Annotated in this window: 53 protein-coding genes (2 of these 53 running past the window's edge); 23 read left to right on the top strand and 30 right to left on the bottom strand. The window is 61.2% G+C overall.

Going from position 1 to position 57,238, the window contains the following annotated elements:
• From QKW60_RS13050 to QKW60_RS13040, 3 genes are all read right to left on the bottom strand, one after another.
• Positions 1–106, bottom strand: the 5' portion of a protein-coding gene (locus tag QKW60_RS13050; RefSeq protein WP_282369302.1) for a hypothetical protein. It extends 20 nt beyond the left edge of the window; only the first 106 of its 126 coding nucleotides appear in the window; its start codon is at positions 104–106; the stop codon falls past the left edge of the window.
• Positions 107–398: 292 nt separating this feature from the next.
• Entirely contained in the window at positions 399–1,289 is an 891-nt protein-coding gene (locus QKW60_RS13045) for a cytochrome c (RefSeq protein WP_282369301.1), read from the bottom strand.
• A gap of 73 nt (positions 1,290–1,362) precedes the next feature.
• Entirely contained in the window at positions 1,363–1,827 is a 465-nt protein-coding gene (locus tag QKW60_RS13040; RefSeq protein WP_282369300.1) for a c-type cytochrome, read from the bottom strand.
• A gap of 188 nt (positions 1,828–2,015) precedes the next feature.
• Between QKW60_RS13040 and QKW60_RS13035 the strand changes: the two genes are divergently transcribed.
• Positions 2,016–2,888 (top strand): LysR family transcriptional regulator, encoded by an 873-nt coding sequence (locus QKW60_RS13035; RefSeq protein WP_282369299.1) that lies wholly within the window; start codon positions 2,016–2,018, stop codon positions 2,886–2,888.
• Here QKW60_RS13035 and QKW60_RS13030 read toward each other — a convergent pair.
• Positions 2,872–3,063, bottom strand: coding sequence for a hypothetical protein (locus QKW60_RS13030; protein ID WP_282369298.1), 192 nt, complete (start codon positions 3,061–3,063; stop codon positions 2,872–2,874). The two genes, QKW60_RS13035 and QKW60_RS13030, sit on opposite strands and share 17 nt — an antisense overlap.
• Positions 3,060–3,614 carry a hypoxanthine phosphoribosyltransferase gene (gene hpt / locus QKW60_RS13025; protein WP_282369297.1) on the bottom strand — a complete coding sequence of 185 codons (555 nt, stop codon included), beginning with the start codon at positions 3,612–3,614 and terminating at the stop codon, positions 3,060–3,062. Before hpt ends, QKW60_RS13030 begins: the two co-directional genes overlap by 4 nt.
• A 64-nt stretch (positions 3,615–3,678) precedes the next feature.
• On the opposite strand from hpt, the gene QKW60_RS13020 reads away from it, so the two are divergent.
• The gene (locus tag QKW60_RS13020; RefSeq protein ID WP_282369295.1) at positions 3,679–4,134 is read left to right on the top strand and encodes a type II toxin-antitoxin system RatA family toxin; all 456 of its coding nucleotides are present in this window, start codon (positions 3,679–3,681) and stop codon (positions 4,132–4,134) included.
• Between the two features lie 55 nt (positions 4,135–4,189).
• Here QKW60_RS13020 and QKW60_RS13015 read toward each other — a convergent pair whose 3' ends face one another.
• The 4 genes from QKW60_RS13015 to QKW60_RS13000 all read right to left on the bottom strand — a co-directional run bounded on the left by QKW60_RS13015 (position 4,190) and on the right by QKW60_RS13000 (position 7,630).
• A complete protein-coding gene (locus tag QKW60_RS13015) occupies positions 4,190–5,368 on the bottom strand; it encodes an ammonium transporter (protein WP_282369293.1) in 1,179 nt (392 codons plus the stop codon).
• Positions 5,369–5,535: 167 nt separating this feature from the next.
• Positions 5,536–6,009, bottom strand: coding sequence for a CinA family protein (locus QKW60_RS13010; RefSeq protein ID WP_282369291.1), 474 nt, complete (start codon positions 6,007–6,009; stop codon positions 5,536–5,538).
• Entirely contained in the window at positions 6,006–6,506 is a 501-nt protein-coding gene (locus QKW60_RS13005) for a phosphatidylglycerophosphatase A family protein (protein ID WP_282369289.1), read from the bottom strand. Before QKW60_RS13005 ends, QKW60_RS13010 begins: the two co-directional genes overlap by 4 nt.
• Positions 6,503–7,630 (bottom strand): bifunctional 2-C-methyl-D-erythritol 4-phosphate cytidylyltransferase/2-C-methyl-D-erythritol 2,4-cyclodiphosphate synthase, encoded by a 1,128-nt coding sequence (locus QKW60_RS13000; protein ID WP_419762681.1) that lies wholly within the window; start codon positions 7,628–7,630, stop codon positions 6,503–6,505. The genes QKW60_RS13005 and QKW60_RS13000 overlap by 4 nt, the downstream gene beginning before the upstream one ends.
• 188 nt (positions 7,631–7,818) lie before the next feature.
• On the opposite strand from QKW60_RS13000, the gene dusB reads away from it, so the two are divergent.
• From dusB to hflX, 9 genes are all read left to right on the top strand, one after another.
• The gene (gene dusB, locus QKW60_RS12995) at positions 7,819–8,811 is read left to right on the top strand and encodes a tRNA dihydrouridine synthase DusB (RefSeq protein WP_282369287.1); all 993 of its coding nucleotides are present in this window, start codon (positions 7,819–7,821) and stop codon (positions 8,809–8,811) included.
• Complete coding sequence (locus tag QKW60_RS12990) at positions 8,808–9,887, top strand: two-component system sensor histidine kinase NtrB (protein WP_282369286.1); 1,080 nt, start codon at positions 8,808–8,810, stop codon at positions 9,885–9,887. Before dusB ends, QKW60_RS12990 begins: the two co-directional genes overlap by 4 nt.
• Complete coding sequence (locus QKW60_RS12985; RefSeq protein ID WP_282369284.1) at positions 9,887–11,254, top strand: response regulator; 1,368 nt, start codon at positions 9,887–9,889, stop codon at positions 11,252–11,254. The genes QKW60_RS12990 and QKW60_RS12985 overlap by 1 nt, the downstream gene beginning before the upstream one ends.
• A 100-nt stretch (positions 11,255–11,354) precedes the next feature.
• Positions 11,355–13,628 (top strand): sensor histidine kinase NtrY-like, encoded by a 2,274-nt coding sequence (locus tag QKW60_RS12980; protein WP_282369282.1) that lies wholly within the window; start codon positions 11,355–11,357, stop codon positions 13,626–13,628.
• A complete protein-coding gene (gene ntrX, locus QKW60_RS12975; protein ID WP_282369280.1) occupies positions 13,625–15,037 on the top strand; it encodes a nitrogen assimilation response regulator NtrX in 1,413 nt (470 codons plus the stop codon). The genes QKW60_RS12980 and ntrX overlap by 4 nt, the downstream gene beginning before the upstream one ends.
• Before the next feature lie 149 nt (positions 15,038–15,186).
• A complete protein-coding gene (trkA, locus tag QKW60_RS12970) occupies positions 15,187–16,563 on the top strand; it encodes a Trk system potassium transporter TrkA (protein WP_282369278.1) in 1,377 nt (458 codons plus the stop codon).
• Between the two features lie 3 nt (positions 16,564–16,566).
• Positions 16,567–18,081, top strand: a complete 1,515-nt coding sequence (locus QKW60_RS12965) for a TrkH family potassium uptake protein (protein WP_282369277.1) — start codon at positions 16,567–16,569, stop codon at positions 18,079–18,081.
• A gap of 138 nt (positions 18,082–18,219) precedes the next feature.
• The gene (gene hfq / locus QKW60_RS12960) at positions 18,220–18,453 is read left to right on the top strand and encodes an RNA chaperone Hfq (RefSeq protein ID WP_105512925.1); all 234 of its coding nucleotides are present in this window, start codon (positions 18,220–18,222) and stop codon (positions 18,451–18,453) included.
• On the top strand, positions 18,450–19,736 hold the full coding sequence (gene hflX / locus QKW60_RS12955) for a GTPase HflX (RefSeq protein ID WP_282369478.1): 1,287 nt from the start codon (positions 18,450–18,452) through the stop codon (positions 19,734–19,736). Before hfq ends, hflX begins: the two co-directional genes overlap by 4 nt.
• 438 nt (positions 19,737–20,174) lie before the next feature.
• Here hflX and QKW60_RS12950 read toward each other — a convergent pair whose 3' ends face one another.
• The 9 genes from QKW60_RS12950 to QKW60_RS12910 form a co-directional block, all read right to left on the bottom strand.
• Complete coding sequence (locus tag QKW60_RS12950) at positions 20,175–20,900, bottom strand: helix-turn-helix transcriptional regulator (protein ID WP_282369272.1); 726 nt, start codon at positions 20,898–20,900, stop codon at positions 20,175–20,177.
• Positions 20,901–21,778: 878 nt separating this feature from the next.
• Positions 21,779–22,651 (bottom strand): MBL fold metallo-hydrolase, encoded by an 873-nt coding sequence (locus QKW60_RS12945; RefSeq protein ID WP_282369270.1) that lies wholly within the window; start codon positions 22,649–22,651, stop codon positions 21,779–21,781.
• 103 nt (positions 22,652–22,754) lie between these two features.
• Positions 22,755–23,417: a phosphoglycolate phosphatase gene (gene gph / locus QKW60_RS12940; RefSeq protein WP_282369268.1), complete on the bottom strand. Its 663-nt coding sequence runs from the start codon at positions 23,415–23,417 to the stop codon at positions 22,755–22,757.
• Entirely contained in the window at positions 23,414–23,968 is a 555-nt protein-coding gene (locus tag QKW60_RS12935) for a thioredoxin family protein (protein WP_282369266.1), read from the bottom strand. The genes gph and QKW60_RS12935 overlap by 4 nt, the downstream gene beginning before the upstream one ends.
• A gap of 10 nt (positions 23,969–23,978) precedes the next feature.
• Complete coding sequence (rpe, locus tag QKW60_RS12930; RefSeq protein ID WP_282369264.1) at positions 23,979–24,668, bottom strand: ribulose-phosphate 3-epimerase; 690 nt, start codon at positions 24,666–24,668, stop codon at positions 23,979–23,981.
• A gap of 120 nt (positions 24,669–24,788) precedes the next feature.
• Positions 24,789–25,946, bottom strand: coding sequence for an N-acetylglucosamine-6-phosphate deacetylase (nagA, locus tag QKW60_RS12925; protein ID WP_282369262.1), 1,158 nt, complete (start codon positions 25,944–25,946; stop codon positions 24,789–24,791).
• Positions 25,946–26,977: an SIS domain-containing protein gene (locus tag QKW60_RS12920; RefSeq protein ID WP_282369260.1), complete on the bottom strand. Its 1,032-nt coding sequence runs from the start codon at positions 26,975–26,977 to the stop codon at positions 25,946–25,948. The genes nagA and QKW60_RS12920 overlap by 1 nt, the downstream gene beginning before the upstream one ends.
• A gap of 1 nt (position 26,978) precedes the next feature.
• Positions 26,979–27,737, bottom strand: coding sequence for a GntR family transcriptional regulator (locus QKW60_RS12915; protein ID WP_282369258.1), 759 nt, complete (start codon positions 27,735–27,737; stop codon positions 26,979–26,981).
• On the bottom strand, positions 27,734–28,609 hold the full coding sequence (locus QKW60_RS12910; RefSeq protein ID WP_282369256.1) for a glucosamine kinase nucleotide-binding domain-containing protein: 876 nt from the start codon (positions 28,607–28,609) through the stop codon (positions 27,734–27,736). Before QKW60_RS12910 ends, QKW60_RS12915 begins: the two co-directional genes overlap by 4 nt.
• A 155-nt stretch (positions 28,610–28,764) precedes the next feature.
• Here QKW60_RS12910 and QKW60_RS12905 point away from each other — a divergent pair, with 155 nt between their 5' ends.
• From QKW60_RS12905 to QKW60_RS12880, 6 genes are all read left to right on the top strand, one after another.
• The gene (locus tag QKW60_RS12905) at positions 28,765–29,697 is read left to right on the top strand and encodes an N-acetylmuramic acid 6-phosphate etherase (RefSeq protein ID WP_282369255.1); all 933 of its coding nucleotides are present in this window, start codon (positions 28,765–28,767) and stop codon (positions 29,695–29,697) included.
• Entirely contained in the window at positions 29,697–30,956 is a 1,260-nt protein-coding gene (locus QKW60_RS12900) for an ABC transporter substrate-binding protein (RefSeq protein WP_282369253.1), read from the top strand. Before QKW60_RS12905 ends, QKW60_RS12900 begins: the two co-directional genes overlap by 1 nt.
• Positions 30,957–31,057: 101 nt before the next feature.
• Positions 31,058–31,969 carry a carbohydrate ABC transporter permease gene (locus QKW60_RS12895; RefSeq protein WP_282369252.1) on the top strand — a complete coding sequence of 304 codons (912 nt, stop codon included), beginning with the start codon at positions 31,058–31,060 and terminating at the stop codon, positions 31,967–31,969.
• A gap of 9 nt (positions 31,970–31,978) precedes the next feature.
• Positions 31,979–32,818: a carbohydrate ABC transporter permease gene (locus QKW60_RS12890; protein WP_282369251.1), complete on the top strand. Its 840-nt coding sequence runs from the start codon at positions 31,979–31,981 to the stop codon at positions 32,816–32,818.
• Positions 32,815–33,834 carry a Gfo/Idh/MocA family protein gene (locus tag QKW60_RS12885; protein WP_282369250.1) on the top strand — a complete coding sequence of 340 codons (1,020 nt, stop codon included), beginning with the start codon at positions 32,815–32,817 and terminating at the stop codon, positions 33,832–33,834. Before QKW60_RS12890 ends, QKW60_RS12885 begins: the two co-directional genes overlap by 4 nt.
• 7 nt (positions 33,835–33,841) lie before the next feature.
• Positions 33,842–34,840, top strand: a complete 999-nt coding sequence (locus tag QKW60_RS12880; protein ID WP_282369249.1) for an ABC transporter ATP-binding protein — start codon at positions 33,842–33,844, stop codon at positions 34,838–34,840.
• A gap of 62 nt (positions 34,841–34,902) precedes the next feature.
• Here QKW60_RS12880 and QKW60_RS12875 read toward each other — a convergent pair whose 3' ends face one another.
• Both QKW60_RS12875 and QKW60_RS12870 read right to left on the bottom strand, forming a co-directional pair.
• Positions 34,903–36,525, bottom strand: coding sequence for an alpha-D-glucose phosphate-specific phosphoglucomutase (locus QKW60_RS12875; protein WP_282369248.1), 1,623 nt, complete (start codon positions 36,523–36,525; stop codon positions 34,903–34,905).
• Between the two features lie 19 nt (positions 36,526–36,544).
• Positions 36,545–37,171 carry a helix-turn-helix domain-containing protein gene (locus QKW60_RS12870; RefSeq protein ID WP_282369246.1) on the bottom strand — a complete coding sequence of 209 codons (627 nt, stop codon included), beginning with the start codon at positions 37,169–37,171 and terminating at the stop codon, positions 36,545–36,547.
• A gap of 85 nt (positions 37,172–37,256) precedes the next feature.
• Between QKW60_RS12870 and QKW60_RS12865 the strand changes: the two genes are divergently transcribed.
• From QKW60_RS12865 to QKW60_RS12855, 3 genes are read left to right on the top strand one after another with little or no spacing between them, the layout of a single operon-like run.
• Positions 37,257–38,768 (top strand): class I adenylate-forming enzyme family protein, encoded by a 1,512-nt coding sequence (locus tag QKW60_RS12865; protein ID WP_282369245.1) that lies wholly within the window; start codon positions 37,257–37,259, stop codon positions 38,766–38,768.
• Positions 38,765–39,424, top strand: a complete 660-nt coding sequence (locus tag QKW60_RS12860; protein WP_282369244.1) for a DsbA family oxidoreductase — start codon at positions 38,765–38,767, stop codon at positions 39,422–39,424. The genes QKW60_RS12865 and QKW60_RS12860 overlap by 4 nt, the downstream gene beginning before the upstream one ends.
• Complete coding sequence (locus tag QKW60_RS12855; RefSeq protein WP_282369243.1) at positions 39,421–40,650, top strand: multidrug effflux MFS transporter; 1,230 nt, start codon at positions 39,421–39,423, stop codon at positions 40,648–40,650. The genes QKW60_RS12860 and QKW60_RS12855 overlap by 4 nt, the downstream gene beginning before the upstream one ends.
• Positions 40,651–40,930: 280 nt before the next feature.
• On the opposite strand, the gene mfd is transcribed toward QKW60_RS12855, so the two are convergent.
• Both mfd and QKW60_RS12845 read right to left on the bottom strand, forming a co-directional pair.
• Positions 40,931–44,380 (bottom strand): transcription-repair coupling factor, encoded by a 3,450-nt coding sequence (gene mfd, locus QKW60_RS12850; RefSeq protein WP_282369242.1) that lies wholly within the window; start codon positions 44,378–44,380, stop codon positions 40,931–40,933.
• 31 nt (positions 44,381–44,411) lie between these two features.
• Complete coding sequence (locus QKW60_RS12845) at positions 44,412–44,939, bottom strand: component of SufBCD complex (protein WP_282369241.1); 528 nt, start codon at positions 44,937–44,939, stop codon at positions 44,412–44,414.
• A gap of 120 nt (positions 44,940–45,059) precedes the next feature.
• Here QKW60_RS12845 and hemB point away from each other — a divergent pair, with 120 nt between their 5' ends.
• Positions 45,060–46,055, top strand: a complete 996-nt coding sequence (hemB, locus tag QKW60_RS12840) for a porphobilinogen synthase (RefSeq protein WP_282369240.1) — start codon at positions 45,060–45,062, stop codon at positions 46,053–46,055.
• 122 nt (positions 46,056–46,177) lie between these two features.
• Entirely contained in the window at positions 46,178–46,735 is a 558-nt protein-coding gene (locus QKW60_RS12835; RefSeq protein ID WP_282369239.1) for a lipid-binding SYLF domain-containing protein, read from the top strand.
• A gap of 91 nt (positions 46,736–46,826) precedes the next feature.
• Here the strand turns inward: QKW60_RS12835 and QKW60_RS12830 are convergent, their stop codons facing one another.
• Positions 46,827–47,699 (bottom strand): NAD(P)-dependent oxidoreductase, encoded by an 873-nt coding sequence (locus tag QKW60_RS12830; RefSeq protein ID WP_282369238.1) that lies wholly within the window; start codon positions 47,697–47,699, stop codon positions 46,827–46,829.
• A 128-nt stretch (positions 47,700–47,827) separates the two neighbouring features.
• Between QKW60_RS12830 and QKW60_RS12825 the strand changes: the two genes are divergently transcribed.
• Positions 47,828–50,293, top strand: coding sequence for a penicillin acylase family protein (locus tag QKW60_RS12825; protein ID WP_282369237.1), 2,466 nt, complete (start codon positions 47,828–47,830; stop codon positions 50,291–50,293).
• Between the two features lie 146 nt (positions 50,294–50,439).
• Here the strand turns inward: QKW60_RS12825 and phoB are convergent, their stop codons facing one another.
• The 7 genes from phoB to QKW60_RS12790 form a co-directional block, all read right to left on the bottom strand.
• Positions 50,440–51,123: a phosphate regulon transcriptional regulator PhoB gene (gene phoB, locus QKW60_RS12820; RefSeq protein ID WP_282369236.1), complete on the bottom strand. Its 684-nt coding sequence runs from the start codon at positions 51,121–51,123 to the stop codon at positions 50,440–50,442.
• A 1-nt stretch (position 51,124) separates the two neighbouring features.
• Positions 51,125–51,838, bottom strand: a complete 714-nt coding sequence (phoU, locus tag QKW60_RS12815; RefSeq protein WP_282369235.1) for a phosphate signaling complex protein PhoU — start codon at positions 51,836–51,838, stop codon at positions 51,125–51,127.
• A gap of 10 nt (positions 51,839–51,848) precedes the next feature.
• Positions 51,849–52,646 (bottom strand): phosphate ABC transporter ATP-binding protein PstB, encoded by a 798-nt coding sequence (pstB, locus tag QKW60_RS12810; protein WP_282369234.1) that lies wholly within the window; start codon positions 52,644–52,646, stop codon positions 51,849–51,851.
• Between the two features lie 20 nt (positions 52,647–52,666).
• Positions 52,667–53,986: a phosphate ABC transporter permease PstA gene (gene pstA, locus QKW60_RS12805; RefSeq protein WP_282369232.1), complete on the bottom strand. Its 1,320-nt coding sequence runs from the start codon at positions 53,984–53,986 to the stop codon at positions 52,667–52,669.
• Complete coding sequence (gene pstC / locus QKW60_RS12800; protein ID WP_282369230.1) at positions 53,983–55,170, bottom strand: phosphate ABC transporter permease subunit PstC; 1,188 nt, start codon at positions 55,168–55,170, stop codon at positions 53,983–53,985. The genes pstA and pstC overlap by 4 nt, the downstream gene beginning before the upstream one ends.
• Positions 55,171–55,231: 61 nt before the next feature.
• Positions 55,232–56,257 (bottom strand): substrate-binding domain-containing protein, encoded by a 1,026-nt coding sequence (locus QKW60_RS12795; RefSeq protein WP_282369229.1) that lies wholly within the window; start codon positions 56,255–56,257, stop codon positions 55,232–55,234.
• Between the two features lie 145 nt (positions 56,258–56,402).
• Positions 56,403–57,238, bottom strand: the 3' portion of a protein-coding gene (locus tag QKW60_RS12790) for an ATP-binding protein (RefSeq protein ID WP_282369228.1). Its footprint extends 205 nt past the window's final position; only the last 836 of its 1,041 coding nucleotides appear in the window; its start codon lies beyond the right edge, outside the window; it ends in the stop codon at positions 56,403–56,405.

The following is a 57,238-nucleotide window of genomic DNA, read 5'->3' as shown; positions in this document are numbered from 1 at the left end:
ACAGATCAAGGCGTGGACCTGACGCGCTGCCGTCGTGAAAACCGGCCTGGGTCGAAATCCGGTCGCTGGTAAGAAATTCGATCCCCTTGAAAATTATACCGGTCATCCTGCTTCCCGGTTCTGGCAACCATATCCGTGGCATAGGCCGGGGTTGCGATTGGCTGTCGAGGCCATTTGCCATCTGCAGCCGCGCAACGGGCGGCACCGTGGTTTGCGTGATAGGGTCCGCATAACAGGGCGCAGCGACCGTCAGGGGAAGGAGGAGGGTAAGGCAGTGCGAAGCGGAGGTCATGGCAGTGTCCCGCGATACCGGCCGTCGAGTACCGCCATCGGCGAGCATTGTCGGCCCATCGCCCGATCATGCTGCAATAAGGGTTAACATCAGGTAAATCGGCGTGTCACTCAGATGGCGGTACGCGCTTCAAATAAGCCGCGATTGCCGCGCGGTCGTTTGCGGGTAGCCGTGCCATGTTCTGCACCACCAGCGCCATATGCCCGCCCGCACTGTCATATTCCGGCGTGAAGCCCGAGGTCAGGTATTCGACGATATCGGTGTTCGACCAGTCCAGCTTTGCGGGCGTGATATTCGGGAAATTGCCGCGCCCCGCAGGCACCGGTCCGCCTGCGAACCAGCGGCCGGTCTCCATCCCGCCAAGCGCGTTCCTGGGTGTATGGCATTCGCCACAATGGCCGAGAGCCTCGGCCAGATAACGGCCGCGCTGCTCTTCCACTGTCAGGTCGCCATCGACCACCCAGCCATCCTTCAGGAAGAGGAACTTCCAGCCACCAAGGCTGAGGCGGATATTGAAGGGAAAACCCACTTCATGCGCCTCGCTCGGGGTCGGATCGGCGGGAAGGGTGGCAAGATAGGCGCGCAGATCGACTATGTCCTGCAGATCCGCTTTGGCGTAGCTAGCATAGGGGAAGACTGGGAAGTAGTGGCGTCTTTTGGGCGAAACGCCCCGTGCCATGGCATTGGCAAGGTCAAGATCGCTCCACGCGCCAATCCCCGCTTCGGGGTCGTTCGAAATGTTCGGGGCGACGAAGGTGCCGAATGGAGAAGGGAAGCGCTGCCCGCCTTTCAGGACCAGTTTTGCATCCTCGGTTGCCTTGTCGCCGGCATGGCACGAGGCGCAGCCACCCGCCCAAAAGATCAGTTCACCCCTGGCCGGATCGCCGGTCATCCCCGCTAAAGCGTCATCCGGGAGCGGGTTGGGGCGCAGGACCAGCCACGCCACAGCGACGCCGAGAATCAGGACGATATAAAACAGACGAAGCAATCGGCGCATGGGTCTCCTCGCAGGCTGGGGGCGGAGAAACTCCGCCCCCAAACCGTTCTGACTAGCTAGCTAAAAGCAGCATTCAGTTCTGCGGGATGCGCGCGACCTCGTGGCAGCCGCCACAAGATTTCCCCAACGGGCCCATCGCCGCCTTCAACCCATCGAGGCCGCCGCCAGCCGCCGCCTGCATCGCCTCGGCTGCGGTGTTGAAGTCGGCCGCCTTTGCCCCGATGCCGAGGTCTTCGGTGAACACTTCGGGTTTGACTGTAGAATCCGGGTTCTCTGCATTGCTGGAGCCGGGGACATAGAGCATTGAGACGTCGAGTTTGCCTGACGATACGAGCGCGTCGGCCGCCTTCTGCGCGGCTTCGGCGTTGTACTCCACCTCGCCCTTGGCCATGGCGCCGAGGACACCGATGTTCAGTGCGCGGTATACCATGATCCCTTGACGTGCCTTGATCTGTTTCGCAAACGGCGCTTCCTGTGCCGAAGCAGCCCCGGTGAAGGCGATGGTGGCGAGCGCCAGGCCGACAAAAAACTTCTTCATTATACAACTCCCTGTTGAGGATCTGGATAGAGTACATGTGCCGAATTTCATTACCATCCGTAAATTCCGCATGGTAAACGTGAGAAATCGCACAACTGGGGGATTTCCCCCAAATTTAGGCGCAAAAGCCTTGGAGATACGGCCCGGCATGTGTTTTTGAGCGATAACAATGACGTGAGGAAGACCGCATGAGGGAGAATTGGGACGACTTACGTTTTGTCCTTGCCGTGGCCGAGGAAGGATCGGTCAATGCGGCCGCACGGCGATTGGGCGTGAATCACGCAACCGTACTCCGGCGAGTTGCGGCCTATGAGGAGGCTTCGGGCGTCGAGATATTCGACAAGACTGCCCGGGGGTATGTCGTCACCGGCGCGCACAAACAGGTCATCGACGCTGCGCGCGAGGTGGACCGGGCTGTGCAGTCGGTGGCACGGACGCTTCTGGGCGTGCGCGCGCCCCTGATCGGCGATGTTCGGGTCACATCCACCGACACGTTCTGCCAGCATGTTCTGCCGCCCGTGGTCTCCGAATTGCGCAAGACATCTCCTGAACTTCGGATCGAGCTTTTATGCACGAACACACATCTGGATCTGGCGCGGACACATGCAGATATCACTGTTCGCCCGACCGACAAGCTTGCCGACGATCTGGTGGGTGAGATCGGGGCGAAACTGGGTTTTGGCGTGTTTCGCAAGAAGGGCAGCGCGGCCACGGGATGGCTTGGCATCTGCGGCCCCTTGTCCCGCTCGGTTATCGGGCGGTGGATGGCGGACCGGTGCGACCCCGCAATCATTGTGGCCTGCGCTGACAGTTTTCCGGTCTTGCGCGAAATGGCGGCGACGGGGCAGGGCATAGCAACGCTACCGTACTTTCTCGGTCATGAGGACGACCGGCTTGAGGAAGTGAGGGGCGTTATTCCTGATATCTGCGTCGATATCTGGGTGGCCAGCCACGCCGATCTGGCCGATGTTCCGCGCATCGCCGAAACCCGTAGGGCTCTCGTCACGGCGCTTGGGCGGATGGCGGACAGATTGCGTGGCGCGCCTAGGGAAGCGGTTTGATCTTCAGCTTGTTGTCGCCCGATGACAGTCCGAACCCGTCCGGCAAAACGCCGCTCCATTCCAGCCCCGCCAGTGCCAGACACACAGTGATGATCCCGAGGATCAGAGCTACACGCCGGGCCGAGGGAGGGTTGCGCGCCCAATGAGCCATGCGCAGGAAATGACGCGGGTTCATTCCCCGTCAGTCTCATCGGTAAAGCGCACCTTGCCTATATGCGGCAGGTTGCGGTTCCTTTGCGCGAAGTCGATACCGTAGCCCACGACGAACTCGTCCGGAATCTCGAACCCGGTCCAGGTCGCCTTGATCGGCACTTCGCGCCGTGACGGCTTGTCGAGGAGCGCGCAGACCTCCAGCCGCTTCGGCTCGCGCGAGCGCAGGAGGTTGACCACGTGATGTAGCGTGAATCCGGTATCGACGATATCCTCGACGACCAGCACGTCGCGGCCAGAAATCTCGCCCCTCAGGTCCTTGAGAATGCGCACCTCGCGGCTCGATTCCATTGCATCGCCATAGGAGGAGGCCTCAAGAAAATCGACCTCGACCGGCAGATCGATCTCGCGCACCAAATCGGCGATAAAGACGAAGGAGCCGCGCAACAGTCCGACGACGACGAGTTTGTCTGTGCCGTTGAACGCCTTTGTGATGTCCTTCGCCAAGGCTTCCACCCGCGCGGCGATGGACTTGGCGGATATCATTTCGTCGATGACATAAGCACGATGCGGCATGCGGTCCCCTTGATTTCCCCCCACCATTTAGCGACATGGGGCGCCAGAGTCACCAAGGACGCGCATGCCTACCCATTCGGAAACCCGCGTGATGCCCTACAGCGCCCGGCAGATGTACGATCTGGTGGCCGATGTTGCGCGGTATCCTGAGTTTTTGCCCTGGACGGCTGCCGCCCGCATCCGCTCGCTCACGCCGCGACCCGACGGGGCCGAGGTGATGGAGGCCGATCTGGTCATATCGTTCAAGGTGTTCCGCGAACGGTTCGGCAGCCGCGTGGTTCTCTGGCCCGCCGAGGGGCGGATCGATACGGAATACCTCGACGGGCCGTTTCAGCATATGCGGTCAAACTGGGCGTTTCGGGACCGGGACGAGGGCGGATGCGACGTGTCCTTCTTCGTCGATTTCGCGTTCAGGAACGCAATCCTGCAAAAGCTGATTGGCGTCGTTTTCGACGAGGCAATGCACCGGGTCGTGCGCGCCTTCGAGGAGCGGGCGAAGGCGCTTTACGGGCGAGCCTGATCGAAATGAGAACGGGGCCTGGAAAGGCCCCGTTCAAGATGTCTGTCGAACTTTCTTACGACGTAATGTCGTAAGCGCGTTCTCCGTGGGCCGAGATGTCGAGACCGTTGAACTCCGTTTCCGCATCGACGCGGATGGGCGTTACCAGACAGGCGAGTTTGGCCAGAATCCAAGTCGCGACAACCGTGAAGATGCCGACGATGGCCAGCGCGCCGAGCTGGGCGGTCCAGCTGCCCGCACCGAAAGCCGCGATCATGATCGTGCCAAAGATGCCGCCGACGCCGTGGACGGCGAAGACGTCAAGCGTGTCATCGATGCGGATCTTGTTGCGGATGAGTGCGACGGCCTCCTGACACAGCACCCCCGCGACCGCGCCGATCACCAGCGCCTCGATGGGGCCGACGAATCCGCTGGCGGGTGTGATCGAGGCAAGACCCGCGATGGTGCCGGTGACCAGGCCGACGAGCGAGGCGCGTCCAAACTTGATCCGCTCCCAAAGTGCCCAGGTCAGTGATGCGGAGGCAGCCGAGATATGCGTGACGGTAATCGCCATCGCGGCCCCACCATCTGCGGCAAGCTGCGAGCCGCCGTTGAAGCCGAACCAGCCGACCCAGAGAAGCCCTGCGCCGATGGCGACGAAACCGGGATTGTGCGGTGGCGTGGTGCGGTTCTTGCGAGGGCCGATCATCACCGCAAGGACCAGCGCGGCAAGACCCGCCGTTTCATGCACGACAATGCCGCCCGCGAAGTCCTTCGTCCCGACCTCACCAAAGATGCCGCCATCGGCCAGAAATCCGCCGCCCCAGATCCAGTGGGCGACTGGCGCATAGACGCCGAGCATCCAGAGCGCCGAGAAGAGGAGGACGAAACCAAACCCAACGCGTTCAGCGAAGGCACCGAGGAAGAGGGCGGGGGTGATGATCGCGAAGGTCATCTGGAAGGCGAAGAACAAGACCTCGGGCAGGGAACCCTTCAGCGTCTCCGCATCCACTCCGGTCAGGAAGGCGCGGCCGAGACCGCCCCAATAGGCTCCTTCGCCACCGAAAGCGATGGAATACCCCGCGACCAGCCACAGGACGCTCATAAGGCAGGCAATGGCAAAGCACTGCATGAAGACAGAAAGTACATTCCGCGCCCGCACGAGCCCACCATAGAAAAGCGCAAGTCCCGGCAGGGTCATCAGAAGAACAAGCCCGGTGGCCACGATGATCCAGGCAGTATCGGCGCCGTTCATGAGAGAATGTCCTTTCGCGTTTCGTTGCGCGATGGACAGAGCCTGAACCCGATGCGAAGAAAAGCGGCACCGCTCTGTCAACTGCCAGAAAGTGCGGCAATTTCAAAACTGCCCAAAATGCGGGCAAAATTGCACAGGATGCGGTCAAAAGTTGATCGGTGTTCGCATCACGCGTCGAGGGCGCCGATGATCATGCCGAGCGCATAGTCGACCGTCGCCCGGCGCACGGCATCGCGTCCGATCGCGCCGAATTCGATGGTCTCGACCTGTGTCGCCGCGCCGGTTCTGGCCAGACCGAAGCATACGCGGCCCTCCGGCTTGTGCTCGGACCCGCCTGGCCCGGCAATGCCCGTTACCGCGACGGCGATGTTGGCGTTTGAACGATTCAGCGCGCCATCAGCCATTTCGCGGGCGACATCTTCGCTGACCGCGCCAAAGGCGTTCAGAGTTTCTGCGCGGACATCCAGCATGTCCGTTTTGGCCGCATTGGAGTAGGTGACGAAACCCCGGTCGAAGACATCAGAAGAGCCGGGAATGTCAGTGATCGCCGCTGCGATCATGCCGCCGGTGCAGCTTTCCGCGGTTGCGATCACGGCACCCTTCGCGCGGGCGAGTGAAAGAAGCTGCCCGGCCCGATTCATGCCCCCATGACCCCATGTGCGAGTCCGGCCGCAATCATGGTGGCTATTCCGGCGAACAGCCCGGCCCAAAGGTCGTCCTCCATCGTGCCAAAGGCGGTGTGCTTGCGGTCAGCCCGACCGATGCGCCCGGGTTTCCAGATGTCGAAAAGCCGGAAGAAGAGGAAGGCCGCGACCCAGCCGGGCCATGGGAAGGTCCAGCTGTCGAGCCCCATCAACCAGAACCCCGCCGAAGGGAAGAGGAGCGCGATCCACTGGCCTGCGACCTCGTCGATGACAATCTCTGATGGGTCCTTTTCCTCTTGCCCCTCAACCGTTTTCGCCGTCGCCCAAAAGCCGATTGGCGTGACAATAAGCGTAGCGGCCAGAAGCAGAGGGAAGTGCCCGATCCCGTGGATGAGGAGCCCGAGCGCCACGGCGACGGCCGAGCCCCAAGTTCCCGGCGCCGGACGCAGGAGGCCAGCGCCGAACCAGGTGGCGAGAAGTCGGGGAAAGCTCATGGCTTCACCAGAGTCACAGTGGCAATGGCCGCTATACCCTCTTCGCGCCCCGTGAAGCCCAGCCGTTCGGAGGTGGTGGCTTTGACGCTGATCCGGTCGGGCCGGACGCCGGTGATGCGGGCGATTTCAGACGCCATTTCAACCGCATGTGGACCGATCTTCGGGCATTCGCAGACCAGAGTGATATCGGCATTGGATATCCCGTAGCCTTTTTTGCGCGCAAGCTCGGTCGCGTGGGAAAGGAAGATGTGGCTCGCCGCGCCTTTCCACTGAGGGTCCGAGGGCGGGAAGTGCCGGCCAATGTCACCCTCGGCCAGCGCGCCATAGATCGCATCGGTCAGGGCATGCATGCCTACATCGGCGTCGGAGTGACCAAGAAGCGCTTTCGTGTGTGGCACCCGCACGCCGCAAAGCATGACGTGATCGCCCTCGGTGAACGCGTGGACGTCGTAGCCATTCCCGGTTCGGATATCCATGTCAGTTCCCAGAATCCGTTCGGCGCGGGCGAAATCGCCGGGCCAGGTGAGTTTGATATTCTCCTCCTCGCCCTCGACGATGGCGACGTCAAGTCCCGCAGCCAGCGCGACCTCGACGTCATCGGCCGCGCCGCCCGGATGGGCGCGGTGTGCGTCCAGAATTGCCGGGAAGTGGAAGCCCTGCGGTGTCTGGGCGCGAAAAAGCCCGTCGCGGGGCTGCAGCCCCGATACCTTCGCTTCAGCCCCGGTCCAGAGCGCGTCGGTGACCGCTAGGGCAGGCGCGGCGGCTGGTGAGCTTTCCAGCGCGTCGCGTATCCGACCGATGACTGTGGGTGAGACCAACGGGCGTGCGCCGTCATGGATCAATACAAATGAGTATTCATTAGGATCAATGATTTCCAGGGCATTCCTAACGGATTCCGATCGCGTATCTCCGCCTGCGACAAGCGTAACTTGTCCTGCAAGTTCTGCGATGCCCCGCGTCATGTCGTCGGGATGTAGTACAACAATGATCCGTCCCGCACCCCGAAAAGCCGCAACGGTGCGCGCCAGCACGCTCTGCCCGCCAAGCATCCGCCACTGCTTGGGTTCGCCGCCTGCCCGTGTGCCACGCCCGGCGGCGACAATGATGATTGCAGTATCGGTCACGATGATCTCCGTTTGCCCTGCTGTAATCCGCCGGGGCTTTCTCGGCAATGCCCGGCTGCCATGCATGCGTCTATGGGTGTGCTTAATTTTCAGGCACCAAATGAATGGTTGCTCTGCACCGCGGCGTTACGGTTGCTTTTTTTCCTTTGCAAGCTTAGGACCGGGGCAGTTGCACAAGGATTAGGCAGTTGCCACTGACACTCGGCGATATCACGCTGGATCCCCCGGTCTTTCTTGCCCCGCTCGCGGGGATCACCGACCTGCCGTTCCGCCGTCTTGTGGCACGGTTCGGCGCGGGACTCGTGGTGTCCGAGATGGTGGCCTCTGGCGAACTTTTGACTGAAAAGCCGTCAGTTCGGGCCAAGGCGCGAACCGATCTCGGCCTTGGCGATGACACCGCGACTTCTGTGCAACTTTCTGGGCGTGAGGCGGGCGCAATGGCCGAAGCGGCAAAGGTCGTGGCTGCCATGGGGGCGCGGATCATCGACATCAACATGGGATGCCCGGCCAAGAAGGTCACGGGCGGGCTCTCGGGTTCGGCCTTGATGCGCGATCCCGGTCATGCCCTTACGCTGATCGAGGCGGTTGTCGACGCCGTCGATGTGCCGGTGACGCTGAAATGCCGTCTGGGCTGGGATACTGACTGCCTGAACGCACCGGATCTGGCGCGGCGTGCTGAGGCGGCCGGGGTGCAGATGATCACCGTTCACGGCCGGACACGGCAGCAATTCTACAAAGGCGCAGCCGACTGGACGGCGATCCGAGCGGTGCGTGATGCCGTAAAGATTCCTGTGATTGCCAACGGCGATATCGTCGATACGTTCTCGGCCCGGGCAGCGATGTCGGCCTCAGGCGCGACAGGCGTTATGGTTGGGCGCGGTGCGCAGGGCGCGCCCTGGCGGTTGGCGCAGATTGCAGCGGATTTATTCGGCTCACCTGATCCCGTGATACCAATCGGAAGCGATTTTTCTGACTTTGTTTCAGAGCATTACGAGGCGATGCTGAGTTTCTATGGCGCCGAGCTTGGCGTCCGGATCGCGCGAAAGCATCTGGGCTGGTACATGGACGAAGCGGGCGCCAGTCCCGCAATCCGTACCCGGATGATGGTGACTACCGACCCGGTTGAGGTTCTGGGCCTTATTGAACGCGCCTTTGCCGAAGCCAAAAGGTGCGCGGCATGAGCCTGCCCGCCGCCGCGACGCTCTGGGCCTCGCTGCCGGTTCCGGCAATCCTGATCGACGAAAGTGACCGGGCGGTGGACGTCAACCCTGCTGCTGAAGCCTTTCTGAACGTCTCCGCGAAGGCGATGAAAGGCCAGCCTATTTTTGACCGTCTCGCCATCGACGCGCCGTTGGAAGAGGTCTTTGCACGCGTTCGTGCCAATCACTCCTCGCTTTTCATCAATGATGTCGATGTCGGTACCGGCGACCGCGCACCGGTCATCTGCAACCTTCAGGCCGCACCGCTGTCAGAACACCCTGGCACGGTCATCCTGATGATCTCGCCCCGGGAACTGGCCGAGAGGTTGGGACGGGGGGCTGGGATGAAGACGGCCGCGCGCTCCGCCATTGGTATGGCTGAGATGCTGGCACACGAAATCAAGAACCCTTTGGCCGGGATAACCGGAGCCGCGCAACTTCTGTCTATGAACCTCGGCCCAGAAGATATTGAACTGGCCGATCTGATCGTCGAGGAAAGCCGTCGGATCGTGAAGCTGCTGGAGCAGGTGGAGCAGTTCGGCAACCTGCGACCTCCCGAGGCGAGGCCGGTCAACATACACGATGTACTCGACCGGGCGCGGCGTTCCGCGCTTCTGGGTTTCGCCGCGCATATGACGATCGCCGAGGATTACGACCCGTCGCTGCCACCGACGGCGGGCGATTCCGATCAGCTCCTGCAGGTGATCCTGAACCTTCTGAAGAACGCGGCCGAGGCGACGAAAGGGGCGGCGGGCACGATCCGGCTTCACACCTATTACGACCAGGGATTACGCCTGCGTCGTGCCGACGGCGGCGGCATGTCGCTGCCCTTGCAGATTGAGATCACGGATGACGGGCCGGGCATTCCACCCGATCTGGCGGGCGACATCTTCGACCCCTTCGTGTCCGGGCGTGAAAACGGCACGGGTCTTGGTCTGGCGCTTGTATCGAAGATCGTTGCCGATCACGGCGGCTGGATCACTGTGGAATCGGTTCCCGGCCGCACCACGTTCCGCCTGTCGCTGCCCGTCGCGCCGAAACCTGAGGAGACACCCTGATGGATGGAACCGTCCTTGTTGCCGATGACGACCGCACGATCCGTACGGTTCTGACCCAGGCATTGACCCGGGCGGGCTGCAAGGTCCATGCAACCTCGTCCATGGTCACGCTCATGCGCTGGATCGAGGAGGGCAAGGGAGATCTGGTGATTTCGGATGTGGTCATGCCGGACGGCAACGGGATCGAGGCCCTGCCGAAGATCGCCGCCGAACGACCTGGTCTGCCGGTCATCGTGATTTCGGCGCAGAATACGATCATGACCGCGATCCAGGCGGCCGAAGCCGAGGCCTATGACTATCTGCCGAAACCCTTCGACCTGCCCGACCTGATGAAACGCGCGGCCCGTGCACTGAGCCAAAAACGGCGAGTGGTCGCGCCTGAGCCTGCTCCGCGTGAAGGTGGGGATGATCTGCCGCTGGTGGGGCGGACCCCGGCGATGCAGGCGCTCTACCGGCTGGTCGCGCGGGTGATGAATGCCGATCTGCCGGTGTTGATCACTGGAGAATCCGGGACCGGAAAGTCGCTGGTCGCTCGCGCAATCCACGATTTCTCTGACCGGCGCACATTGCCGTTCGTGATCGTGCAGGCAGCCGAGCTGCAAGGCGTGGACGGTCCGTCGGCGGTCCTGTCGCGGGCGCGTGGCGGGACAATCGTCTTTGACGAGATCGGCGATTTTGACACCGAAGCCCAGGGAAGAATCGTGCGCATGCTTGACGCACTGCCCGCTACCGCGCCGCGCATCCTTGCCACCAGCCAGCAGGATCTCACGGCGCGGCTGGAGACGGGAAATTTCCGCGAGGACTTATACTATCGGATTGGTGGGGTCGCGCTGACGGTACCGCCGCTCCGGGACCGGGTCGACGATATCCCGCTTCTGGCCGAACATTTTCTTGCACGTGCCGAGCGGGACGGTCTGCCACGACGGCGGATAGCATCCGATGCCATGGCTCTGATCCGCGCCTATCGTTGGCCTGGTAATGTGCGGCAGTTGGAAAATACGCTGAGGCGGCTTGTTGTGACCGCACTTGAGGCAGAAATTACACGGGTCGAGGTTGAGGCTGCCCTTGGCAGCACCCCCGCGCCCTTGCCGCGGAGCGATGTGCAGGAGCCCGCCGAGCGGCTTTCCGCTTCCATATTGCGGCACCTCCGACGCTACTTTGACCTGCATGGAGACGGCCTGCCGCCGCCGGGCCTTTACGACCGAATCCTCAAGGAAATGGAACTTCCGCTAATTGAGATCGCACTGGACGCAACAGGCGGTAATCAGGCTAAATGCGCCGATCTTCTCGGCATCAATCGCAATACTTTGCGCAAGAAGATCACCGATCTCGATATCCGCGTGACACGGCGCCGTAAGTTGATGTAAAACAGCAACACAAACCGTGGCCCATCTGCGTCAGCAGGTGAAAGGACCACGATATATCGGCGATGGCCGCTTTAGCGGCCCAAGATCAGGGGCGAGCCTTGTGCAGGGCTTAGCGCGCAGTGCATCATGGGAACGATTTGCGCGGTTGCGGCGGCAACGGCGGTTCCAGAACGTACTGACACTTGGTCTTGTCGTTCTAGGGCCACTTCTGGCGATCGCGACCTTCATTGCGCTTGGTCCCTTCGGACAGGGGGCGGAATCGTCTTCGCTCCGCCTGATCCTTCTCGCCGACCTCGTCTACTTCCTGGCTCTGGGCGGCATGGTGCTTGCACGGCTTGCACGGATGATCGCCGCCCGGCGGGCGCAATCGGCGGGATCAAGGCTGCATATGAGGCTCACGGGCATTTTCGCCGGTATCGCGCTCGTGCCGACGATCCTTGTTGCGATATTTGCTGGGCTGACCGTCAATATCGGTCTTGAGGGTTGGTTTTCCGACCGCGTGCGCGGGGTGGTCGGCACCTCGCTAACGGCCGCCGAGGCCTACCAGGAAGAACACCGGCAGGACCTGATCACCGATGCCACGGCATTGGCGGATTTCCTCAACCGCGCGAAAGAAGCGACGTTCCTGCTTCCGGACGCCGATCTTCGCCAACTTCTGACCCAGGGTCAGACGCAGATTCAGCGCGGTTTGCGCGAAGCCTATGTCATCGACGGCAGCGGCGAGATCAGGGCGCGGGGTGAACGGTCCTATCTGTTTGATTTCGAAAAGCCGGCCAATGAAGACATCACCCGTGCGCGCGGTGGCGAAACGGTTCTGGTCGAGGATTGGGACAACAACGAATTTCGGGCCTTGATCGCCCTGCCGGCGTTTTCTGACCGCCTGCTCTATGTCAGCCGCAATGTCGACGGGCAGATCCTTAACCTGCTGGATGAAACCCGTGCCACGGTGGCGCTTTACCAACAGCTTGAAGCGTCGCGCGGGCGTGTCCTGTTCGAGTTCGGTCTGGTTTATGTTGGCTTCGCGCTCCTTCTGGTGCTGGCTGCGACATGGATGGGGCTCTGGGTCGCCGAACGCCTTTCACGGCCTGTCGGGCGTTTGGCGGGTGCGGCGCAGCGGGTCGGTGCGGGCGATCTGGAAGTGCAGGTGGTGGAAGAGGAGGGCGACGACGAGATTGCCATGCTCGGCCGGGTCTTTAACCAGATGACGCGGCAACTCAATACGCAGCGGCAGGCCCTTATGGACAGCCACCGGGCTACGGAACGGCGGCGGCGGTTGTTTGACTCGGTGCTGTCGTCCGTAACTTCGGGGGTCATCGGCCTCGACGCTGAAGGAAATGTAGATTTCCTCAATCGAGCTGCGACCCGGCTTCTGGGTCTGGACGAGGTGACCGACCACGACCGCGCGCTGGCCGAGGCTGTACCTGAGTTTTCCGCTCTTTTCGCGCGGTTACGCGAAGGGATCGGCGAGGTCGCGCAGGAAGAAATCAAGGTCAGCCGCGAAGGGCGGTTGGAAAGCCTGCTCGTTCGCATGGCGATCAGGCGCAATACCGAGGGGCGACTCGAAGGCTACGTGGTGTCCTTCGACGATGTGACCGAACTGGTCAGCGCGCAGCGTATGGCGGCCTGGGGTGACGTCGCCCGCCGCATCGCGCATGAGATCAAAAACCCGCTGACGCCGATCCAGCTTTCCGCCGAACGCATCCGTCGCAAGTTCACCGGCATGGTGGGTGAGGAGTCAGAAAACCTTCAGCAGATGACGGATGTCATCGTCCGCCAGACCGGTGACCTGCGTCGCATTGTCGACGAGTTTTCCAAATTCGCCCGTATGCCGGAACCCGACCGGCGCGATCACGATCTGACCAAGCTGATGCGCGATGCGGTGACATTGCAGGATGGCGCGTTGCACGGGGCGAAACTTAGTGCCGACCTGCCGGACCTGCCGGTCACGGTGGAACTCGATTCGACGATGATATCGCAGGCGGTCACGAACCTGATCAAGAATGGCGGCGAGGCGATTGAATCGTTGATGGAAGCAGGCGCGCCCGACGGCTACGCCCCCGAGGTCAGGGTGTCGATGGAGGCTACGCCAGCCCTGGTCACGATCCGCATTGCCGATAACGGCATCGGGCTGCCGGAAGACCGGGCGCGGTTGTTTGAACCCTACGTGACGACGCGCGAGAAGGGCACCGGGCTTGGCCTTTCCATCGTCAAGAAGATTATCGAGGAACACGGCGGCACGCTCATCCTGACCGATGCCGAACCGTTCAGTGAGGGTGCCCGCAGGGGCGCGATGGCCGAGATTCGCCTGCCAAGGGCAAAAACCGGTCGTGGGCAGAAAGACAAAGCCGTTGAAACGGCCGGAGGTGGTAGATGAATGACATTCTGATCGTTGACGACGAACGTGATATCCGTGAACTGATTTCCGATATCCTGAAGGACGAGGGTTTCACGACCCGACTGGCATCCAACTCGGACGAATGCATGGCCGAGATCAATGCGGAACCGCCGGCGCTGATGGTGCTCGATATCTGGCTGAAGGACAGCCGGATGGACGGAATCGACATTCTGAAGACGGTGAAGCGGGACAATCCCGACATTCCGATCATCATCATCTCGGGTCACGGCAATATCGAAATCGCGGTCGCAGCAATCAAGCAGGGCGCCTATGATTTCATCGAGAAACCTTTCAACATCGACCAGTTGACAGTCGTGATCGCGCGGGCCATGGAAACGTCGCGGCTCAGGCGCGAGAACGCCTCGCTTCGCCGCGGGGATGTGGCGTCGTCCGATATGATCGGGTCCAGCCACTCGTTCCGCGCACTGAAGGCACAACTCGACAAGGTGACGAAGTCCAACGGCCGCGTGATGCTGACCGGTCAGCCCGGATCAGGCAAGGAGGTCGCGGCGCGCTACATACATGTCAATTCCAACCGGGCAAGCGGACCGTTCATTTCCGTTGCCTCCGCGTCGATCGAACCGGAGCGTATGGAAGAAGTGCTTTTCGGGCGTGAAACACCCGAGCGTGGCGTGGAAAAAGGGCTTTTGGAACAGGCCCATGGCGGTGTCGTCTACTTCGACGAAGTGGCCGATATGCCGACCGGCACGCAATCGAAGATCCTTCGGGTGCTGACCGAACAGCAGTTCACACGGGTTGGCGGGGCGGACAAGGTCCGGGTCGATCTGAGGGTGATTTCGTCGACGACGCGCGATCTCGCCAACGAGATTGCGGCAGGACGCTTCCGCCAGGAACTTTACGACCGCCTCAATGTCGTGCCGATTGCGGTGCCGTCGCTGGAGGAACGCCGCGAGGACATTCCCGAATTGTCGCAGCATTTCGTGGCCGGATTCAACAAGAGCCAGGGTCTGCCGTTGCGCGACCTTTCGGAAGAGGCCGAGGCGCTGATGCAGACGATGGCATGGCCCGGCAACATCCGCCAGCTTCGTAATGTCATAGAGAGAGTTCTGATCCTGGGGGAATCCAGCGGCCCGATCGAGGCGCGCGAACTTCCCGGACAGAGCGAAGGTTCGCAGGAAGAAGGTCGCGTGGTCTTGTCCGGCGGGCTCGCGACCCTGCCGCTGCGCGAGGCGCGCGAACTCTTTGAACGCGAATACCTGCTTACACAGATCAACAGATTCGGCGGAAATATCAGCCGCACCGCGACTTTTGTGGGCATGGAGCGGTCGGCCCTGCATCGCAAACTGAAATCGCTGGGTGTTGTCACAACCTCAAAATCGGGTGCCCGCGTGGCGCATGTGGAAGAGGAAGAAGAAGAGGAAGTCTGAGGACGTTGGACCGGAAGGATTTTGTTTCAAAATCCTTCCGTGAAAGGTTTTGGGGCAAAACTTTTCCTGCCCGACCAGACTGAAGCGGCCGCGTTGACCGCGCAACGGCCTCCGCCTATCAAGTAGCGCAGTCACATGCTGGAGCGATCATGAAAGTCATCATTTGCGGCGCCGGACAGGTTGGCTGGCAGATTGCACGGCACCTTGCAGGGGAAAAGAACGACGTCACCGTCGTCGACAGCAATGCTGAGCTTGTCCGCCGCGCGACCGAGGCTTTGGATGTGCAGGGGATCGCGGGGTTCGCCTCCTACCCGGACATTCTCGAACGTGCGGGCGCACGTGATGCCGATATGATCATCGCGGCCACCCATTCGGATGAGGTGAACATGGTCACCTGCCAGGTGGCGCATTCGGTCTTTGGCATCACCCGCAAGATCGCCCGGCTTCGCGCACAATCCTACATGGACGCGATTTATTCTGACCTCTACCGGCGCGACCACCTCCCCATTGACGTGGTGATCAGCCCCGAACGTGAGGTTGCGGAGGCCGCACTTCAACGCCTTGCCGCGCCCGCGACTTTCGACACCGAAAGCTTCATGAACGGCAAGGCGCAACTTCTGGGCGTGGCTTTGGGCGAGGATTGCCCGGTCCTAAACACACCTCTGCGTCAACTCACTGATCTCTTCTCGACGCTCCGTGCGATTGTTGTCGGCATCCGGCGCGAAGGGCGGCTCTTTGCCCCTGAGCCGGATGACCAGCTTTTCGCGGGTGACCAGATCTATGTCTTTTCCCATGTCGAGGACGTCAATCGTACACTCGACATCTTCGGCAAGACGACGAAAAAGCAGGAACGCATTGTCATCATCGGTGGCGGCAATGTCGGTCTTGCTGTGGCCCTCGCGCTGGAAAGCCGCACAGACCGCATCCGCGCCAAAATGATCGAGAAAAACCGAGGCAATGCTGAACGGGCGGCGGATTCGCTTGAACGGACGATCGTGCTCAATGGCGATGGCATGAACATGGATATTCTCGCCGAGGCCAATATCGACCGTGCGGATGCGGTTCTGGCCGTCACTGACGATGACAAGACCAATATCCTGGCCGCCGTCCGGGCCAAGCAGGCGGGTTGCCCGATGGCCATCGCGCTTATCAACGACCCGACGCTTGTGCCGCTCATGGGTGCCCTCGACATCGACGCCTATATCAACCCGCGCGCCACGACCGTCTCGTCGATTCTGCGCCATATCCGTCATGGCCGCGTCCGCGCGATCTATTCCATCGGCGATGCCGAGGCCGAGGTGATCGAGGCGCAGGTCCTGTCGACCTCGCCCATCGCGGGTCGCCCGGTGCGCGACATCGAATTCCCCGAAGGCGTGCTGATGGGGGCCCTGATGAAGGGCGACAAGGTGGTTAAACCGACCGGGGATACAAGGGTAGAGGAGGGGGATGTCATCGCACTCTTCTGCATGGCGGGTGACATCCCCGAGGTCGAGCGGCTTCTGCAAGTCTCGATCGACTTCTTCTGACCGATGCGCCGCCTTCATCAGATTCCGTTCATGGTGATCCTGATGGGGGTCTTCGCTCTGGCCATGTATGTGCCGGCCGCCCATGGATTTTCGGTTCGGAACTATGCGGTTTCACGGGCGTTCTTCTACTCTGGCACCCTCTTCCTGATGGTCACGGTCCTGCTGGAAGTTGCAACGGCGGCCAATCGCACCCGGCAGCCGGCGCGGGACCAGCTACTGACATTGCTCGGTGCGTTCACCGTTTTGCCGCTGATGCTGGCGGTTCCGTTTGCGGAATCGGTACCGGACACCACGTTCTACAACGCCTGGTGGGAAATGGTTTCGTCCCTGACCACGACCGGCGCCACCCTGTTCGAGCCCGGACGGTTGCCTGGATCCGTCCATCTGTGGCGGGCTTTGGTCGGCTGGCTAGGGGGCTTCTTCGTGCTGTTGACCGCGATTGCCATTCTAGCGCCGATGAACCTCGGCGGGTTCGAGGTTCTGACGGGGGCGCCAGCCGGGCAGGGGGCGACCGCAGGCGGGCAGACAGTGCAGCGCACCGGGCCGAACGAACGGTTGTGGCGGTACACTGTCACGCTCTTCCCTGCCTATGCCGGGCTGACGCTCGTGCTCTGGATCGGCCTGATCGTCGCGGGTGACCGGGCACTGGTTGCGGCGTGCCATGCGATGTCGACGCTTGCCACATCGGGAATTTCCCCGGTCGGGGGCATGTCCGGGTCCGATTCCGGGGCAACCGGAGAGGTTGTCATCTTTGCGTTTCTCGTTTTCGGCCTTTCACGCCGTCTCTATCCATCAGGCCGGACCCTGCAGGCCGTTCGCGGCCTGTCGGATGACCCGGAACTGCGCATGGCCCTCTTGCTGATAACGGTGGTCCCGGCACTTTTGTTCTTACGCCATTGGATGGGAGCACTGGAGGTCGATGAGGTGAAGGATACGGTTGCCGCCGTGTCAGCACTTTGGGGCACGGTCTTTACGGTGCTGTCCTTCCTGACCACCACGGGATTTGAATCCGTCGATTGGGTTGAGGCGCGGGCCTGGTCCGGATTGGAGACGCCGGGTTTGATTCTTGCCGGGCTGGCGGTGATCGGCGGCGGGGTCGCGACGACGGCCGGAGGCGTGAAGCTGCTGCGTGTCTACGCGCTCTACCGGCATGGTGAACGGGAGGTTGAGCGCCTGATCCACCCGAACTCCATCGGTGGATCGGGGGCGCAGGCACGCAAGTTGCGGCGGCAGGGCGCGCAGATGGCATGGATATTCTTCATGCTCTTTGCCCTCGCCATTGCGGTGACCATGCTGGCCCTGTCGCTGACCGGGCTCGATTTCGTGTCATCAACGACTTTTGCCGTGGCCGCGCTTTCGACCACCGGCCCCTTGGCAAACGTCACCGCAGGTTCGCCCCTCAGCTGGGCGGATCTCGACGGTGCGGCCCGTGTCATCGTCGGCGCCGCGATGGTTCTGGGTCGTCTTGAAACGCTTGCGATCATCGCTTTGCTCAACCCGGAGTTCTGGCGCGGTTGACCGGAACTGCGACAATCCACGAAAAATCATACTTTTGGGCTGGAAGTTCGGAAATTCTTTCGCATACTCGCCCCAAGCTCCCGGTGCAGCGCCGAGGGGCGTGTACGCGCGTATAGAAAACAAAAGGCGACGATAAACATGGCTGCCGACAAACAGAATTTACAGGATGCCTTTCTTAATCATGTCCGCAAGGCGAAGGTTCCGGTGACAATCTTCCTGATCAACGGGGTGAAGCTTCAGGGGGTGATCACCTGGTTCGACAATTTCTGCGTCCTTCTGCGCCGTGACGGCCAGTCGCAGCTTGTCTACAAGCATGCGATCTCGACCATCATGCCAGGTCAGCCGATCTCGCTTTACGAGGGCGAAGACTGAACACTCCCGTCACCGTCAAGGACCGGCCCGTAAAGGCCTATGTCCTTCATCCCGATCTGAAATCCGGTCGTACTGTGCGCCGGATACCAGAACATGCGCTTGCGGAGGCCGTGTCGCTGGCCGCGGCGCTTCCCAATCTTGATATCGTTGGGTCCGAGATTGTCCGGCTGCCCAAGGTGCAGCCCGGTATGCTGTTCGGTTCGGGCAAGATCGCTGAATTAAAGGCCCGATTTGTTGCCGCCGAGGTCGAATTGGTGCTTGTCGACGGGCCGGTCAGCCCGGTGCAGCAACGAAATCTTGAAAAGGAATGGGGCGTCAAATTGCTCGACCGGACCGGGCTGATCCTTGAAATATTCGCCGACCGGGCGCGGACGCGGGAAGGTGTGCTGCAGGTGGAACTGGCAGCATTGTCCTACCAGCGGACCCGGCTGGTGCGCGCCTGGACCCACCTTGAACGCCAGCGTGGCGGGTTGGGCTTCGTCGGTGGTCCTGGGGAAACCCAGATCGAGGCCGACCGCCGCGCCATCGACGAAGAGGTGGTGAAGATCCGCCGCCAACTGGCCAAGGTGGTGAAGACACGCGAGTTGCACCGCGCCGCGCGCCGCAAGGTGCCGTTCCCGATCGTTGCACTGGTTGGTTACACCAACGCCGGCAAATCGACGCTGTTCAACCGCATGACAGGGGCCGAGGTTCTGGCCAAGGATATGCTCTTTGCCACACTCGACCCGACGATGCGGGGGGTCGTGCTTCCTTCGGGCAAGAAGGTGATCCTGTCGGACACGGTGGGCTTCATCTCCGACCTGCCGACGCAACTGGTCGCCGCCTTCCGTGCCACGCTGGAGGAGGTTCTGGAGGCTGACCTCATCCTTCATGTCCGTGACATTGCCCATCCGGAGACCGAGGAACAGGCGGCCGATGTCGGTGATATCCTCGAAAGCCTCGGCGTCGATGACGGTGTTCCGATGTTTGAGGTCTGGAACAAGATCGATCTTCTCGCACCGCCTTTGCGGGAAGCCCTTTTGGTGCAGGACGCGCGCAAACCCGATGTCCATGCGGTTTCCGCGCTTGATGGCGAAGGGCTGGTCGCGCTGCTGGATGCCATCGGAGCAGCCCTTGACGATGAGCGGGATGAAACCGATCTGGTTCTGCCATTCGCAGCCGGTCGTGCGCGCGCGTGGTTGCACGGCGAAGGTGTGGTTTTGTCTGAAACTGAAACGAAAGACGGTTACCGTCTGCGGGTTCGGTGGTCCGCACGACAGAAAGCTGCCTTTGAGGCGCTTTAGAAACTCTGGCGTCAACAACACAACCAATGCGGCGGAATGTACGCCAGGCCGCTGGCGCAACGCAAAAATGGGCGGTGCCTCGCTTGTCGCGATGCACCGCCCGAATTCGCGCCAGCACCTGTTGGGGATGAGGACAGGGCGCGTCTCTAGTGCCAGACCCGCCAGAAGGAATATGCTCCCAGCAGGCCTGACGTCCGGTTTCCCGGGCCCCCCATTCCCCCACAAAGCTGCGGGCTGGTCCGGGGCGCTGTTCCTGGCTAATGCCACCACTCACGGAACAACATCATAATGCCCCTAAGGCTGACGTTACGGAAGTAAGGGAATCCTTACCAATTCACGTTCTTGAAGTTGTGAATGATTCCAGTCTGTTACATTAAACGCATCGAAGTGCGGAAACGAACTGTTTCCACATTTAAATCAATCCAAAAGATTTGTTTCTTAACCGGGGAAAATGAATATTTGATTCTGGAATGAAGCCTTAAGTACGGCCTGGGCCGTCGTATCTACATCCAAAGCCTCGCGGGCAAGGCGCAGATGTTTTTCCACCGTGGCCGGAGTCAAACCCATGATCGTGGCGATGTCTTGCATCGTCTTGCCGTCACCAACCCATTCCAGAGCTTCGCGTTGGCGGGGCGTAAGTGCCCGTCGTGATGACGCAAACGGCATCGCGGTTATTCTGAGATGTGTGACATTGTTGATCACGGTGATCTCTCGGCCATGTTCCGACCAAATACTATCTATTTCATGCTGACGAAGATCGCGCCGTCCGCAAAGGCCGATTGCGCCCTTGGCGCGCACCGATACATCGTGAAAGCTTATCGAATAACCGCAACGGACGTCGTATTTTTTGTTTAGTTCCAGTATCTTGCGTTCAGTCGGCGTCATTGCGCCAGAATTGGCAACCTCTTCAATAAGGCGCCACGAACACGCTCCCTCATTCACCGCCGCCCATCGTACCATCGGTGCGTGGTTGTAGATTCCGCTTTGAACGAATTCATCAAGATAGGCCTGGTCGTGGTTTGACAGGACAAGCAAATCTTCCGCATTGCCAAACGAATTCGAGGTGCGGAACCTCGTAAAACCGTAGAGGAGGCGGTCAAAGCCATACTCTGCCATCTTCTCCAGATGAAGCGACCAAATCTCTTCGATCGACGTCGCCTCCATGACACGTTCCAGATGACTGACAAGAGGAGTATGCCTGTTCATTGCTGTAGTCGTGCTCTCCGAACGCCCATATCGACGGTTGATACGTGCGCCAAACACCCCACTGACAGATGCATCCGAACAATGCTCCCGCAGTCGGAGCCGCGAATGGCCGGCAGCGATAACAATGTCATAGCACTATCCCCAACTTCTTTTTGCCATGCCCGTACTGCCCTGTCGAGAGGGGCTGGCATTGCTATTTCAACCTGCAGACGACAGAGGCTACACGGTTGCCATCAACGCCTGGATCTTGCGTATGCGTATCGATTTTTAACCCGAACGCACGGCGCACTCAAACTTAGAAAATTGCCACCATAACCAGCGACGGCCGCGCCTTGTTGGATTGGGTGGTGCACGCGGTCTCGCGTGGAGCCGCGCGCCTTCGTTAGGCTGCGGTAACAATTTTGGATTTTCACGGTCCGAGTAAGTTCGGCCAGTGTGTATCTCGTTAGAAACAAAAGAAATTAATTAAAAGCAGCCACTTATGCCGTGTTGGTGCCTGAGTAGGCCGATGTTTTATCCGGTCACAGTAGGCAGTTTGGAAAGATGCCCTTCGGTTCTACGACCGCTATCGACCTGAACGGGGGCGAGCATTCGCATATTCCGGGCGCCAATACCCAAAGGTCCGTTGGGCATTTTACAGGGACCGACATCTCTTGATCGCAGAAACGTTTCTAAACAGGGCAGTTTAGTCAGGATAACAGGATCACGATTTCGTGATATGGTTGCAAAACCACGCTGATACTCCGTGCTCCTGGTTGTCAATTTTCCCGCGGTTTCACCGTCAATGAGATTGTCGCGAATTGCACGCTCGGGAGATTCGTAGCGGAGGCCAAGCTTCAAAGGCCATTAACCGGAACCTTCAAATAGGTTTTTCCGTCTTCCTCTGGCGGCGGCATCTGTCCCGCCCTCATATTGACCTGTAGGGAAGGGATGATGAGTTTCGGCATCGCGAGGGTTTTGTCGCGTGCCTCGCGCATCTCGACGAACTCCTCTGACGTTCGCCCTCCGCCAATATGCACGTTGCGCGCTTTTTCTTCCGCTACGGTCGTTTCCCAAGCGAATTCATCGCGTCCCGGTGCCTTGTAGTCGTGGCCAACGAATATCCTTGTAGCGTCCGGCAGGCTGAGGATCTTTTGGATCGAGTGAAAAAGCGTTTCGGCAGACCCGCCGGGAAAGTCGCACCTTGCGGTGCCGAAATCCGGCATGAACAACGTATCGCCGACAAAAGCCGCATCGCCGATCACATAAGTCAGACAGGCCGGCGTATGGCCGGGCGTATGCAGCACATCGGCTGTCAGGGAGCCGATTGCAAATGTATCGCCCTCGGTGAACAACCGGTCGAACTGGCTGCCATCGCGCTGGAACTCGGTGCCTTCGTTGAATACCTTGCCGAACGTGTCCTGCACCACCGTGATCTTTTGACCAATGCCGATCTTGCCGCCGAGACGTTCCTGAATATAGGGCGCGGCCGAAAGGTGGTCGGCGTGAACGTGGGTTTCAAGAATCCATTCGACGGACAGGCCCTTGTCCCTGATATGCGTAATGATCCGGTCGGCCGAGCGGGTGTCCGTGCGCCCCGATGCGTAGTCGAAATCCAGGACCGAATCCACGATCGCGCAGGCATTGCTGCCGGGGTCTTTCACAAGGAATGTCACCGTATTCGTTGCGTCGTCGAAGAACCCCGTCACTTCAGGTTTCTCAGCCGTCATTCCGATCTCCCGCCTTGTCTTATTGCGATATATGGAGCGGATAACACATTTCAACTATTGAATGTGATATCCGTCGGGGCATAGCGCCAGCACAGCGACCACGTTACGCCCGGCAGGACATTCGGGCAACAATGTCCGGAAGCTCGGCGAAGTTCCGAAACACGTGGGTAACCCTGATTTCTTCTAGGGGCACTCTCAGATACCCTTCCGAATAGAGGAGAAAGGGCAGGTCGGCGGCCTCCGCCGTCCGGGCGTCGACCTCGCTGTCACCGATATAGATCGCAGACGAGCCGAGCGCAGAAGCCACGGCCTGAAGTGGGGCAGGGTGGGGCTTTTTCTCGGGCAAGCTGTCACCTGCGATGACAGCATCGAAGTAGCCATCGAGACCGAGTGCTTTCAGAACCGCTTTGGTCGCCGCGCCGGGCTTGTTGGTGCAGATACCCAATGGATGGCCGCGCTGCCGGAGCGCAGCAAGCGCATTGGCAACGTCCGGGTAGACACGCGTCAGTTCTGAGGACCGCGCGGTGTAGTCAGAGACAAGCCCGTCGGTCAACTCGGCATGTCGCTCCGGCGAAAGACTGCGGGCGGCCATCACCCTGCGTACCAAAGCTGGTGCGCCATCGCCGACATAGGATTGAACCTCGGCGCGAACCATCGTCTGCCGGCCTTCGGCAACCAGCATTCGGTTCACTGCCGCCATGAGGTCTGGCACACTGTCGATCAGCGTCCCGTCGAGATCGAAGATCAGCGAGGGCAGGGGGCTCACGCCGCCTTCCACTTGATCGAACAGCCCATGGATGCGACCTGCTCCACCGGTCCCTTGTCGGTTTCGGCGACCTGTTTCATCGCCTCGAACAGCTCGCGCTTCACATCGGGACCTGCCGCCTGACGGCCCGACGCATCAAGGCGGCCGCGATACTGCAGTTCTAGCGACGCGTTGAAGCCGAAGAAGTCTGGCGTACAGATCGCGTCGTAAGCCTTTGCAACTTCTTGGCTTTCATCGAAGAGGTAGGGGAAGCTGAAGCCGTGTTTGACCGCCTCCGCCTTCATCTCGTCAAAGCCGTCCTGCGGATAAGCGACAGAATCGTTGGAAGATATCGCTGCGACGCCGATGCCGAGCGCCTGCAGTGCCTTTGCATCCCGAACGATCCGGTCGATGACCGACTGCACGTATGGACAATGATTGCAGATGAACATGATCAGCGTGCCATTCGGTCCTGCGACGTCACTGAGCGACCAGTTGCGGCCATCGGTGCCCGGCAAGGTGAAATCCGGTGCCTTCCAACCAAAATCGCAGACAGGCGAGGATACGGCCATGTTTATCTCCTTACTGTGCTGCCTCGGCGGCCGCACGGATCGCGGCGATATTCTTGCCATAGACTTCGGGTTTCGCAACAGACCCGCCGGAGAAAACGCCTGAGCCCGCCACAAGGACATCGGCGCCGGCCGCGGTGACCAGCGGCGCGGTCTCTGGCGTGATGCCGCCGTCGATCTCGATATGAACCGGTCGATCACCGATCATGGAACGCAAAGAACGCACCTTATCTATTTGGGAATGAATGAATTTTTGCCCACCAAATCCCGGATTGACCGTCATGACACAGACAAGATCGACGAGGTCGAGAACCGGGATCAGTGCTTCGGCCGGTGTGCCGGGATTGATTGCCAGACCGGCTTGTTTCCCTGTGGCCCGAATGGCTTGCAGTGTGCGGTGAATGTGTGGGCCGGCCTCTATATGGGCGGTGATGATATCTGCGCCAGCCTCGGCGAAGGCTTCGATATAGGGATCGACCGGCGCGATCATAAGATGCACGTCCATGACCGTTTTGATATGTGGTCGGATCGCCTTGCAGGTCGCGGGACCGAAAGTCAGATTCGGCACGAAATGGCCGTCCATCACGTCAACATGAACCCAGTCGCAGCCCTGATCTTCAATCGCCTGAATTTCCTGACCAAAGTTGGCGAAATCTGCGGACAGGATCGATGGGGCGATCTTGATCTTGCGGTCAAAGGTCATGAGGGCAGGCTCCGGGTTTGCTGTCTGGCTTCATCTAATGGCAAAGGCCGGACGATGCCAGCGGGAAGGCAATCGTTGGGCAAGTATATATTACATAATACCGATTATCAGATAATTGTATTAACCTGATGTAACGCCAATCGGCTGCCCCTTTTGCCAGACTCCTTGCAATTCGAACGATTCAGTAAGGTGCACAAAATCCGAGTCCCGCCCTGCCGCCAACGTGCCGCAACTGCCAGACAGGCCCAGAACACGCGCGGGAACGGACGTGGCCATCGCCAAGGCGCGGTCACGCGGCAGCCCGACATCGTTGCAGATCACGCGGATCGCCCGGGCCATTGAAAGATCCGCACCGGCGAGTGTGCGATCCGCCAGCATCAGGCGCCCGTCCTCGCGACGTATCTCTCGGCCGTTGAGGCTGAACTGCGAGATGTTCGAACCTGCAGGCGCCATCGCGTCGGTTACAAGGAATATTTCCCCCGGCCCCGTCTTGGCCCGCAAAGCCGCGCGCATGACTTTAGGATGCACATGAATGCCGTCCGCGATCAGACCGGCATCCAATGCACCCGTCGACAAGACCGCACCGACAAGACCCGGTTCGCGACTGCCAAGCTGGCTCATCGCGTTGAAAAGATGTGTTGCGAGACGTGCACCGGATTTAGCGGCGGAGACGCAGCGATCAAACCCGGCATCGGTATGGCCGAGCGACACGATAATACCGACGCCGCTCAAAGTAGCGATTTGATCGTCGGTCACCGATTCCGGCGCCAAGGTCACCATCAGCCGGGGTAAGCGTCGGGCGGCATCGCAGAGGAACGCCAGATCGCCCTCACCCATCGGTCGGATCAGCGACGGGTCGTGCGCACCTTTGCGCGCGATGCTCAGATGCGGACCTTCAAGATGAAGTCCGGCAATCCCCCCAACACCTGCCGCAATCGCTGCTTCGACCGCCTCGACCGCTGCGCGGGTTTGATCCGGCGTGTCTGTGATCAGAGTTGGTAGGATTGTCAACGATCCGAGCGAAGCATGTGCAGCGGCGATGCGCGTCAGGGTCTTCACGTTCGGCGCATCGTTGAACATGACGCCGCCGCCGCCATTCAGTTGCAGGTCGACAAATCCCGGTGCCAGAACCCCTCCGTCGAGTTTAACCGTTTCGGCGCCATCGACCTTGGCATCGGGCGGCAGCATTGCCGCGATCCGGCCATCCTTGACCAGCAGTGATCCGGGACCCGACCGCGCCCCATCGAAGATATCCGCGCCTGTGAAAAGCGTATTCATCAGACCGTCTCGGTGACTTTGTTGAGGTGACGCGGCCGGTCGGGGTCGATGCCACGGGCCAGCGCGACCTCTTCCACCATCGCGTAGAAAGAAACAATCAGCGCAAGCGGATCGGTCAGCGGGTGGTCCGTTCGCACGAAGGGCAACTGGCGGGCGTTCGTGACCCGGTCGGAGGTGACGAAGACCGTCGCCCCCTTCCCGGCAATCGCGTCGGCGACTTCGACCACGGTATCCTCGGCCGCATCGGCCGCGGCGAAGGCCAGAACCGGGAAGTTCTGCGACACGATGGAAACCGGTCCATGCAAAACCTCGGCCGAGGAATAGTTCTCTGCATGGATCTGGCAGGTCTCCTTGAACTTGAGCGCGGCCTCGCCTGACATGGCATAGCTTGGCCCCCGGCCCAATGTATAGAGCGAGGCGGCATGGGCAAGACGCCCGCCAAGGTTGGACCAGTCAACCCGCGCTGCCTTGTCCAGTTGCGACGGCAGGTTCGTGATGGCGGCGCTCAGTTCAGCGTCCCCGTGCCATTCTGCAATCAGAGCCAGCCCCGCCACAGCTGAAGTGACGAATGTTTTAGTCGCGGCCACCGAGAGTTCCGGCCCGGCCTGAATGTCCAGGACCTGATCGCTCGCGGCGGCCAGCGGCGAGGAAGCGTCATTGGTTACAGCGACCGTCAACGCCCCCCCTGCCCGCGCGACGCGCGCCAGTTCGACGATGTCTGGACTCTTGCCCGATTGCGAAACCGACAGGCAAAGGCTGCCGCCGAGTTTCAGCGGAGCCCGGTAGATCGAGGCGACAGATGGTCCGATGGAGGCCACCGGCAGGCCAAGTGTCAGCTCGGCCACGTATTTCAGATAGGTGCAGGCGTGATCTGACGATCCCCGCGCGACCGTCGCGATGTAGGATGGATCAAGGCTGCGAGCCGCCTCTGCCGCTTCCCGGATCGTGACCCCGCCCTTGTCCAAAAGCCGGGCGACGGCATCGGGAATCTCCCGAACCTCCTTGCGCATCAAGCTTTGGGATGTGGTCATGTCAAGCCTCCGGTATGCGCATTTCGGCAACGAAATCATAGGCATCGCCGCGATAGATGGATTTTGTGAACTCGACGACGCGGTCGTCAGGCAAGTACGAAATGCGTTCAATCCTGAGCCCCGCCGTCATTGGCTGCACTCCCAGCAATTCAGCGTCTGCTGCACCAAGATTGATCGCCGAGATTTTCTGGACCGCCCGCACCGGGCGCAGCCCGGCTTCGCCCAAAACTTCGTAAAGCGACCGGGTCACGACCAATGGGTTGGGCAGGATCGCAGTCGGCAGCGAAGCCCGTTCAATCGCCATGGGCCGCCCGTCGGCCCGCCTGAGCCGTGCGAGCCGGGCGACCTGTTCTCCGGACGCAAGCCCCAATGCCTCAACCTCTTCAGCAGTGGGCAGAAAGAGGCCGCGCTCCAGCCAGTCCATCTCTGACCTGAAACCGCGTCGCGCCATATCCTCTGAAAAAGAGGTCAGCCGGGAAAGCGACTGCTCCACCCGGGGCCGCGCCGAGGCGACGAACGAGCCCGAACCCTGCCGTTGCAGGACCAGCCCTCGGTCCACCAGTTCGGCGATGGCCTTGCGCACCGTCACACGCGACAGATCGGAGATGGCCGCGATTTCACGCTCGGGCGGCAGCGGCATGTCAGGGGCAAGAAAACCCGACGCGATACCGGCCTCGATCCGCTTGCGAAGCTGGACATAGAGCGGCCCGTTAGCGGGGTTCAGCCAGTGTTCGGGATCAAGAAATTCGCTGATCGTCATGCGCCCCCCTCTGCCAGCCGGGCCGCCAGCAGCAATGCTCCGTCCAAAGCTGTTCCCTCAGCCGCCCGGATCCGGGACGCGAGACCAGGGCCGAGCCAGTCGGCATAGGCCGGGCCAAGTCCGCCCGTCATGCAGATCGTCTCGCCCTCGGTCAGCCCAAGCGTGGTGAGGGCGGATTCGATATAAGTCGCACCCTCCCGCATCAGACGCACGGCAACGGCATCTCCACTCTTGGCCGCGGTCACTATTTCGGGCGCGAGCGTTGCGAAATCGACCGGGCTGGAAGACAGCGCGAACGCGACAATGCCTGATCCATTGCCAAAGCGCTTATAAATCGCCGCCGTCAGCGGACTGTGCGGGGCCATTCCGTCACCGGCCATCAATGTTTCTTGCAGAAGCTGTCGGCCAAGCCAGGCGCCTGACGCCTGATCACCCAGCAGGAACCCCCAGCCACCAAGGACACGGATGACACCGGCGGTCTGGCGACCAATGAAAGACCCGGTCCCAATCGCGGCAACCGCCCCGTCCTGATCCCCCAAAGCGCCCGCAATCATCGTCGGCTGATCGTCGGTCACGACCACGCGTTTGAACGGCAACGCGGCGGCAACCCGGGCGGCCATCGCAGCATCCATAACCCCCGCAAGCCCGACATGCGCGGTCGCTCCAGCGACCTCGCCAAAGGATATCCCGGCCGTCTCTGCCAGGCGTTCCAGCAAGTCGTTGATCCTCGCAATCGCGCCGCCGAAGTCGGACACATTGGCGGGGCCGCCGGCCGCTTCGACCCGCCTTCCCTCAAATCCAAATATCAGCGCGGCACGGCTGGACGTGCCGCCGCCGTCAAGGCCAATCGTCAGTGAGTCGTGTCGCTTCATGAAGATACCATTATAATACCTATAGCTTGAAAGAAAGCCATTTCTTGAGACCAAAAAGTAATTCATGGTGCATTAGTAAGGCCAATGTGGGTTAAAAAGAAAATATTGTACAATAGGTATTAAATAGGTATTCTTATTCGAACGAGGGGGATTCGATGCCGTCAGCTGCCACTGAACGACTTCATACAGCCGCCAAAGGCCTTGATGTCCGCCCCGGGTGCGAGGTTCTTGACGCACTACTGGCTGCGCAAATCTCTGCAGTCGATTCCGTTCGCAATGCTCTGCCAGACCTGGAGGCTGGCGCCGAGATCATGGCAGACGCGATCCGCGCGGGTCATCGCCTTGTCTATGCGGGTGCGGGCTCTTCTTCCCTGATGGCCAATGCCGATGGCATTGAACTGCCCGGAACCTACGGCATTCCGTCCAATCGCATCCTTCTTTTGATGGCTGGTGGCCTCCCGATCGACGCCAATATGCCCGGCGCGACGGAAGACGATATCCATGAGGCCGAGAAAGCCGCCATGGCGATCCGGGCGGGGGATGCGGTCATCGCCGTCACGGCTTCTGGCAGCACCCCCTACGCTGTCGCAGTGGCGGTCGCCGCCAAGGTGAAGGGCGCGAAAATCATTGCCGTTGCTAACAATCCCGGCGCGCCGATATTCGGACATGCCGATGTAGCGATCTGCCTACCGACGCCACCCGAGGTGATCGCCGGGTCCACGAGGATGGGCGCTGGCACAGCACAAAAGGTAGCACTGAACCTTATGTCAACGCTGATGGGCATCAGGCTCGGTCAGGTCCACGACGGGATGATGGTCGGTCTCGTGGCCGACAATGCCAAGCTGCGCGCCCGCGCGCAGGCAATGGTGATGGAAATCGCCGGTGTTGATGGCGATACCGCCGCCCGGGCGCTGGCCTCAGCGGATGGCGCAGTGAAGCCCGCCGTCCTGATTGCCAAGGGAGCGAACCCCGATGAGGCAGCTAATCTATTGACCTCAAGCGACAACAATCTCCGCGCGGCACTCGCGCGGGCCGCCGAAACCGGCGTCGTGAGCCGGACAGTCCAGACCAACCAAGGGAGTGAGTAATGACACAGAAGAAACTGACCGGCCTGTTGCTGGCCACCACGGTCCTCGGCTCGGCCGTCGCGGCCAGTGCGCAGGACGTGACGCTGACCATCGAAAGCTGGCGCAACGACGACCTGTCGATCTGGCAGGACAAGATCATTCCGGCCTTCGAGGCCGCCAATCCCGGCATTAAGGTTCAGTTTACGCCCTCGGCACCTGCCGAATACAACGCCGCGCTGAACTCCAAGCTTGACGCAGGCACCGCCGGCGACCTGATAACCTGCCGCCCCTTCGATGCCTCGCTCGCGCTTTATGACGGCGGCAAGCTCGCGGACCTTTCCGACCTTGAGGCAATGGCGAATTTCTCTGACGTTGCCAAATCCGCCTGGCAGACCGATGACGGCTCGGCCACGTTCTGCGTGCCGATGGCCTCGGTCATCCACGGTTTCATCTACAACAAGGACGCCTTCGCCGAGCTGGGCATCGAGGTTCCGGCGACCGAGGCCGACTTCTTCGCCGCGCTCGACAAGATCAAGGAAGACGGCACCTACATCCCGATGGCGATGGGCACCAACGACCAGTGGGAAGCCGCGACCATGGGTTACAACAATATCGGCCCGAACTACTGGAAGGGCGAAGAGGGGCGTCTGGCGCTGATCAGGGGCGAACAAAAGCTGACTGACGAGGCCTGGGTCGCCCCCTACCGGCAACTGGCCAGATGGGGTGCTTATCTCGGCGACGGATATGAGGCGCAGACCTATCCTGACAGCCAGAACCTCTTCACCCTTGGTCGCGCCGCGATCTATCCGGCAGGGTCCTGGGAAATCTCGGGCTTCAACAGCCTTGTCGATTTCGAGATGGGCGCCTTCTACCCGCCGGTTCAGGCTGCCGGTGACGAGTGCTACATCTCGGACCATACCGACATTGCCATCGGCCTGAACGCGGCGAGCCCCAATGCCGACGCGGCGCGGACCTTCCTGAACTGGGTCGGTTCGGCTGAATTCGCCACGCTTTATGCAAACGCGCTCCCGGGCTTCTTCTCGCTGAACTCAGCACCCGTGGCGATGGAGGATCCGCTGGCTCAGGAATTCGTCTCGTGGCGCGACAAGTGCAATTCGACGATCCGTTCGACCTACCAGATCCTGTCGCGCGGCACGCCGAACCTTGAGACCGAGACCTGGAACGCATCCGTGAATGCGATCAAGGGTACCGAGACGCCGGAGGCCGCCGGCGCGCGGCTGCAGGAAGGTCTCGCCTCCTGGTACGAACCGCAGCAGTAAAGGGTTTCGTCCCGGCTGGCGCCGGGCCGACCCGCCGGGGGGCCTTCTGCCCCCCGGACCCCCCGAGAGTATTTCTGAACAGAAGAAAAGGGAGGATGGCCATGACCACGAAGTCGCGGCTCCATATCGCGGTGTTTCTGGCGCCCGCCGTCCTTGTCTATACGGCGGTGATGATCTGGCCGCTGTTCAACACCTTGCGGCTTGCCCTCTACACGTCCGGCGAGGAAGGGCGCGTCTTTTCCGGGCTGATGAACTTCCGCACCCTGTTCGGCGACCCGCGCTGGTCGGAGAGTTTCTGGAACGCGCTTGGCAACAATTTCTGGTTCTTCATCGTCCATATGCTGGTCCAGAACCCGATCGGCGTGGCATTGGCAGCGATCCTGTCGCATCCACGCCTGCGCTTTGCAGCACTTTACCGGTCGGCGATTTTCATCCCGACGATCCTCTCGTTCGTCATCGTCGGTTTCGCCTGGAAACTGATCCTCTCGCCAATCTGGGGCATCGCGCCCTCGATGCTTGATGCTGTCGGGTTGAAGTCGCTTTTCGCGCCATGGCTCGGGAAAGAGGAATACGCGCTGACGACGCTGGCGCTGATCTCGGTCTGGCAGTTCGTCGGTATCCCGATGATGCTGATCTATGCCGCCCTTCTGTCGATCCCCGAGGAGGTGTTGGAAGCGGGTGAGATTGACGGCATCACCGGCGCGTCGGCCTTCTGGAAGATCAAGCTGCCCCTGATCCTGCCCTCGATCGGCATCATCTCCATCCTGACCTTCGTCGGTAATTTCAACGCCTTCGACCTGATATACGCTGCACAAGGCGCGCTGGCCGGACCGGACTATTCGACCGATATCCTCGGGACTTTCCTCTACCGCACTTTCTTCGGCTTTCAGCTGCAACTGGGCGATCCGCATATGGGTTCCACCATCGCGACCGCGATGTTCGCGATCATCCTTGCCGGTGTCTGCCTTTATCTCTTCGCCATCCAGACGCGCATGCGGCGCTACCAGTTCTGAGGGGGGATGATGAACAAGGCCCGCCAGAATCCGCTCAATTCCTTCGCCGCACACGCGGCGCTGATCACCTGGACCGTGATTGCGCTCTTCCCGGTCGTTGTGATCCTGATCAACTCGTTCAAGACCCGGAAGGCGATCTTTCGCGAACCGCTGGCCCTGCCCTCTGCCGACAGTTTTTCGACGATCGGCTATGAGACGGTGATGAAGCAGGGGGATTTCTTCCTCTACTTCCAGAACTCCTTCATCGTGACGGTGGCGTCGTTGTTCTTCATCCTTCTCTTCGGGGCGATGGCGGCCTTTGCGCTGTCGGAATACCGGTTCCGGGGCAATACGCTGATGGGGCTCTACCTTGCGCTCGGGATCATGATCCCGATCCGCATCGGTACCGTCGCGATCCTGGAACTGATGGTGCAGACGGGGCTTGTGAACACGCTCTGGGCGCTGATCCTCGTCTATACGGCGCAAGGACTGCCACTCGCGGTCTTTATCCTCAGCGAGTTCATGCGGCAGGTCTCGGATGATCTGAAAAATGCGGGCCGCATCGATGGGATGAGCGAATACGCGATCTTCTTCAAGCTGGTGCTGCCGCTCGTCCGCCCGGCCATGGCCACGGTCGCTGTCTTCAACATGATCCCAATCTGGAATGACCTCTGGTTCCCGCTGATCCTTGCGCCCGGGGAAGAGACGAAAACCCTGACGCTCGGCTCACAAGTCTTCATCGGTCAGTTCGTGACTGACTGGAACGCGGTCCTCTCGGCTCTGTCGCTGGCGATCCTGCCGGTGCTGGTGCTTTACGTCATCTTCTCGCGCCAGCTTATTCGCGGCATCACCTCGGGGGCAGTCAAATGAGGGTTCTGATCGCCGGTCTGGGCAATATGGGGCTTTCCCATGCCCTGGCCCACCAACAACATACGGATGCAGAGATCGTGGGGCTCGTGAACCGGTCCGGCATTTGCGATCACCCGGACCTTGCCCCCTACCCTGTCTTCAACGATTTCGCTTGGGCGCTTGCCTCCACGACACCCGACCTCGCCGTCATCGCGACCTATTCCGACAGTCATGCGGACTACGCGGTGGCGGCGATGGAGGCTGGTGCCCATGTCTTCGTCGAAAAGCCGCTGGCGACAACTGTCGCCGATGCGCAGCGCGTGGTCGACTGCGCGAAGGCCACCGGCCGCAAGCTGGTGGTCGGTTACATCCTGCGCCACCATCCCTCATGGCAGCGCCTGATCGTCGAGGCGCGCGAACTCGGCGGACCTTACGTTTTCCGTCTCAACCTCAACCAGCAATCCACCGGCCCGACATGGGAGGTGCACAAGGCGCTCATGCAAACGACGCCGCCGATCGTCGATTGCGGCGTCCACTATGTCGATGTGATGTGCCAGATCACCGATGCGCGCCCCGTCCGCGTGCATGGCATGGGCCTGCGCCTGTCGGATGAGATCGCCGAAGACATGTACAATTACGGTCAGTTCCAGGTCGTCTTCGCTGACGGGTCGGTCGGCTGGTATGAGGCCGGCTGGGGGCCGATGATGTCCGAGGTCGCGTATTTTGTGAAGGATGTGATCAGTCCCAAAGGCGCGGTGTCGATCCTCTCGGGCATGCACCCCGACAGCGACAGCGTCGAAGGCCATACCAAGGTCGGGAGCCTTCGCATCCACCGCACGGATGGAGCCGACACCGACATAAGTTTCCCAGAGGAACCCGGCCATCAGGCGCTTTGCGACGCCGAGCAGGCTTACATGCTGCGCGCCATCGCCGAGGACATCGACCTGACCCGTCATATGGAGGACGCCGTCGCGTCCCTCGCCATCTGTCTGGCCGCGGATGAAAGCATCCGCTCCGGTCGGGCTATAGAACTTTGAGGTGAAGATGACCGCGCTCAAACTAGAAAACATACATAAATCTTTCGGTCAGGTTCATGTCCTGAAGGATATCGACCTTGAAGTGTCCGAGGGCGAGTTCATCGTTTTCGTCGGCCCTTCCGGCTGCGGAAAGTCGACATTGCTCAGAGTCATTGCGGGGCTGGAAGATGCGACTTCGGGCACGATCAGCATCGGCGGCCGCGATGTCACCACGGCGCCACCCGCCAAACGCGGCATTGCAATGGTGTTTCAGTCCTACGCGCTCTATCCTCATCTCGATGTGACGGGAAACATGGCGCTGGGGCTGAAACAAGCGGGCGAAGACAAAGCCACAATCGCCGAACGCATAGACATTGCCGCGAAGATGCTGTCGCTGGAGGATTACCTCAAACGCCGCCCTGCCGAACTCAGTGGAGGCCAGCGCCAGCGGGTGGCCATTGGCCGCGCCATCGTGAGGAAACCCGAACTCTTCCTCTTCGATGAACCCCTGTCGAACCTCGATGCCGCCTTACGTATGGCCACGCGCGTCGAGATCGCACGGCTTCACCGCGAGCTTGGCGCCAGCATGATATACGTCACTCACGATCAGACCGAGGCGATGACACTCGCCGACCGGATCGTGGTCCTGCGCGACGGACGGGTGGAACAGGTGGGCTCGCCGATGCAGCTCTATAACGACCCCGACAACCAGTTCGTCGCGGGCTTCCTCGGCGCGCCCTCGATGAATTTCCTTCCCGCCGCCGCCCTTGGCGCGAAGGGTGCCACGCTGGGCATTCGCCCGGAACACCTGCGCGTTTCACCCGATGGGCAGATCAAGGGTACTGTCACCCATGTCGAGAGGCTGGGTGGCGACACGAACCTGCTCGTGGGCACCGATGCGGGTGATACGGTCACTGTACGCCTTTTCGGACAACATGATCAGCGCGTTGGCCAACCTATAGCGCTTTCCTATGATCCGGCCAGGGCATACGCTTTCGATGCCGAGGGACACCGCCTGCGGAGCTGATCGCCTCCACTTTCTGTCCGAAAATACTCCGGGGGTCCGGGGGCTGCGCCCCCGGCCTCGCCTCAGGTCACGACGTCCGGACCGTCGCGCCCTGTCACGCCCCGAATTCCGGCCAATTCCTCCGCCGCCCGGATCATCGGTGCTAGGGCGGCCTGAACCTCGAGATCCAGCCCGCCAGGCCCGGTCGTGTAACGTTCAAGATAGAGTCTGAGTGTAGCGCCCTCGGTCCCGGTGCCCGAAAGGCGTATCACGATACGTGACCCATCTTCGAAAACGACGCGCAGCCCCTGCCCGTGCGACGTCGAACCATCGACCGGATCTTCATAAGCGAAATCATCGGCAGATTTCACAACCAGACCTTCGACCCCAGTACCGGGCAGACCCGCCAGTCGCGCGCGCAATCCGTCCATGACTTTGTTCGCTACCTCCACTGGTAGCGCCTCGAAGTCGTGGCGGGAGTAGTAGTTGCGGCCGAACTCGTGCCAATGCGCAGTCAGGATTTCCTCAACGCTTTCATTGCGTTCAGCAAGAATATTCAACCAGAAAAGAACGGCCCAGAGTCCGTCCTTCTCCCGCACATGGTCCGATCCGCTGCCAAAACTTTCCTCACCGCAGAGCGTCACCCGGCCCGCGTCCAGCAGGTTGCCGAAGAATTTCCAGCCCGTCGGCGTTTCATGGGCGCCGATCCCAAACGCCTCCGCCACACGGTCAACAGCGCAAGAGGTGGGCATGGAGCGCGCCACGCCTTTCAGACCTGACTTGTATCCCGGCGCAAGTTGCGCATTGGCAGCCAGAACAGCGAGGCTGTCGGATGGCGACACATAGATGCCCGGCCCGACGACCATGTTGCGGTCCCCATCCCCGTCGGAGGCCGCGCCGAAATCTGGTGCATTGGGTCCGGACATCTCATCCATCAACTCATGCGCCCAGGTCGGGTTCGGGTCGGGATGCATGCCGCCGAAATCGGGCAGAGGCTCGGCATGGACAACCGTTCCCGGCGCGGCCCCAAGTCGCGCTTCGAGGATATCCTTCGCATAGGGTCCGGTCACCGCGCACATCGCATCGAACCGCATCCGGAAGCCGCTCGCGAACAACGCCCGGATTTTCGGAAAGTCGAAGAGGCTCTCCATCAGCGCGGCGTAGTCCTCCACGGGGTCAATGACGGAAATTTCCATGGAACCAATCTGTTGTGTGCCGATCTTTGACAAATCGACATCCGGCTCATCGGCGATGAAATAGGTGTCTATCTCGCCGCTTCGGGCAAAGATCGCATCGGTGACCATCTCAGCGGCCGGGCCGCCATTGCGGCCGTTGAACTTGACGCCGAAATCCGCCTCCGGTCCACCTGGATTGTGTGAGGCCGACAGGATGATGCCGCCATCGGTGCCGTTCAGACGGATCAGATGCGAGGCAGCGGGCGTGGACAGGAGCGCCCCCCGCCCCACAATCATCCGCCGCGCGCCATTGGCGGCAGCCATCTTCAGGATGATCTGCGCGGCCTCGGCATTGAAATACCGCCCGTCGCCGCCCAGAACATAGGTCTTGCCTTCAGCGCCCCCTGTTGCGTCAAAGATCGACTGGATGAAGTTTTCCAGATAACCTTTTGACATAAATACCTTCGTCTTCTTGCGAAGGCCCGAGGTTCCCGGCTTCTGCCCCTCAATCGGGCTCGTGGTCACGCGCATCTCAAAATCCTTCAACCAATCACATCAGGCTCGTCACCCACAGGATCGTCGCGTCCTCGGGCGAAAGCGAAATTACGTTATGCCCCATCGAAGCGTCGTAATAGGCGCTGTCGCCTCGGCGCAGATCGACCGGTTCGTAAAACTCGGTGTAGAGCCGCGCGACGCCGGTCAGCACATAAAGGAACTCCTCGCCGTCATGGCGTACCCAGCCGTCGAATTCCTCCACGGATCGGGCCCGGATGCGGGCGGTGTATGGCAGCATCTGTTTTGCGCGCAAAGCGCCTGCCAGCAGGCGGTGCTCATATGTCGCGGTCGCATGGGCCTGCCCATCACCCGATTTCGTCACCGCCATCCGGCCGGAAACCTGCCCCTTGGAAGGCGGCGTGAATAGCTGCGGAACCGAGATCGCCAGCCCCTCGGCGAGTTTCTTCAGCGCCTCGTAAGTGGGCGACATCTGACCGTTTTCGATCTTCGACAGCGTCGAGCGCGCAAGCCCCGCCTGGCCTGCCGCCTGTTCCAGTGTCCAGCCGCGCTCCTTGCGCAATTCACGCACTCTTAGGCCCAGATTGAGGGGCTCGGCCCTCTCCGTCTCGGCCCCGTCGGCACGGGCGATACGGATAATGCCGGTCGGGTCGATGTCGCTCATCTGTTCATCTCGATAGACATGGCTCTGCATTAACGCCATTCCGTCCCCGCTTGCAACGCCCGGACCCAGAGCGTAGCGAAGGGTCATGCTATCCGTGACTGACTCTCAACCGTTTCCAGCCTGCCCCACACCCTTCAATCTGGCAGCACATGTTCTGGCGCGCGCCGGTGAGCGGTCCGACCATATCGCCTTGCAGATCGTCCGGGCAAATGGGGCGGAGCGCTGGAGCTACGGGCGGCTGGAGGCTGCCGTGTGCGGCGTTGCGAGCGGGCTCCAGCGACGAGGCCTTATGCCCGGCGACAGGGTGATGCTGAGACTGGGCAATGGTGTCGGTTTCCCGTTGGCCTTTCTCGGTGCGGTGGCGGCGGGGCTGATCCCGGTACCCACCGCCGCGGGCCTTACCGAGGGAGAGGTGACGCGACTTTACGCCACCATCCGCCCCGCTCTGATCGTCGCCGGGGCCGGAATTGCCCTGCCCGAGACCCCGTCCTGCCCGGTTCTGACCGAGGCAGAGTTGCGCGACTTCGAAACCCTTCCGTCCGCCGGTTTTGTGATGGGCGATCCCGACAGGCTGGCCTATGTCGTCTTTACCTCCGGAACCTCGGGCAGCCCACGCGCAGTCGCCCATGCGCATCGCGCCGTCTGGGCGAGGGGCATGATGGCCGAGGGCTGGACCGGGATCGGACCCGACGACCGGTTGATGCATGCGGGCGCTCTGAACTGGACCTATACGCTCGGCACCGGGCTTTTTGATCCGTGGGTCGCGGGCGCAACCGCGCTGATTCCTGCCGAAGGCGTAGAGTCAGAAATGCTGCCGCTGCTGGCGAAACGCTTTGATGCGACGATTTTCGCCGCTGTACCCGGAGTTTACCGGAAGATCCTCAAACCGGGCCACAAGCTGTCACTACCCCGCCTGCGCCACGGCCTGTCGGCGGGAGAAAAGCTGCCGCCAGCCACCCGTGCGGCATGGCAGGCCGCAACCGGTACCGATCTGCACGAGGCGATGGGCATGTCGGAATGTTCCACCTTCCTGTCGTCCTCACCCGCCCATCCCTCGCCGGACGGGACTACAGGTTACGCCCAGCCGGGCCGCCGTATTGCGGTTCTGGGCGCGGATGGAAGAGCGGTGCCGCGCGGCACGTCTGGTATCCTCGCCGTCCATCGCTCCGATCCCGGGCTGTTTCTGGGTACGCTTGAGGGAGATGATCTGAACGCGCCCAAACGCGAATGGTTTCCGACGGGCGATATGGTTGTGATGGCCATAGACGGTGCCATCACCACGCTCGGCCGGGCCGACGACATGATCAGTGCCGGCGGGTTCCGAGTTTCACCGGCGGAGATCGAGGCAGCAATGAACACCTATCCCGGCATTACCGCAAGCGCGGCCGTCGAGGTGCCAGTCAAGGCCGACGCTTCGGTTATCGCGCTCTTCTATACGGGTGACGCCGGCGAAGCAGAACTGATCACTCATGCCGATACCTGCCTCGCGCGGTACAAGCAGCCCCGTCTCTACATTCACCGGGACGGTATTCCGGTTACACCAAACGGCAAGATCAACCGTCGCGCTCTGCGTGAGGAATGGAAGGAAACCCAATGATCCGGCTTGATATTCTTTCAGACATCGCCTGCCCCTGGTGCTATGTCGGCAAGGCCTATCTCGACCGGGCGCTGGAGGCGCATGCCGACCATCCGTTCGCGATCGAATGGCATCCGTTTCAACTGAACCCGGACATGCCGAAAGAGGGCATGGACCGGCGCGCCTATATGGAGGCGAAGTTCGGCGGCAAGGACGGTGCCGTACGCGCCTATGCGCCGCTTGTCCAGCACGCTGAACAGGCAGGGGTTGAACTGAACCTCGAAAAAATTGCGCGAACTCCGAACTCGCTCGACGCTCACCGTCTGATCCATTGGGCGGGGTTGGAGGGACGACAGACTCCTATGGTGGCCGCGCTTTTCCGCGCGCTCTGGCGTGACGGGCGCGACGTAGGTAACGCCGATGTGCTGGCCGATATCGCCGGAGAGGTTGGGCTGGACCGCGCCATGATGCGACGTCTGCTGGACGGGGACGGCGATGTGGAGGATATCCGTGCCCGCGATGCCCATGCTCGTGAACGAGGCGTGACCGGTGTGCCGTGCTTCGTCATCGCCAACCAGCATGTCCTGCAGGGCGCGCAGCCGACCGAGACCTGGGGCAAGATCATCGGGGAACTGACAGAGCGCATCACCGAGATGCAGCGGGACGCGGAGCGATGACGACCCTTCCCGACACCACCGCGATCCGCCGCCTGCCGACCGTGGAGTTCGTCGGCCTTCTGGCGATGCTGTTCGCCATGACGGCCTTCTCGATCGACGCGATGCTGCCGGCGATGCCGGAAATTGCCTCTGAACTCACGCCTGACGCACCGAACCGGGCGCAGTTGATTATCACCAGCTTTGTTCTTGGCATGGGCATCGGCACTTTCGTCACAGGTCCCCTATCGGACACGTTCGGGCGGCGGGCGGTGATCCTTGGGGGCGCGGTTCTTTATTCCATCGGTGCGGTACTGGCCTGGGCCGCGCCGACGCTGGAATTGGTCCTTGCGGCGCGTCTGTTGCAGGGGCTCGGTGTTGCGGGGCCCCGCATCGCCGGAGTGGCGCTGATCCGCGATCTTTATGCAGGCCGCGATATGGCGCGGCTTGTCTCGTTCGTCATGATGGTCTTCACGCTCGTGCCCGCCGTGGCGCCGCTTTTCGGTGCGTTCATCATCGCCGGGTTTGGCTGGCGCGGAATCTTCGTCGCCTTCGTCCTTTTCGCCGCGATGTCGATAACATGGTTTATGCTGCGTCAGGCCGAGACCTTGCCGGTCAGCAATCGCCGCCCATTCTCCTCCTTCGCGCTGATTGAGGCCGCGCGGGAAGTGCTGACCCATCGGTTGGTCATGTCGGTAACTTTGGTCCAGACGCTGGCCTTCGCGTCACTCTTCACGACGCTCTCCTCAACCCAGCAGGTCTTCGACCAGAGTTTTGGTCGGGCAGAGGGTTTCCCGAAATGGTTCGCGGTGATTGCGATTATTGCTGGCACGGCGAGCCTTTTGAATGCGCGGTTGGTCCCCCATCTCGGCATGCGGTTAATGGTAAAGGCGACCTTCGCTGCGCAGGTCGCGAACTCCACCGTCATTCTGGCGATTTTCATTTTTGGTCTCGTGCCGGATTACATGAACTTCTGGCTCTATCTTTACTGGACAATAACAGTTTTCTTCATGACCGGCCTGACCATCGGCAATCTCAACGCGCTGGCGCTGGAACCGATGGGCCATATCGCCGGCATGGCGAGTTCCATCGTGGCGGCATTGGCAACGGTTCTTTCGGTTCTTGTCGCGGTGCCAATCGGACTGGCTTTTAACGGCACACCAGTACCGCTTATGGCAGGGGTTCTCGGTTGTTCGCTGATGGCCCTTCTCCTGATGCGGCTGGTCCCGCGTGCGGATGTTATCGGATAACATCGGGGCGCGATTGTTTAGCCGGCAGCGATAATTCAGTCCTAACCCCGGCGGTGTCCATGTGACGCCGCAAACGGTCCGGTGGGGTATCAAAATACTCGGGTCAGGTTCGTGGCATGTCGTCACGTATTGCACCAGGTGGGTAGCTAGTGATGTCTTGCAGCGTCGGCTATTGGTGCGATGTCGACGGGTGTGTCTGGTAATCGGGCCAGCGGCCGGGGCCTGTCCCTGCCCTTTGGCCAGAAAGGCGGTGGCCCAATCCCCGGTCACCGCCTTTCGATCACTTTGGGGCCTCAGCTTTCGCTTTCTCCGCCAGATCTCGGGCGATGGCGTAAGCGCCCTTGATCTTGTCGCTGTCCTTAACCCAGTCGCGACGTACGACGACCTTGTTGTCCTTGATCTTGGCCAGCCCGTTCTGAGCATGAAGATAGTCAACCAAGCCGCTGGGATTTGAGAATTTATCCATGTAAAATTGAATCGTCGCTCCCTTCGGTCCGGCATCCAGCCGTCCGATATGCGCGCGTCGGCACATTGCCTTGATCCGCATGACGAGGAGAAGTGTATTGACCTCTTTCGGAACGGGGCCGAAACGGTCGATCAGTTCAGCGGCGAAACCTTCCAGTTCGACCTTTGTGGTCAGCGACGACAGGCGACGGTAAAGGCCGAGGCGGACATCCAGGTCGGGGACGTAGCTTTCCGGGATCATCACCGGGACGCCCAGATTGATCTGCGGCGACCATTGGCCATCGTCTTCGGTTGGCGTTGAAATGTCGCCTGCCTTGATCCGGGCAATCGTCTCTTCCAGCATCGCCTGATACAGTTCGTAACCCACCTCGTTGATATGGCCCGATTGTTCTTCGCCGAGGATGTTGCCGGCGCCTCGAAGGTCGAGGTCCTGGCTGGCCAGTGAAAAACCCGCGCCCAGTGAATCGAGTGAGCCAAGAAGCCTGAGCCGTTTCTGGGCATTCGGCGTGAGGGGCGTTCTTGGTTTAGTCGTCAGGTAGCAGTAGGCGCGCAGTTTCGACCGTCCCACCCTGCCCCGGATTTGGTAGAGCTGCGCCAGTCCAAACATGTCGGCCCGGTGCACCACCATCGTGTTCGCGGTCGGGATGTCGAGGCCGCTTTCGACGATGGTCGTGGCCAGAAGCACGTCATACTGCCCGTCGTAAAAGGCGTTCATGCGCTCGTCCAATTCGCCCGCCGCCATCTGGCCATGAGCGATGACATAGGAAACTTCCGGCACATGGTTTTTCAGGAAGTCCTCGATCTCGGGCAAATCCTTGATGCGCGGAACGACGTAGAAGCTCTGCCCGCCGCGATAGCGTTCCCTGAGCAGAGCTTCGCGGATTGTTACGGAGTCGAACTCGCTGACATAGGTGCGGATCGCCAGACGGTCGATGGGCGGCGTGCCGATTATTGAAAGATCACGGACACCTGTGAGCGAGAGTTGAAGTGTTCGCGGGATCGGCGTGGCGGTGAGTGTCAGGACATGGATCTCGGATCGCATCTCCTTCAGACGTTCCTTGTGGGTGACGCCGAAATGCTGTTCCTCGTCTATGATCAGAAGACCGAGATTGCGGAACTTCACCTGTTTGGCCAGCACTGCATGGGTGCCGATGACGATATCCACGCTGCCTTCGGCCAGCCCTTCGCGCGTGGCCTGAGCATCGCGGGCGCTGACGAAACGCGACAGGGGGCGGACCGAAATCGCTGTGCCCCGGAAGCGGTCAGCGAAAGTCTTGAAATGCTGGCGCGCGAGCAGTGTTGTGGGCGCGATCACCGCGACCTGAACGCCTGACATGGCAGCGATGAAGGCCGCGCGCATGGCAACCTCGGTTTTGCCAAAGCCTACATCGCCGACGATGAGACGATCCATCGGGCGACCTTCAGCCAGATCGTCCAACACCTCGTCGATGGCCGAAAGCTGGTCATCGGTTTCCTGATAGGGAAAGCGGGCCGAAAACGCGTCCCATTCGTGATGCGGCGCCTCAAGGATCGGCGCTTTGCGCAACAGGCGTTCGGCTGCGACCCGCATCAGCCGTTCGGCGATCTGGCGGATACGTTCCTTGAGTTTGGCCTTCTTGGCCTGCCAGGCCCCACCGCCGAGCTTGTCAAGAAGCCCTTCATCGTGACCGTAGCGGCTGAGAAGTTCGATATTCTCGACGGGAAGGAACAAACGGTCGCCGCCGGCATATTCCAGCGCCACGCAATCATGCGGTGCGCCGAGCGCCAGAATCGTCTCCAGCCCGTTGTAACGGCCGACGCCGTGATCGACGTGGACAACAAGATCGCCGGGCGACAGCGATTGTGCCTCAGTCAGGAAATTCTCGGCCTTGCGCTTTTTCTTCGCACCCCGGATCAGCCTGTCGCCCAGAACGTCCTGTTCGGAAATGACGGTCAGGCCTTTGCCCTCGAACCCGTGTTCCAGCGCCCAAACCGCGAGGAACAGCCCGCCCTTACCCTCGGGTACATCGCGTATATCGCGGATCAACTTTGCCCCCAGGACGTCTTCGTCCTCCAAGAGCCCTTTCAGCCGCTCCCGCGCGCCGTCGGAATAGGAGGCGACTACGACCTGCCCGTCGGCGCGGCGGGCATTCAGATGGTCTGCCAGTGCACTGAAAAGATTGACGTTCTCAAGTTGCCGTTCCGGCGCGAAGTTTCGCCCGATACGCCCGCCTGCATCCAGCGCGCCGGGGCCCGTGGCTTGCGGCAGTTCCACCAGCTGGATAACACGGTGCCCGGCGAGTGCGTCATCCCATCCGGCATCGTCAAGATATAGCAGTCCCGGCGCAGCGGGCTTGTAGACCGAATCCAGCCGGTCCTTGCGCTTCATCGCCTCCAGACGTGTATCGTACTGATCCGCGATCCCCTCCCAACGCGCATCACGGGCAGGCGTGATCTGATCGTCCAGCATGACCGAGGCGCCGGGCAGGTAATCAAACAGCGTCTCAAGCCGCTCGTGAAAGAAGGGCAGCCAATGCTCCATGCCCGCATGTTTGCGACCGGCGCTTACGGCCTCATACAGGGGGTCGTCGGTGCCCGCTGCGCCAAACTCGATACGGTAGTTCTGGCGGAACCGGGTGATCGCGGCCTCGTCGAGAATAACCTCGGAAACCGGGGCGAGTTCCACAACCGTCAGTTTCTCGGTCGTGCGTTGCGTTGCCGGGTCGAAGCGTCGCGCGCCGTCCAGCACATCGCCGAAAAGATCCAGCCGGACCGGCCCGCCCTCCCCCGGCGGATAGATGTCGATGATGCCACCCCGGATCGCATAGTCGCCAGGTTCGGTTACCGTTGGGCTCTGGCTGAATCCCATACGTACAAGGAAGTCGCGCAAGGCACCTTCGTTCACCCGCTGGCCGACCCGGGCGGTAAACGAGGACGCTTGCAACACCTCGCGCGCGGGCAGTTTCTGGGTCGCCGCGTTCAATGTCGTGAGCAGAATGAACGGCCCCGGCAAACCCTGTATCAGCGCAGCAAGGGTTGCCATGCGGGTCGCTGACGTATCGGCATTGGGAGAGACCCGGTCGTAAGGCAGGCAGTCCCACGCCGGGAAGGTCAATACCAACGCATCGGGTGCGAAAAAGGCCAACGCCGCCCGCATAGCTTCCATTCGCTTGTCATCGCGGGCGATGTGGCAGACAGGCGCACCCTTCGCCAGCTCCGCAGCGAGGAGCCGGGCGTCGTAACCCTCAGGGGCGCCGGATAGTGCAATATGGGCGGGCCTTGTCATCCGCCTTCACCTATCCGCCCCGTTGCCGGTGTCAACCGGGCAGGACCGAGATGTTGAAATTCTGAAGCATACCCCACACTGCCGTGACAAATATCGAGATCATGCCGAGGACCTGAACCGCGAGCCGGTGATATGACAGCCTTCGTTGCAAAGCCTCGCCTTGCTCCCCGCCTTCTTCGATGTGCCGGGCCGTCGTGACGCTCATGAAGGCGACCAGGGTCATCGGGGCGCCGATCAGGAACAGGGCCTGACAGAACTCCACCTTGTAGACAAATCCCAGAAGCGCCAGCGTCGTCAGCGTGAATGACAAAAGGATCATCAGGAACAATCCCGCCTCACCGACAATATATAAAATGCGGTTGACGTTGATACGGACGAGGTCTTCGAGGTCGGCTTCGGCCTGCCCGCCGACCCGGCGGGCGCGCAACACCATGTCATAGGGCACACCGAGCACCCAATGCGACGCGGTTGACCAGGTGACGGCCAGTGCGATCCAGTACCACAGATTGGAGAACGACCTCAGGTCAATCAGGTCGAAAATCAGCCGTGTCCAATCCAATTCCTGTCCCTCGCCCGTTTGCCGTGGTCGATGCTATCGCCGCCCTGCGACGGTTTCCACCCTTGAGATGTATCCCGATCCGTGCGAACCGCTTGTAAAGCCGAAGAAAGAGCGATTGCCATGACCCCTGTACATGCCGGTTTTCCCGCCGCCCGCTTCCGCCGCCTGCGCCGGACGCAGGCCTTGCGTGACCTTGTGGCCGAAGAACGTCTGAGCGTAAAGGACCTGATCTGGCCGCTCTTCGTGACCGATGTCGCCGGAGCGGATGCACCGGTTGCCTCGATGCCGGGTGTATCGCGCCTGACCGTTGAAGGCACAGTCCGCGCCGCCGAGGAGGCGGCAAAGCTCGGTATTCCGGCGATCTGCCTCTTCCCCTACACCGATCCAGCGCTAAAGACCGAGGCCTGTGAAGAGGCCTGGAACCCGGAAAACCTCTCGAACCGCGCCGTGAGGGCGATCAAGGCAGCGGTGCCGGAAATCGCAGTCATGACGGATGTTGCGCTCGATCCCTACAATGCCAATGGCCATGACGGGCTGGTGCGAGACGGCGTAATCCTGAATGACGAGACGATCGAGGCGCTGGTTAAAATGGCGCTGGCACAAGCCGAGGCGGGGGCCGATATTCTTGGACCCTCGGACATGATGGATGGCCGCATCGGCGCGATGCGCCGCGCTCTGGAAGCCGAGGGCCACAAGGATGTGACGATCCTTTCCTACGCCGCAAAATATGCCAGTGCCTTCTACGGTCCGTTCCGCGACGCGGTCGGCGCCTCGGGTGCGCTCAAGGGCGACAAGAAGACCTACCAGATGAACCCCGCGAACCGGGACGAGGCGCTGCGGCTTGTCGCCCGCGATCTGGCCGAGGGTGCGGATATGGTGATGGTCAAACCTGGCATGCCCTATCTCGACATCTGCCGAGATGTGAAGGACGCCTTTGGTGTGCCGACCTTCGCCTACCAGGTCTCGGGCGAATACGCGATGCTGAAAGGCGCGATCCTGAACGGATGGGTAAAGGAGGAGGTGATGATGGAAAGCCTTCTGGCCTTCCGTCGGGCGGGTTGCGATGGGATCCTGACCTATTTCGCCCCCGATGCGGCGCGGGCCCTGGGCAGCTGAACCGCGTTCAACTTTCTCGTGTCCGGCACAACACTTAATGACAGGGCGGGCATTCTGCCCTATAGATGGTATTGAACCGGCCATCAAAGGTCGGCATTGGCAGTTGAGAGCGGAGCAGTAACATGAACGGACTTTCCCGTCGGCACATCATCCTATCGGGCGGCGCGGTGCTTGGACTTGCGGCCTGCGGCAACGGCGTCGGCGGTCAGGGCGGTGCGCGCCTTGACGCGCGGGTCGATGCGACGCGCGACTATGTGCGGGCCAATTTCCCTGGCGCCACGGCCGAGATCGCAAATGCGGCCGGTGTTCTCTACATGCCTGTCGTGACCGAGGCCGGTTTCGGCTTTGGCGGGGCCTACGGGCGCGGCGCGCTCCGGATCAATGATGTGACGGTGGACTATTATTCAGCCACGCAGGCAAGCTGGGGCCTGCAGATCGGCGCACAGCAATATTCGCATGTTCTGGTCTTCCGCACACAGGAGGCGCTTTCGAAGTTCCGCGCCGCCGATGGCTGGGCTGCGGGCACCGATATCGTCTATGCCCTGCCCGATGGTGGCGCTGCCGCCGGGATCGAGACTACGACGACCCTGTCGCCTGTCGTGGCCTATGTCTTCGGCCAGTCGGGATTCATTGCCGGGGCGACACTGAACGGCACCAAGTACAGCCGCATCATTCCCTGATCGGTTTCGTCCCGACTTCGGCGGGCCGACCCGCCGGGGAGGCGCTGCCTCCCCGAACCCCTCCGGAGTATTTACGGACAGAAAGTGAGCGTCAGCCGAGTTTGCGCAGGCGCGCGAAGAGACTCGAGGTGTCCCAGCGGCCACCGCCCATCTTCTGAACATCCTTGTAGAACTGATCGACGAGCGCCGTGACCGGCAGGCTGGCTCCGTTGTCCTCGGCGGTCGCGAGGCAGATGCCGAGATCCTTGCGCATCCAGTCCACTGCGAAGCCGTAGTCGAACTTGCCGTCCTTCATCGTCTTGTGGCGATTGACCATCTGCCAGGACCCGGCAGCGCCCTGGCTGATCACCTCGACCAGTTCCTCGATATTGAGACCTGCCTTCTCGGCAAAATGCAGCCCTTCGGAGAGGCCCTGTACAAGGCCTGCGATGCAGATCTGGTTGACCATCTTGGCGAGTTGCCCCGCGCCCGTTTCGCCGAGACGGCGGCAGATGCGAGAATAGGCTGCGATGACGGGTTCGGCTCTGTCATAAGTGGCCTGCTCGCCACCGCACATGACCGAAAGAACACCGTTTTCCGCACCGGCCTGACCGCCGGAGACAGGTGCGTCGACATAGCCGATCCCGGCTTCGGCGGCCGCAGCGGCGAGTTCGCGGGTGACGGCCGCGGAAACCGTGGTGTGATCGACGAAAACCGATCCCTTATCCATACCGGCAAACGCACCGTCGGGGCCGAGGCAGACCGAACGTAGGTCATCGTCATTGCCGACGCAGGCCATCACGAACTCTGCCCTGCGCGCCGCTTCGGCCGGGGTCGCTGCCGCCTGGCCGCCATGTTTTTCCGCCCATGACGCAGCCTTTGAGGCCGTGCGATTGTAGACCGTCACGGCGTGGCCTTTCGCCGCCAGATGGCCGGCCATCGGAAAGCCCATCACACCCAAGCCAAGAAATGCCAGCTTCGCCATCCTATCCTCCCAAGATCATTGCGGTTCGGACCATTCTACCCTAGTTAACCGCCCTGCCCGTGCCGTCAACCGGTTGCGAGCTCCGGCGTCGGCGGGCGCGCCGGTGCGGTCTGTCGTTGCGGAGTATCATGCTTACCGCGTTTCGTTGGCTCTTGCGGATATTCTCGGGGCTCCTGCTGCTGTCCGCGGGCGTGATCACGCTCGCCTATTATTTCGCGACGCGGTCCCTGCCCGACTATGATGAGGATTACCGTCTGGATGGCATCGATGCGCCGGTCGAGATCGTGCGCGATACTGCCGACGTGCCACACATCTTTGGCGCGTCCGACGGGGATGTCTATTTTGCCCTGGGTTTCGCCCATGCGCAGGACCGACTCTGGCAGATGATCGTGCAAAGGCGCACCGTGCAGGGGCGGTTGTCGGAAGTTTTCGGCACCCGCACCGCAAAAACCGACGAACTGATGCGCCGCTTCGATCTTTATGGCCTGGCAAGCCAGTCCCTTGGCGCACAGGACGATGAGACGCGCGCGGCGTTGGAGGCGTATTCGCGCGGCGTCAATGCCTGGATCAGTATCGTGAACGAAGAAGCGAAGGGCCGCGGCGCACCGGAACTGTTCCTGTTCTCGAACGAGATTGCCTATTGGCAACCCACCGATTCCATCGCGATCCTGAAATTGATGGCACTGAAGACGACCGCGCAGGCCCGGGCCGAGATTTTGCGTGCACGGATATCGCTTTTGTCCAACGATTGGGCGCAGGATTTGCTGCCAGATGTTCCCGGAGAGGGCGTCGCTGCTCTGCCCCCATATGCGAGCCTCGTGCCCGGAGTAAGACGGTCCTATGCAGCGCTGACGTTCGAAAACGACCCCTTGTCGCCCCTGAGGGAGCCTGTCTTTGCAGGCGCATCGAATGCCTGGGCCGCAGCCCCTGACCGGTCGGCGGCGGGCGGGTCGCTTCTGGCCAATGATCCTCATTTCGACTTCACAGCACCCTCACTATGGTATCTGGCTCGTCTGGATCTGGCATCTGGCGGAGTAATCGGCGCGACCATTCCCGGAATTCCCGCGATCCTCACCGGCCGGAATGCCAGTCTTGGCTGGGGCATCAGCGCGGCCTGGATGGATGATCAGGACATTCATCTGGAGGAGTTGAACCCCGCCGATCCCGAACGATACCGGACGCCGGACGGGTGGAAGACATTTCAAAGCCGGCGGACGATCATTGAGATCAAGGATGCAGCGCCGATCACGGTTACTTTGCGCTGGAGCGACAACGGACCGATCCTGCCCGGCAGCCATATGGACCTTGATACAGTCACACCGCGCAACCATGTCGCGGCGCTGAACTGGACGGCGCTCGATCCCGCCGATACGACGATGAGCGCCGCGATCCGTCTGATGCAAGCCCGTTCGGTCGCGGAGGGCATTGCTGTCGGAAAGGACTATGTGGCCCCGGCGATGAATGTGACTATGGCCGATCAGGACGGCGTCGCAATGGTGATGTTCGGCAAGATGCCGGCACGTGACGCGGGCATGAACGGACAGGGGCGTCTGCCGTCGCTTGGCTGGATGACGCAGAACCGATGGCAGGGCTATCTGCCCTACGCTCTTAATCCCCGTTTCGTTGACCCCATAGGTGGCATCGTTGGCAATACCAACAACAAGACCGTTGATCGCCCGTTCCCGCGCCATGTGAGTTTTAATTGGGGTGACACCCAACGGGTGCAGCGCTGGACCCGTCTGATGCAGGAACGCGAGGTGCATAGCCGCGAAAGCTTCATCGCCGCCCAGCTTGATACCGTGTCACCCGCGGCGCGTACAATCCTGCCGCTCATTGCCGCCGACCTGTGGTTCACGGGTGAGGCTGCACCCGCCGGAACGCCTGAGCGGCTCCGCCAGCGCGCGTTGGAAGTGCTCGCCGAGTGGGACGGCGACATGAACGAGCATCTACCCGAACCGCTGATCTACGCGGCCTGGGTGCGGGCTTTGCAGAACAGACTGATCAGGGATGAACTCGGGCCGCTTGCCGATGCCTTTACCCATGTCGAGCCCCTGTTCCTCGAGCGGGTCTTCCGCGATATTGACGGCGCGGCACGGTGGTGCGACGTGATGCAGTCCGCCTCTACGGAAAGCTGTACGGATATTGCACGCATGTCGCTTGACGATGCGCTTCTGGATTTGTCCGAGCGTTATGGGCCAAACGTTGAAAGCTGGCGTTGGGGCGACGCACATCAGGCAACGCATGATCATCCAGTGCTGGGACGCACACCGGTCCTGAACTGGTTCGTCAATATCCGGCAATCGACGAGCGGCGGCGACCATACGCTTGACCGGGGTTTGTCGTCAGGCACCGGGCCGGACCCGTTCCAGAACGTAAACGGCGCGGGTTATCGCGGAGTCTACGACTTTGCCGATCCGGACAGTTCAGTGTTTATCATATCCACAGGTCAGTCCGGTCATCCTCTGTCACGGCACTACGACGATTTGAGCGTTCTCTGGCGACGGGGTGAATACGTGCCCATGTCGCTCGACCCGGACTTGGCCCGTGCAGCCGCCACAGGCGTCACAAATCTGGCGCCGTTGACCACACCTTAGGATATGTTGAGAGTCTTTCAGGTGTAAGCCGCAGAATTCGAACGACAAATTTCAGCTTCTGATTCAACGCAAACTCGACATGCCACAGAGATGCCGAAACTCCCATCGTTTCGCGGGACATTCGCGGCGTACGGTCTCGCTACGCCTTATCCGAGCGCGTAACCCGCTCCGCGCACCGTCCGGATCGGATCGTCGCCACCAAAGGCGCAAAGTGCCTTTCTAAGCCGGCCGACATGGACATCGACGGTGCGGGTATCGACATAGATGTCGCGCCCCCAAACGCGGTCCAGAAGCTGGTCGCGCGGCCAGACCCTTCCGGGCTTTTCCATGAAAGTCGTCAACAGCCGGAACTCGGTCGGACCAAGTTTCAGGTTATGGCCGGCCCGAATAACCCTGTGCGTCTCGGGGTCGAGCGTAATGTCCTCAAACTCCAACGCCTCGCCGACACTGGAGGGCCGTGTCCGGCGCAATTGAGTACGGACGCGAGCCATCAGTTCGACGACCGAATAAGGCTTGACCATGTAGTCATCCGCCCCGGTCTCCAGCCCGCGCACCAGATCAACCTCTTCGGACCGTGCCGACAGCATGATGATCGGAACACCCTTGGTTTCGGGCTTGGATTTCAATCGGCGACAGACTTCGATCCCCGAAACGTTGGGCAACATCCAGTCGAGTACAATCAGATCCGGTGTTTCTTCGGCCACCAGCAACAGCGCCTCTTCGCCGTTGTCAGCCTGGGCGACCCGAAACCCCTCGGCTTCCAGATTGTAGGTCAGAACTTCCCGTTGCGCGGGTTCATCCTCAACCACCAATACGCTCGGGGCGGGCATCTCAAGCGTCCTCCACACCGATTGTTGTTACGCTGTCGGCCTTTGGCCGCTTTTCGCCGGGCATTTCTCCGGTCACAAGATAAATCACCTGTTCCGCAACCGTCGTCGCATGATCGCCCATCCGCTCGATGTTCTTGGCGATGAAATGCAGATGCATGCAGGCGGTGATATTGCGCGGGTCTTCCATCATATGGGTCAGAAACTCACGGAAGAGCGCATTGTACATCTGGTCGACCTCGCGGTCACGATTGCGCACGTCCTCGGCCAGTGCCGCGTCGCGGGTGTTGTACGCATCGAGCGCGTCCGAGATCATTTGCACCACGGCCTTCGACATGCGACGGAGCGATCCGCCCGCCCCGCTGATGGCTGTCATCTGACCCAGTACGTTCGACCGCTTGGCCATGTTCTTGGCATAGTCACCGACGCGCTCAAGGCTGTTCGTGATCTTCAGGACGGACAGGACGGTGCGAAGGTCCGAGGCAGCCGGTGCCCGCAGCGCTATCAGGCGCGCCGCCTCTTCGTTGATCCGCTCCTCCAACGCGTCAATGGCCTTGTCCCCGGCCCGCACCTTGGTGGCCAGTTCCTCGTCCCGCGTCTCAAGCGCCTGGGCCGCGTCGAGGATCGCTGCCTCGACCATGCCGCCCATCTTCATCACCATCGCCTGGATCGCCTCCAGATCACGGTCGAAAGCGCGCAGGATATGTTGTTCGTTCATCTCGCTCTCCTCAGCCGATCCGGCCGGTAATGTAGCTTTCGGTGCGCGGGTCGCGCGGGTTGGTGAAGATCTGCCCGGTCTCGCCGAACTCGACCAGATTGCCGAGATGGAAGAACGCGGTCTTCTGACTGACGCGGGCAGCCTGCTGCATCGAATGGGTGACGATGACGACGGCAAAGCGCGAGCGCAGTTCGTCGATCAGTTCCTCCACTTGCGCGGTTGCGATCGGGTCGAGCGCCGAACAGGGTTCGTCCATCAAGAGGACCTCGGGTGAGGTCGCGACGGCGCGAGCGATACAAAGCCGCTGCTGCTGGCCCCCGGAAAGCCCGGTGCCCGGCGCGTTCAGGCGGTCCTTGACCTCACCCCAGAGAGCTGCGCGGCGGAGCGAGTTTTCGACGATCTCGTCAAGCTCTGCCTTGCCGCGCGCGAGGCCATGGATACGGGGACCGTAGGCGACGTTGTCATAGATAGATTTCGGAAACGGGTTCGGTTTCTGGAACACCATGCCGACCTTGGCGCGCAACTGCACCGGGTCGACACGCTTGTCGTAGATGTCCTCGCCATCGAGCGTGATCTTGCCCTCCACCCGGCAGATGTCGATCGTATCGTTCATCCGGTTGAGGCAACGCAGGAAGGTCGACTTGCCGCAGCCCGACGGGCCGATGAAGGCCGTGACGGTACGGTCGGCGATATCGACATCCACATCCTTGATGGCGTGGTTGTCACCGTAATAGACTTGCACGCCCTTGGCGGCGATCTTGATCTCCGCCGTGGCGGTGGCGTCGTCTGTCTGTCGCATAACGTTCATTGTGGCAGTCTCCGCCATTTTTACCAGCGCCGTTCGAACTTGCGCCGCAGAAGGATCGCGACGGCATTCATGGCGAGAAGGAAGATGAGAAGGACGATGATCGCGCCGGAGGCCCGTTCGACAAAGGCCGGGTCGGCGCGCTGGGTCCAGTTGTAGATCTGCACCGGAAGCGCGGTGGCGGGGTCGAAGAACCCCTCCATCGGCGCGCCGGGATAATCTCGGACGAAGGCGACCATGCCGATAAGAAGCAGGGGCGCGGTTTCCCCCAGCGCCTGTGCAAGCCCGATGATCATGCCGGTCAGGATGCCCGGGGCCGCGAGCGGCAGGACGTGGTGGAAGACCGATTGCATCTTTGAAGCGCCAACCCCAAGGGCCGCGGCGCGGATCGATGGTGGCACAGCCTTCAGTGCTGCTCGCGCCGGGATGATAATGCGCGGCAGCGTCATCAGCGTCAGGACGAGGCCGCCGACGATTGGCGCCGATTGCGGGAGGCCTGCGAAATTGATGAAGGCAGCGAGGCCAAGGATGCCGAAGACGATGGAGGGTACTGCGGCAAGGTTGGAAATATTGACTTCGATGATATCGGTGAAGCGGTTCTTCGGCGCGAATTCCTCAAGATAGACCGCAGTTGCCACACCGATGGGCAGCGCGAGTGCCAGAACCACGATCATCATGTAGAAGGACCCGATGATCGCCACGCCAAGACCGGCTGCCTCGGGTCGCTTTTCCGACGCATCGGGGGCCGTGACAAAGCCCCAGTTGAAAGACGTATGGAGAAGGCCCATCTCCTTCAGCGCGTCCGCGAGGTCTAGCTGTGCGGTCGAGACGTTCTTGTCCAGAAGCGCGGTTTCACGCGTTACGCGGCCTTTGTAGTAGCCGTCGATCCGTCCGCCGACGAGCAGTTCCAGCGTGATTTTCTGGCCGACAAGGCTCGGGTCTTCCAGCACCTGATTGCGGAGTGTCGCCGGGGCTTCTTCAGAGAGGAATTTGGAGATGTCCTTGGACTTCAACCCCTCAACAGAGATCCCCTGCGCGTCAAGCTGCGCCTCGAGCGCATTGGCCAGCACCTTTGCATAGCCGATCGTGGTGACCTTCTTCATCACCTCGAGATCGCGTGTGCCGGATTTGTCAAGCTTGTCTTCCGGCAGCGGGATTTCCAGATGGAGCGTCGTCTGGCGGAAGGCCGAGGAACCGTTGCCGAAGATCGAAACCAGAAGCCCGGCAAGCGCGATGACTGCGACGGCAACGGCGATCAACCCGTAAAGGCGGAACCGCGCTTCGGCCGCATTGCGGCGTTTTGTTCGCGCGTCCGGGGTCAGGAGCGAGGTTTTCGCGGTCATTCGTACTGCTCCCGGTATTTGCGCACGATGTAGAGGGCCAGCACATTCAGCCCCAGCGTGAAGACGAAGAGCGTCAGGCCAAGGGCGAAGGCCACCAGCGTCTCGGGTGCCGCGAAATCGGTGTCGCCGGTCAGCTGACTGACGATCTTAACGGTCATTGTCGTCATCGCCTCAAAGGGGTTGAGGCTGAGCTTCGCCGCCGCGCCTGCCCCCAGAACCACGATCATGGTTTCACCGACGGCACGGGACGCGGCCAGCAGCACCGCGCCCACGATCCCCGGCAGGGCGGCCGGAAGGACGACCAGACGGATGGTTTCGGATTGCGTGGCACCAAGGCCGAGCGACCCGTCACGTAAGGACTGCGGCACGGCATTGATGATGTCGTCGGAGAGCGAGGAGACGAAGGGGATAATCATCACGCCCATGACAAGCCCCGCCGTCATCACCGAGGAGGCCGAGGTGCCAAGACCCAAAGGCTGGGCGAAGTAATCGCGCAGCATCGGGCCGACGGTGATCAGGGCGAAAAGGCCGTAAACGATGGTCGGAATGCCGGCCAGCATCTCAATCGCCGGTTTGGCAAAGCTGCGGAATTTGGGCCCGGCATATTCGGACATGTAGATCGCGGCGAAAAGCCCGATGGGCACGGCGACCAGCAGCGCGATGACCGAAATGTAGAGCGTCCCCCAGAGAAGCGGCAGGATGCCAAGGTCGGACCCGCCCCGGAAATTCGGCTGCCATACAGTCCCGAAGAAGAAATCGGTCCACTGGTATTGCCGGAAGAATTGCCCGGTTTCGAAAAGCATCGACAGGACGATGCCCAGCGTCGTGGCGATGGCGATGAAAGATGAGAGGATCAGGAGCCCCTTGACGCAGGTCTCGACAATATTGCGCGCGCGGACCTCGGTGCCGGTGTTCCAGAGTGCAGCCCCCATGCCGATCACGCCGAGGCCAAGCGCCACCCAGCCGGTCGCGGGATGGCGCAGGACGCCTCCGAAGGCGGCGAGCGCCGTGAGACCAAGCGCAGGCAGCGCGAGGAACAGAACCGCCTGCCAGCCGAAATAGGACGGTAGCGAGTGCAGCCGCCGGGCATCGCCACCCGCCACCGCGAGCGCCCTGCCCCGGCCAAGGAAAAACCCGGCCAGCGCCAGCGCGGCCAGGATCAGGAAGACCATTCCAAGTGTCATCGGGCAGCTTTCTTCATGGGGTGGTCCGGCGCGGGACGTCCCGCGTCGGACCGGTACGTTATCAGTTCATCAGCTCTTCGCCGGCAACCGCTTCCTGCGTCGCGGCCAGTTCCGGGTCCGACACAAGGCCGTATTCGGCGAGCGGGCCGTCCGGGCCTGCCATGTCGTCGGAGACGAAGAACTCGGCATAGTCCTTGAGGCCTGGGATTAGCTCGATATTCGCCTTCTTCACGTAGAAGAAGAGCGGGCGCGAGACCGGGTAGTCACCGCTGGCGATGGTCTCTACCGAAGGCGTCACGCCGGACATGGTCGCGACCTGAAGCTTGTCGGTGTTGTTCTCAAAGAACGCGAGACCGAAGACGCCGATCCCGTCCTTGTTTGAGGAGATGCGCGCCAGCGTTTCGGTATAGTCGCCGTCGATATCGACCGCGCGGTTGTCGCTGCGCAGCGTGATGCAGGCCTTCTCGGCGGCATCCTCATCGCCCTTGGCGGCGGTCAGGACTTCCATCGCGCCGGTCGCTTCGCAGCCCGCGATGATCACCTTTTCCTCGAAGACTTCGCGGGTGCCGTGCTTGGTGCCCGGGATGAAGGCCATGATCTCCTGCTCGGGCAGAGCCGGGTTCACTTCGGACCATTTGGTATAGGGGTTGGCGACAACCTCACCGTCCACGACGACCTCGGCGGCCAAAGCCTTGTACCAGTCTTCCGGGGTGAATTCGAAACCGTTGCCGTTGATGTCCGAGGCAAAGACGATCCCGTCATAGCCGATGCGGACCTCGATGATCTCGGTCACGCCGTTTTCGGCGCAGGCGGCGACTTCGCTCTCCTTGATCGCGCGCGAGGCGTTGGCGATGTCGATCGTGTTCTCGCCCACGCCTTCGCAGAACTTCTTAAGGCCAGCCGAGGAACCACCCGATTCCACGACCGGCGTCGGGAAGTCGAAGTTTTCGCCGAAGGCTTCGGCGACGATGGTCGCGTAGGGCAGAACGGTCGAGGAACCGGCGATCTGAATCTGGTCGCGGGCCTGGGCGGCGCCAGCAACGGCTGCGAGCGCGAGGACCGAGGTGGCGAGCTTCACGGTTTTCATTGCATACTCCTGCAAGTCGGGTTCTGGCCGCCCCCTGGCGACCTTGGCCGCTCTCTAGACCCGGCTGGAAATGCTTTTGTGACACTTGCGTAACGGTTTCATGACAGCGACCGAGTGGTTTGGCTGGACGAGTTGCTGAACCAGTTCAGCCCTTCGGCAGTATAACGATGAATCTACTGCCTTTTCCCAATTCGCTATCGATCCTCAATCGCCCGCGGTGGCGGTTGACGATATGTTTTACAATCGCGAGCCCAAGTCCGGTTCCCCCCTGTTCGCGGCTGCGGTGAGTATCGACCCGGTAGAACCGTTCAGTGAGTCGCGGCAGATGCAGCGGGTCGATTCCCTCGCCGCGGTCGATGACTTCCACCTGCACTGCTGGTCCCTTCAGAACCGGCTCGCGTTCAATCTCCGACACACGAACGGTGACATCTTTGCCGGAGCCGCCGTATTTCATCGCGTTCTCAAGAAGGTTGTGGAAGACCTGCGTCAACTGATCGGCATCACCCGGCAGGTTCACCACGTCTGAATCTGCGGTCAGCGTCAGCGCGATGCCACCGGCCTTTGCCGCTTCCTGTTGCGTCACCAGAGCCGTGCGCAGAAGGGCAAGGATGTCCACCGCCTTGGCAGGGCGTCGACGCTCCTCCGCCTCCACCCGGCTCAGGGAAAGTAGATCGTTGACCAGCCGGATCATCCGGCCCGCTTCCCGCTCCATGATACCAAGAAACCGGTCGCGGGCGTTGGGGTCGTCGCGGGCTGCGCCACGCAACGTTTCTATGAAGCCGACAAGCGCAGTCAGGGGGGTGCGCAATTCGTGGCTGACATTGGCGACGAAATCGCGGCGCATGGCGACGGCCTGTTCCAACGCGGTCAGATCCTCCAGGGCGACAAGAACGCTGGGGCCACCTTCGTGTTCGACCGGCGCATAGGTCACTGACAGGTGGGTATCCTGCGTGTTGCCCGACAGGGTGATCCTCGCACTGC

The organism is Albidovulum aestuarii, assembly GCF_029961185.1.
In the GTDB taxonomy this organism is placed as follows: domain Bacteria; phylum Pseudomonadota; class Alphaproteobacteria; order Rhodobacterales; family Rhodobacteraceae; genus Albidovulum; species Albidovulum aestuarii.
The sequence above is the reverse complement of the archived record's forward strand: the minus strand, read 5'-3'. Positions and strand labels throughout refer to the sequence as shown.

Excerpts from the sequence above, each read along its gene's own strand:
- QKW60_RS12885 (WP_282369250.1), top strand. The coding sequence starts at position 32,815 with ATGAGGGTTCTGATCGCCGGTCTGGGCAATATGGGGCTTTCCCATGCC.
- QKW60_RS12795 (WP_282369229.1), bottom strand. The coding sequence starts at position 56,257 with ATGAAAACCGTGAAGCTCGCCACCTCGGTCCTCGCGCTCGCAGCCGTT.
- QKW60_RS12830 (WP_282369238.1), bottom strand. The coding sequence starts at position 47,699 with ATGGCGAAGCTGGCATTTCTTGGCTTGGGTGTGATGGGCTTTCCGATG.
- QKW60_RS12860 (WP_282369244.1), top strand. The coding sequence starts at position 38,765 with ATGATCCGGCTTGATATTCTTTCAGACATCGCCTGCCCCTGGTGCTAT.
- pstC (WP_282369230.1), bottom strand. The coding sequence starts at position 55,170 with ATGACACTTGGAATGGTCTTCCTGATCCTGGCCGCGCTGGCGCTGGCC.
- QKW60_RS13015 (WP_282369293.1), bottom strand. The coding sequence starts at position 5,368 with ATGAACGGCGCCGATACTGCCTGGATCATCGTGGCCACCGGGCTTGTT.
- QKW60_RS12950 (WP_282369272.1), bottom strand. The coding sequence starts at position 20,900 with ATGGAGGCGACGTCGATCGAAGAGATTTGGTCGCTTCATCTGGAGAAG.
- hfq (WP_105512925.1), top strand. The coding sequence starts at position 18,220 with ATGGCTGCCGACAAACAGAATTTACAGGATGCCTTTCTTAATCATGTC.
- QKW60_RS12900 (WP_282369253.1), top strand. The coding sequence starts at position 29,697 with ATGACACAGAAGAAACTGACCGGCCTGTTGCTGGCCACCACGGTCCTC.
- QKW60_RS12865 (WP_282369245.1), top strand. The coding sequence starts at position 37,257 with ATGCTATCCGTGACTGACTCTCAACCGTTTCCAGCCTGCCCCACACCC.
- QKW60_RS12990 (WP_282369286.1), top strand. The coding sequence starts at position 8,808 with ATGAGCCTGCCCGCCGCCGCGACGCTCTGGGCCTCGCTGCCGGTTCCG.
- ntrX (WP_282369280.1), top strand. The coding sequence starts at position 13,625 with ATGAATGACATTCTGATCGTTGACGACGAACGTGATATCCGTGAACTG.
- trkA (WP_282369278.1), top strand. The coding sequence starts at position 15,187 with ATGAAAGTCATCATTTGCGGCGCCGGACAGGTTGGCTGGCAGATTGCA.
- hpt (WP_282369297.1), bottom strand. The coding sequence starts at position 3,614 with ATGCCGCATCGTGCTTATGTCATCGACGAAATGATATCCGCCAAGTCC.
- QKW60_RS12910 (WP_282369256.1), bottom strand. The coding sequence starts at position 28,609 with ATGAAGCGACACGACTCACTGACGATTGGCCTTGACGGCGGCGGCACG.
- phoU (WP_282369235.1), bottom strand. The coding sequence starts at position 51,838 with ATGAACGAACAACATATCCTGCGCGCTTTCGACCGTGATCTGGAGGCG.
- nagA (WP_282369262.1), bottom strand. The coding sequence starts at position 25,946 with ATGAATACGCTTTTCACAGGCGCGGATATCTTCGATGGGGCGCGGTCG.
- QKW60_RS12905 (WP_282369255.1), top strand. The coding sequence starts at position 28,765 with ATGCCGTCAGCTGCCACTGAACGACTTCATACAGCCGCCAAAGGCCTT.
- QKW60_RS12875 (WP_282369248.1), bottom strand. The coding sequence starts at position 36,525 with ATGCGCGTGACCACGAGCCCGATTGAGGGGCAGAAGCCGGGAACCTCG.
- pstB (WP_282369234.1), bottom strand. The coding sequence starts at position 52,646 with ATGAACGTTATGCGACAGACAGACGACGCCACCGCCACGGCGGAGATC.
- QKW60_RS13010 (WP_282369291.1), bottom strand. The coding sequence starts at position 6,009 with ATGAATCGGGCCGGGCAGCTTCTTTCACTCGCCCGCGCGAAGGGTGCC.
- QKW60_RS12915 (WP_282369258.1), bottom strand. The coding sequence starts at position 27,737 with ATGACGATCAGCGAATTTCTTGATCCCGAACACTGGCTGAACCCCGCT.
- QKW60_RS12945 (WP_282369270.1), bottom strand. The coding sequence starts at position 22,651 with ATGACGGCTGAGAAACCTGAAGTGACGGGGTTCTTCGACGACGCAACG.
- rpe (WP_282369264.1), bottom strand. The coding sequence starts at position 24,668 with ATGACCTTTGACCGCAAGATCAAGATCGCCCCATCGATCCTGTCCGCA.
- QKW60_RS12985 (WP_282369284.1), top strand. The coding sequence starts at position 9,887 with ATGGATGGAACCGTCCTTGTTGCCGATGACGACCGCACGATCCGTACG.
- QKW60_RS13020 (WP_282369295.1), top strand. The coding sequence starts at position 3,679 with ATGCCTACCCATTCGGAAACCCGCGTGATGCCCTACAGCGCCCGGCAG.
- QKW60_RS12880 (WP_282369249.1), top strand. The coding sequence starts at position 33,842 with ATGACCGCGCTCAAACTAGAAAACATACATAAATCTTTCGGTCAGGTT.
- QKW60_RS12825 (WP_282369237.1), top strand. The coding sequence starts at position 47,828 with ATGCTTACCGCGTTTCGTTGGCTCTTGCGGATATTCTCGGGGCTCCTG.
- QKW60_RS13030 (WP_282369298.1), bottom strand. The coding sequence starts at position 3,063 with ATGAACCCGCGTCATTTCCTGCGCATGGCTCATTGGGCGCGCAACCCT.
- QKW60_RS12935 (WP_282369266.1), bottom strand. The coding sequence starts at position 23,968 with ATGGCCGTATCCTCGCCTGTCTGCGATTTTGGTTGGAAGGCACCGGAT.
- phoB (WP_282369236.1), bottom strand. The coding sequence starts at position 51,123 with ATGCCCGCCCCGAGCGTATTGGTGGTTGAGGATGAACCCGCGCAACGG.
- hemB (WP_282369240.1), top strand. The coding sequence starts at position 45,060 with ATGACCCCTGTACATGCCGGTTTTCCCGCCGCCCGCTTCCGCCGCCTG.
- QKW60_RS13035 (WP_282369299.1), top strand. The coding sequence starts at position 2,016 with ATGAGGGAGAATTGGGACGACTTACGTTTTGTCCTTGCCGTGGCCGAG.
- QKW60_RS13040 (WP_282369300.1), bottom strand. The coding sequence starts at position 1,827 with ATGAAGAAGTTTTTTGTCGGCCTGGCGCTCGCCACCATCGCCTTCACC.
- QKW60_RS13005 (WP_282369289.1), bottom strand. The coding sequence starts at position 6,506 with ATGAGCTTTCCCCGACTTCTCGCCACCTGGTTCGGCGCTGGCCTCCTG.
- pstA (WP_282369232.1), bottom strand. The coding sequence starts at position 53,986 with ATGACCGCGAAAACCTCGCTCCTGACCCCGGACGCGCGAACAAAACGC.
- QKW60_RS12855 (WP_282369243.1), top strand. The coding sequence starts at position 39,421 with ATGACGACCCTTCCCGACACCACCGCGATCCGCCGCCTGCCGACCGTG.
- QKW60_RS12895 (WP_282369252.1), top strand. The coding sequence starts at position 31,058 with ATGACCACGAAGTCGCGGCTCCATATCGCGGTGTTTCTGGCGCCCGCC.
- QKW60_RS12890 (WP_282369251.1), top strand. The coding sequence starts at position 31,979 with ATGAACAAGGCCCGCCAGAATCCGCTCAATTCCTTCGCCGCACACGCG.
- QKW60_RS12920 (WP_282369260.1), bottom strand. The coding sequence starts at position 26,977 with ATGACCACATCCCAAAGCTTGATGCGCAAGGAGGTTCGGGAGATTCCC.
- mfd (WP_282369242.1), bottom strand. The coding sequence starts at position 44,380 with ATGACAAGGCCCGCCCATATTGCACTATCCGGCGCCCCTGAGGGTTAC.
- QKW60_RS12965 (WP_282369277.1), top strand. The coding sequence starts at position 16,567 with ATGCGCCGCCTTCATCAGATTCCGTTCATGGTGATCCTGATGGGGGTC.
- QKW60_RS12835 (WP_282369239.1), top strand. The coding sequence starts at position 46,178 with ATGAACGGACTTTCCCGTCGGCACATCATCCTATCGGGCGGCGCGGTG.
- QKW60_RS13045 (WP_282369301.1), bottom strand. The coding sequence starts at position 1,289 with ATGCGCCGATTGCTTCGTCTGTTTTATATCGTCCTGATTCTCGGCGTC.
- QKW60_RS12870 (WP_282369246.1), bottom strand. The coding sequence starts at position 37,171 with ATGAGCGACATCGACCCGACCGGCATTATCCGTATCGCCCGTGCCGAC.